51 protein-coding genes, 1 tRNA gene and 2 pseudogenes (2 of these 54 only partly in view) are annotated in these 56,089 nt (G+C 64.2%); 37 read left to right on the top strand and 17 right to left on the bottom strand.

What is annotated here, in order from left to right:
• On the bottom strand, window positions 1-268 hold the beginning of the coding sequence (gene glk / locus BRA471DRAFT_RS19850; protein WP_035975029.1) for a glucokinase. 704 nt of this gene lie to the left of the window's left edge; the window shows 268 of its 972 coding nt (coding positions 1-268); it begins with the start codon at window positions 266-268; its stop codon lies off the left edge, out of view.
• A gap of 254 nt (window positions 269-522) precedes the next feature.
• Here glk and pncA point away from each other — a divergent pair, with 254 nt between their 5' ends.
• The 12 genes from pncA (at window position 523) to ilvD (ending at window position 15,045) form a co-directional block, all read left to right on the top strand.
• Window positions 523-1,161, top strand: a complete 639-nt coding sequence (gene pncA, locus BRA471DRAFT_RS19845; protein ID WP_007610450.1) for a bifunctional nicotinamidase/pyrazinamidase — start codon at window positions 523-525, stop codon at window positions 1,159-1,161.
• A gap of 16 nt (window positions 1,162-1,177) precedes the next feature.
• The gene (locus BRA471DRAFT_RS19840) at window positions 1,178-2,248 is read left to right on the top strand and encodes an alpha/beta fold hydrolase (protein ID WP_007610448.1); all 1,071 of its coding nucleotides are present in this window, start codon (window positions 1,178-1,180) and stop codon (window positions 2,246-2,248) included.
• Between the two features lie 141 nt (window positions 2,249-2,389).
• Window positions 2,390-4,423: an NAD(+) synthase gene (locus tag BRA471DRAFT_RS19835; protein ID WP_007610446.1), complete on the top strand. Its 2,034-nt coding sequence runs from the start codon at window positions 2,390-2,392 to the stop codon at window positions 4,421-4,423.
• A 14-nt stretch (window positions 4,424-4,437) separates the two neighbouring features.
• Complete coding sequence (locus tag BRA471DRAFT_RS19830; RefSeq protein ID WP_007610444.1) at window positions 4,438-4,842, top strand: GrlR family regulatory protein; 405 nt, start codon at window positions 4,438-4,440, stop codon at window positions 4,840-4,842.
• 92 nt (window positions 4,843-4,934) lie between these two features.
• Complete coding sequence (locus BRA471DRAFT_RS19825; protein WP_007610439.1) at window positions 4,935-6,203, top strand: DUF1236 domain-containing protein; 1,269 nt, start codon at window positions 4,935-4,937, stop codon at window positions 6,201-6,203.
• Window positions 6,204-6,668: 465 nt separating this feature from the next.
• A complete protein-coding gene (locus BRA471DRAFT_RS19820; protein WP_007610437.1) occupies window positions 6,669-7,484 on the top strand; it encodes a sugar phosphate isomerase/epimerase in 816 nt (271 codons plus the stop codon).
• A gap of 29 nt (window positions 7,485-7,513) precedes the next feature.
• A complete protein-coding gene (locus tag BRA471DRAFT_RS19815; protein WP_007610436.1) occupies window positions 7,514-9,151 on the top strand; it encodes an ABC transporter substrate-binding protein in 1,638 nt (545 codons plus the stop codon).
• A gap of 3 nt (window positions 9,152-9,154) precedes the next feature.
• The gene (locus BRA471DRAFT_RS19810; protein ID WP_007610435.1) at window positions 9,155-10,138 is read left to right on the top strand and encodes an ABC transporter ATP-binding protein; all 984 of its coding nucleotides are present in this window, start codon (window positions 9,155-9,157) and stop codon (window positions 10,136-10,138) included.
• Window positions 10,135-11,127: an ABC transporter ATP-binding protein gene (locus BRA471DRAFT_RS19805; protein WP_007610434.1), complete on the top strand. Its 993-nt coding sequence runs from the start codon at window positions 10,135-10,137 to the stop codon at window positions 11,125-11,127. The genes BRA471DRAFT_RS19810 and BRA471DRAFT_RS19805 overlap by 4 nt, the downstream gene beginning before the upstream one ends.
• On the top strand, window positions 11,127-12,056 hold the full coding sequence (locus tag BRA471DRAFT_RS19800) for an ABC transporter permease (RefSeq protein ID WP_007610433.1): 930 nt from the start codon (window positions 11,127-11,129) through the stop codon (window positions 12,054-12,056). Before BRA471DRAFT_RS19805 ends, BRA471DRAFT_RS19800 begins: the two co-directional genes overlap by 1 nt.
• Complete coding sequence (locus BRA471DRAFT_RS19795) at window positions 12,053-12,913, top strand: ABC transporter permease (RefSeq protein ID WP_007610432.1); 861 nt, start codon at window positions 12,053-12,055, stop codon at window positions 12,911-12,913. The genes BRA471DRAFT_RS19800 and BRA471DRAFT_RS19795 overlap by 4 nt, the downstream gene beginning before the upstream one ends.
• 281 nt (window positions 12,914-13,194) lie before the next feature.
• Window positions 13,195-15,045: a dihydroxy-acid dehydratase gene (ilvD, locus tag BRA471DRAFT_RS19790; RefSeq protein ID WP_007610431.1), complete on the top strand. Its 1,851-nt coding sequence runs from the start codon at window positions 13,195-13,197 to the stop codon at window positions 15,043-15,045.
• Between the two features lies 1 nt (window position 15,046).
• Here ilvD and BRA471DRAFT_RS19785 read toward each other — a convergent pair whose 3' ends face one another.
• On the bottom strand, window positions 15,047-18,457 hold the full coding sequence (locus tag BRA471DRAFT_RS19785; RefSeq protein ID WP_007610429.1) for an autotransporter domain-containing protein: 3,411 nt from the start codon (window positions 18,455-18,457) through the stop codon (window positions 15,047-15,049).
• Window positions 18,458-18,973: 516 nt separating this feature from the next.
• Here BRA471DRAFT_RS19785 and BRA471DRAFT_RS19780 point away from each other — a divergent pair.
• The 3 genes from BRA471DRAFT_RS19780 (at window position 18,974) to BRA471DRAFT_RS19770 (ending at window position 20,689) form a co-directional block, all read left to right on the top strand.
• Window positions 18,974-19,300, top strand: coding sequence for a hypothetical protein (locus BRA471DRAFT_RS19780; RefSeq protein ID WP_035969507.1), 327 nt, complete (start codon window positions 18,974-18,976; stop codon window positions 19,298-19,300).
• Between the two features lie 196 nt (window positions 19,301-19,496).
• Window positions 19,497-19,586 (top strand) — tRNA-Ser (locus BRA471DRAFT_RS19775).
• A 239-nt stretch (window positions 19,587-19,825) separates the two neighbouring features.
• Entirely contained in the window at window positions 19,826-20,689 is an 864-nt protein-coding gene (locus tag BRA471DRAFT_RS19770) for an integrase arm-type DNA-binding domain-containing protein (protein ID WP_050992646.1), read from the top strand.
• Between the two features lie 223 nt (window positions 20,690-20,912).
• Here the strand turns inward: BRA471DRAFT_RS19770 and BRA471DRAFT_RS19765 are convergent, their stop codons facing one another.
• Window positions 20,913-22,136: a glycosyltransferase gene (locus tag BRA471DRAFT_RS19765; protein WP_007610426.1), complete on the bottom strand. Its 1,224-nt coding sequence runs from the start codon at window positions 22,134-22,136 to the stop codon at window positions 20,913-20,915.
• A 231-nt stretch (window positions 22,137-22,367) separates the two neighbouring features.
• Here BRA471DRAFT_RS19765 and BRA471DRAFT_RS19760 point away from each other — a divergent pair, with 231 nt between their 5' ends.
• The 4 genes from BRA471DRAFT_RS19760 to BRA471DRAFT_RS19745 are packed head-to-tail and all read left to right on the top strand — an operon-like array spanning window position 22,368 to window position 26,685.
• Window positions 22,368-23,618: an efflux RND transporter periplasmic adaptor subunit gene (locus BRA471DRAFT_RS19760; protein WP_007610425.1), complete on the top strand. Its 1,251-nt coding sequence runs from the start codon at window positions 22,368-22,370 to the stop codon at window positions 23,616-23,618.
• Window positions 23,619-23,656: 38 nt separating this feature from the next.
• Window positions 23,657-24,346: an ABC transporter ATP-binding protein gene (locus tag BRA471DRAFT_RS19755; protein WP_035975025.1), complete on the top strand. Its 690-nt coding sequence runs from the start codon at window positions 23,657-23,659 to the stop codon at window positions 24,344-24,346.
• Between the two features lie 9 nt (window positions 24,347-24,355).
• Window positions 24,356-25,516 carry an ABC transporter permease gene (locus BRA471DRAFT_RS19750; protein WP_007610423.1) on the top strand — a complete coding sequence of 387 codons (1,161 nt, stop codon included), beginning with the start codon at window positions 24,356-24,358 and terminating at the stop codon, window positions 25,514-25,516.
• Window positions 25,517-25,518: 2 nt separating this feature from the next.
• Window positions 25,519-26,685: an ABC transporter permease gene (locus tag BRA471DRAFT_RS19745; protein ID WP_007610421.1), complete on the top strand. Its 1,167-nt coding sequence runs from the start codon at window positions 25,519-25,521 to the stop codon at window positions 26,683-26,685.
• Window positions 26,686-26,818: 133 nt separating this feature from the next.
• On the opposite strand, the gene BRA471DRAFT_RS38375 is transcribed toward BRA471DRAFT_RS19745, so the two are convergent.
• The 7 genes and pseudogenes from BRA471DRAFT_RS38375 to BRA471DRAFT_RS19715 form a co-directional block, all read right to left on the bottom strand.
• Window positions 26,819-27,856, bottom strand: a complete 1,038-nt coding sequence (locus BRA471DRAFT_RS38375; RefSeq protein ID WP_157234083.1) for a hypothetical protein — start codon at window positions 27,854-27,856, stop codon at window positions 26,819-26,821.
• 746 nt (window positions 27,857-28,602) lie between these two features.
• Window positions 28,603-29,991, bottom strand: a complete 1,389-nt coding sequence (locus BRA471DRAFT_RS19735; RefSeq protein ID WP_007610417.1) for a hypothetical protein — start codon at window positions 29,989-29,991, stop codon at window positions 28,603-28,605.
• The gene (locus tag BRA471DRAFT_RS19730) at window positions 29,984-31,372 is read right to left on the bottom strand and encodes a hypothetical protein (protein ID WP_007610415.1); all 1,389 of its coding nucleotides are present in this window, start codon (window positions 31,370-31,372) and stop codon (window positions 29,984-29,986) included. The genes BRA471DRAFT_RS19735 and BRA471DRAFT_RS19730 overlap by 8 nt, the downstream gene beginning before the upstream one ends.
• A 2-nt stretch (window positions 31,373-31,374) precedes the next feature.
• Window positions 31,375-32,793, bottom strand: a complete 1,419-nt coding sequence (locus BRA471DRAFT_RS19725; protein WP_007610414.1) for a condensation domain-containing protein — start codon at window positions 32,791-32,793, stop codon at window positions 31,375-31,377.
• A gap of 33 nt (window positions 32,794-32,826) precedes the next feature.
• Entirely contained in the window at window positions 32,827-33,108 is a 282-nt protein-coding gene (locus BRA471DRAFT_RS19720; RefSeq protein ID WP_157234082.1) for an acyl carrier protein, read from the bottom strand.
• Between the two features lie 208 nt (window positions 33,109-33,316).
• Window positions 33,317-33,538, bottom strand: a pseudogene (locus tag BRA471DRAFT_RS40385) (hypothetical protein); the annotation flags it as partial.
• An 8-nt stretch (window positions 33,539-33,546) separates the two neighbouring features.
• Complete coding sequence (locus BRA471DRAFT_RS19715) at window positions 33,547-34,278, bottom strand: hypothetical protein (protein ID WP_007610413.1); 732 nt, start codon at window positions 34,276-34,278, stop codon at window positions 33,547-33,549.
• A 385-nt stretch (window positions 34,279-34,663) separates the two neighbouring features.
• Here BRA471DRAFT_RS19715 and BRA471DRAFT_RS19710 point away from each other — a divergent pair, with 385 nt between their 5' ends.
• Window positions 34,664-35,419, top strand: coding sequence for a DUF2786 domain-containing protein (locus BRA471DRAFT_RS19710; RefSeq protein ID WP_007610412.1), 756 nt, complete (start codon window positions 34,664-34,666; stop codon window positions 35,417-35,419).
• 29 nt (window positions 35,420-35,448) lie between these two features.
• Here BRA471DRAFT_RS19710 and BRA471DRAFT_RS19705 read toward each other — a convergent pair whose 3' ends face one another.
• Window positions 35,449-35,694 (bottom strand): hypothetical protein, encoded by a 246-nt coding sequence (locus BRA471DRAFT_RS19705; RefSeq protein ID WP_157234081.1) that lies wholly within the window; start codon window positions 35,692-35,694, stop codon window positions 35,449-35,451.
• Between the two features lie 242 nt (window positions 35,695-35,936).
• Window positions 35,937-36,191 (bottom strand): DUF3551 domain-containing protein, encoded by a 255-nt coding sequence (locus BRA471DRAFT_RS19700; protein ID WP_007610411.1) that lies wholly within the window; start codon window positions 36,189-36,191, stop codon window positions 35,937-35,939.
• 212 nt (window positions 36,192-36,403) lie between these two features.
• On the opposite strand from BRA471DRAFT_RS19700, the pseudogene BRA471DRAFT_RS19695 reads away from it, so the two are divergent.
• Window positions 36,404-36,782: pseudogene (locus BRA471DRAFT_RS19695) on the top strand (hypothetical protein); the annotation flags it as partial.
• A 38-nt stretch (window positions 36,783-36,820) separates the two neighbouring features.
• Here BRA471DRAFT_RS19695 and BRA471DRAFT_RS40380 read toward each other — a convergent pair.
• Entirely contained in the window at window positions 36,821-37,027 is a 207-nt protein-coding gene (locus tag BRA471DRAFT_RS40380; protein WP_007591053.1) for a hypothetical protein, read from the bottom strand.
• 317 nt (window positions 37,028-37,344) lie between these two features.
• Here BRA471DRAFT_RS40380 and BRA471DRAFT_RS19685 point away from each other — a divergent pair, with 317 nt between their 5' ends.
• The 4 genes from BRA471DRAFT_RS19685 to BRA471DRAFT_RS19670 all read left to right on the top strand — a co-directional run bounded on the left by BRA471DRAFT_RS19685 (window position 37,345) and on the right by BRA471DRAFT_RS19670 (window position 40,879).
• Window positions 37,345-37,641: a hypothetical protein gene (locus BRA471DRAFT_RS19685; protein WP_007591054.1), complete on the top strand. Its 297-nt coding sequence runs from the start codon at window positions 37,345-37,347 to the stop codon at window positions 37,639-37,641.
• A 188-nt stretch (window positions 37,642-37,829) separates the two neighbouring features.
• Window positions 37,830-39,863 (top strand): VTT domain-containing protein, encoded by a 2,034-nt coding sequence (locus BRA471DRAFT_RS19680; protein ID WP_035975016.1) that lies wholly within the window; start codon window positions 37,830-37,832, stop codon window positions 39,861-39,863.
• Window positions 39,863-40,558, top strand: a complete 696-nt coding sequence (locus BRA471DRAFT_RS19675) for an endonuclease/exonuclease/phosphatase family protein (RefSeq protein WP_007610392.1) — start codon at window positions 39,863-39,865, stop codon at window positions 40,556-40,558. The genes BRA471DRAFT_RS19680 and BRA471DRAFT_RS19675 overlap by 1 nt, the downstream gene beginning before the upstream one ends.
• A 129-nt stretch (window positions 40,559-40,687) precedes the next feature.
• Window positions 40,688-40,879, top strand: a complete 192-nt coding sequence (locus BRA471DRAFT_RS19670) for a hypothetical protein (protein WP_007610384.1) — start codon at window positions 40,688-40,690, stop codon at window positions 40,877-40,879.
• 49 nt (window positions 40,880-40,928) lie between these two features.
• On the opposite strand, the gene BRA471DRAFT_RS19665 is transcribed toward BRA471DRAFT_RS19670, so the two are convergent.
• Window positions 40,929-41,153 (bottom strand): hypothetical protein, encoded by a 225-nt coding sequence (locus tag BRA471DRAFT_RS19665; RefSeq protein WP_007610373.1) that lies wholly within the window; start codon window positions 41,151-41,153, stop codon window positions 40,929-40,931.
• 250 nt (window positions 41,154-41,403) lie between these two features.
• On the opposite strand from BRA471DRAFT_RS19665, the gene BRA471DRAFT_RS19660 reads away from it, so the two are divergent.
• Entirely contained in the window at window positions 41,404-41,721 is a 318-nt protein-coding gene (locus tag BRA471DRAFT_RS19660; RefSeq protein WP_007610371.1) for a DUF1476 domain-containing protein, read from the top strand.
• A gap of 18 nt (window positions 41,722-41,739) precedes the next feature.
• Here the strand turns inward: BRA471DRAFT_RS19660 and BRA471DRAFT_RS19655 are convergent, their stop codons facing one another.
• Window positions 41,740-42,324, bottom strand: coding sequence for a TIGR00645 family protein (locus BRA471DRAFT_RS19655; protein ID WP_007610369.1), 585 nt, complete (start codon window positions 42,322-42,324; stop codon window positions 41,740-41,742).
• A gap of 159 nt (window positions 42,325-42,483) precedes the next feature.
• Here BRA471DRAFT_RS19655 and BRA471DRAFT_RS19650 point away from each other — a divergent pair, with 159 nt between their 5' ends.
• Window positions 42,484-42,786 carry a hypothetical protein gene (locus BRA471DRAFT_RS19650; RefSeq protein ID WP_007610367.1) on the top strand — a complete coding sequence of 101 codons (303 nt, stop codon included), beginning with the start codon at window positions 42,484-42,486 and terminating at the stop codon, window positions 42,784-42,786.
• A 674-nt stretch (window positions 42,787-43,460) separates the two neighbouring features.
• Window positions 43,461-44,396, top strand: a complete 936-nt coding sequence (locus tag BRA471DRAFT_RS19645; protein WP_083843248.1) for a septal ring lytic transglycosylase RlpA family protein — start codon at window positions 43,461-43,463, stop codon at window positions 44,394-44,396.
• On the opposite strand, the gene BRA471DRAFT_RS19640 is transcribed toward BRA471DRAFT_RS19645, so the two are convergent.
• On the bottom strand, window positions 44,393-45,346 hold the full coding sequence (locus BRA471DRAFT_RS19640; protein ID WP_007610365.1) for an alpha/beta fold hydrolase: 954 nt from the start codon (window positions 45,344-45,346) through the stop codon (window positions 44,393-44,395). The two genes, BRA471DRAFT_RS19645 and BRA471DRAFT_RS19640, sit on opposite strands and share 4 nt — an antisense overlap.
• Window positions 45,347-45,497: 151 nt before the next feature.
• Between BRA471DRAFT_RS19640 and BRA471DRAFT_RS19635 the strand changes: the two genes are divergently transcribed.
• The 9 genes from BRA471DRAFT_RS19635 (at window position 45,498) to BRA471DRAFT_RS19595 (ending at window position 55,292) form a co-directional block, all read left to right on the top strand.
• A complete protein-coding gene (locus BRA471DRAFT_RS19635) occupies window positions 45,498-46,760 on the top strand; it encodes a D-alanyl-D-alanine carboxypeptidase family protein (RefSeq protein ID WP_007610364.1) in 1,263 nt (420 codons plus the stop codon).
• Window positions 46,761-46,762: 2 nt separating this feature from the next.
• Window positions 46,763-47,449, top strand: coding sequence for a dTMP kinase (tmk, locus tag BRA471DRAFT_RS19630; RefSeq protein ID WP_007610357.1), 687 nt, complete (start codon window positions 46,763-46,765; stop codon window positions 47,447-47,449).
• Window positions 47,446-48,492 (top strand): DNA polymerase III subunit delta', encoded by a 1,047-nt coding sequence (locus BRA471DRAFT_RS19625; RefSeq protein ID WP_007610355.1) that lies wholly within the window; start codon window positions 47,446-47,448, stop codon window positions 48,490-48,492. The genes tmk and BRA471DRAFT_RS19625 overlap by 4 nt, the downstream gene beginning before the upstream one ends.
• A 109-nt stretch (window positions 48,493-48,601) precedes the next feature.
• On the top strand, window positions 48,602-50,602 hold the full coding sequence (metG, locus tag BRA471DRAFT_RS19620; protein ID WP_007610353.1) for a methionine--tRNA ligase: 2,001 nt from the start codon (window positions 48,602-48,604) through the stop codon (window positions 50,600-50,602).
• Between the two features lie 13 nt (window positions 50,603-50,615).
• Window positions 50,616-51,392: a TatD family hydrolase gene (locus tag BRA471DRAFT_RS19615; RefSeq protein ID WP_007610351.1), complete on the top strand. Its 777-nt coding sequence runs from the start codon at window positions 50,616-50,618 to the stop codon at window positions 51,390-51,392.
• 13 nt (window positions 51,393-51,405) lie between these two features.
• On the top strand, window positions 51,406-52,203 hold the full coding sequence (locus BRA471DRAFT_RS19610; protein ID WP_007610349.1) for an MBL fold metallo-hydrolase: 798 nt from the start codon (window positions 51,406-51,408) through the stop codon (window positions 52,201-52,203).
• A gap of 164 nt (window positions 52,204-52,367) precedes the next feature.
• Window positions 52,368-52,961 (top strand): TRAP transporter small permease, encoded by a 594-nt coding sequence (locus BRA471DRAFT_RS19605; protein WP_007610348.1) that lies wholly within the window; start codon window positions 52,368-52,370, stop codon window positions 52,959-52,961.
• Between the two features lie 2 nt (window positions 52,962-52,963).
• On the top strand, window positions 52,964-54,277 hold the full coding sequence (locus BRA471DRAFT_RS19600; protein ID WP_007610345.1) for a TRAP transporter large permease: 1,314 nt from the start codon (window positions 52,964-52,966) through the stop codon (window positions 54,275-54,277).
• A gap of 37 nt (window positions 54,278-54,314) precedes the next feature.
• Window positions 54,315-55,292, top strand: coding sequence for a TRAP transporter substrate-binding protein (locus BRA471DRAFT_RS19595; RefSeq protein ID WP_007610344.1), 978 nt, complete (start codon window positions 54,315-54,317; stop codon window positions 55,290-55,292).
• An 87-nt stretch (window positions 55,293-55,379) separates the two neighbouring features.
• Here the strand turns inward: BRA471DRAFT_RS19595 and BRA471DRAFT_RS19590 are convergent, their stop codons facing one another.
• Window positions 55,380-56,089 carry the final stretch of an acyl-CoA synthetase gene (locus BRA471DRAFT_RS19590; RefSeq protein ID WP_007610343.1) on the bottom strand. 940 nt of this gene lie beyond the right edge of the window, so 710 of the gene's 1,650 nt are visible here — the last part of the coding sequence; its start codon lies beyond the right edge, outside the window — the gene reads right to left on this strand; the stop codon is at window positions 55,380-55,382.

Here is a 56,089-nt window from a genome sequence, read left to right as displayed (position 1 = left end):
GCTCGTTGCCGTCGATGACCCAAGGGCTGTTGGTCATGACGCAGCGGTTGTTGGTCACCGGCCCCGCGACGGCCAGCACGGCCCTTGAGGGAGGTTTGCCGTCGGAGCGACGTGCGAGAACATCGGCAATGGCTTCGCGGACGGTCGGGAAGTCCGCCACTTTGACGTAGTCGATCGGTCCGGTCTGATCGCCCTGACTGAGCGCGAAGCGCGCATTGGTGCCGCCGATATCGGCGAGAAGAATCTGTCCTGTCTTGCCGATGGTCATGTCCATATGGCTGCCGCGGCCTTTCGGGCTGCGGGAACCGCTTCCTCCGCTCTATCCGATCGCAAAATGCGAACGGCTTTCAGAATCCGCCCCCGGCGGGATCTAGTCAACACGCATCAGCCCAAACCGTTGCATCCCGGGGCCGACGGGGTGCATTCGCGCAGATGGCCGCACCTGCGGGTGGTTGCGAAGCAGCGCGGGAAGATCGACACTGGAGACGTGCCTTCGGCGCCGGTCGCGCGGGATGGCCTGGAATGGACCATGCGATGAAGATTTCCGACCGCGACGTGCTGCTGGTCATCGACGTGCAGAACGATTTTTGCACGGGCGGGGCGCTCGCGGTGCCGGGCGGCGAGAAGGTCGTCCCCGCCATCAATCGGATCGCCCAAAAATTCGCCAATGTGGTGCTGACCCAGGACTGGCATCCCCGCGATCATGTCTCCTTTGCCTCGAACCATGCGGGCAAACAGCCGTTCCAGACCATCGCGCTCGACTACGGCGCCCAGGTGCTGTGGCCGAGCCATTGCGTGCAGGGCACGGCGGGCGCTGAATTTCATCGCGATCTCGACACCACCCGCGCAAGCCTGGTGGTGCGGAAAGGGTTTCGGCGCGGCATCGATTCCTATTCGGCGCTGTTCGAGAACGATAAGAAAACGCCGACCGGCCTGCTCGGATATTTGCGCGAACGCGAGTTGAACACCGTCTTCGTCGCCGGCCTCGCGTTCGACTACTGCGTCCGCTTTTCGGCGGAGGATGCTCGCAAGGCGGGGTTCGAGGTCGCCGTTATCGAGGACGCCTGCCGCGGCATCGATCTCGACGGCTCGGTGGCCGCGACCCATCAGAGTTTTCGGAAGCGCGGTATTTCGCTCGTCAGCTTCGAGGCCTTCCTGTGAGGACCGTAAAATAGCCATGGCGGAGAAGACCGGTAAACAGCTGCGCGCACCGAGCCCGGTCCCGGATGACCCGCTGCTGTGGCCGTTCGCTGCGGCTCGGCTGGCCATGGACGCCTGCTTCGGATGGCTCGAGCGCGGTCCGCCGGAGCAGGCCGACAGCAGCCTGCCGTGGACCACGCCCAACTCCGTCGCGCTGGAGCTTGCGACCATGCGCCTGCGCAATTGCGCGCGCACGGGGGCCGGTCAGCCGGCACTGGTCTGCGCGCCCTATGCGCTGCATCGGGCCCTGATCGCCGACTTCGCCCCCGGCCACAGCGTGGTGCAGTCTCTGCAAAATGGCGGCATCGACCGGGTCTATCTTACCGACTGGCGCTCGGCCGCACCCGACATGCGCGACGAGATCGGCGCGCCGGTCGATCTCGTCGGCCTGTGCCAGGGTGGCTGGCTGTCGCTGCTCTATGCGGCGCGCTTTCCCGCCAAGGTGCGGCGGCTGGTGCTGGCAGGCGCGCCTGTCGACCTCTCGATCGACTCCAGGCTGTCGCAGCTCGCCCGCAACGCGCCGGAGATGGTCTATGACCAGCTCGTCGCGCGCGGCGGCGGCAATGTCAGCGGCGAAGAGATGCTGCAGGTCTGGTCGAAGGCGCCGAGCCGCGACGACATCGTGACGGCGCTGCAAAGCGACCTCTCCGGGAAGGAAGGCGCGGCGTTGCTGGCACGCTTCGAGCGCTGGAACGCCGAGCCTCTTAATCTGCCCGGCACCTATTATCTCGAGATCGTCAATTGGATTTTCCGGGAGAACCGGATCGCGCGCGGCGAATTCATGGCCCTCGGCCGCGTGATTGATCTGAAGGACGTCAAGGCGCCGGTCTTCCTGCTGGCCGGGCTCGATGACGACGTCGTGCCGGCTGCGCAGGCGCTCGCCACCGCCGGCTTGCTCGGCACACCACCGGCCTTCATTGCGGCGGCCTCCCAGCCTAGCAACCATCTTGGCCTGTTCATGGGCGCGCGGACCCACACCCATGCCTGGCCCCGGATCGCCGAGTGGCTGCGCGACGATCTGCCCGGCATGCTGGTGCGCAGAGCCTGAGACGACCCCAAGGGCCGGGCAGCGAAGCTGCAAATCCGTTATGCATGCCGTCGAATGGCCTGCACGGGGCCATGTCGATGGGTTAAATGGAGTCCAGAACTGGCGGAGGCCGGTCGCGACGAGACAAAGGGACTGTGCTCGATGAGTTTCCACTCGATCTATGCCCACGGATTTGCGCGCGTGGCAGCCTGCGTTACCACTTCTCATGTGGCCGATCCCACGGCCAACGCGACTGCGGTTCTGGCGGCGGCGAAGGACTGCCACGCGCAGTCGGCGGCGGTTGCCGTGTTTCCCGAGCTCTGCCTGTCCGGCTATGCGATCGAAGATCTCGTGAAGCAGGACCCGCTGCTCGATGCGGTCGAGCGCGGGCTCGTGGCCATCGTCGAGGCATCCTCGGCGCTGATGACCGTCCTGATCGTCGGCGCGCCGCTGCGCTTCGGCAATCGCATCTACAACTGCGCGGTCATCATCCATCGCGGCAAAGTCCTCGGCGTCGTGCCCAAGAGCTACCTGCCGACCTATCGCGAATTCTACGAAGGACGGCATTTCGCCTCCGGCGCCGGCATCGTCGGAGAGATGGTCGCCTTTGGCGGGCTGCATGCCCCTTTCGGCGTCGACCTCCTGTTCGCGGCCGAGGACGTACCGGGCCTGACCGTCGGCGTCGAGATCTGCGAGGACATGTGGATCCCGGTCACGCCGGCCTCCGAGCTCGCGCTTGCGGGCGCGAGCGTGCTGATCAATCTCTCGGGCAGCCCGATCACGATCGGCCGAGCCCGCTCGCGCGCGCTGTTGTGCCAATCGACTTCGGCGCGCTGCCTCGCGGCCTACGTCTATTCAGCAGCCGGGGCAGGGGAATCGACCACCGATCTTGCCTGGGACGGCCAGACCTCGATCTACGAGAACGGCGTGCTATTGGCCGAGGGCGAGCGGTTCCGCCAGGGCGGCCAGATCACACTGGCTGATATAGATCTGGATCTGCTCAGGCAGGAGCGCGCCGCGATGGGCACGTTCGATGACAATCGTCGCCAGCGCGAAGCCTTCTTCCGCAAGGTGGCTTTTGCCCTGAACCCGCCGACGGCCGATATCGGCTTCCTGCGCAAGGTCGAGCGCTTTCCGTTCGTGCCGAGCGACGAGAGCCTGCTCGAGCAGGACTGTTATGAGGCCTACAACATTCAGGTCGCGGGCCTCGTCCAGCGCATGCGCGCGACCGGCACCAGGCGCGTCGTCATCGGCGTCTCGGGCGGGCTCGATTCCACCCACGCTTTGATCGTCGCCGCCAAGGCGGTCGATTTGCTCGGCCTGCCGCGTGAGAACATTCTCGCCTACACCATGCCGGGCTTCGCGACCGGCAGCGAGAGCAAGGCCAATGCGCTGGCGCTGATGAAGGCGTTGCACACGAGTTGGCAGGAGCTCGACATTCGCACCACGGCGACGCAGATGCTCAAGGACATCGGCCATCCCTTCGGCAAGGGCGAGAAGGTCTACGACGTCACCTTCGAGAACGTGCAGGCGGGCCTGCGCACCGACTATCTGTTTCGGCTCGCCAACCATCAAGGCGGCATCGTGATCGGCACCGGCGATCTCTCCGAGCTCGCGCTGGGTTGGTGCACCTATGGCGTCGGCGACCAGATGGCGCACTACAACGTCAACGCCGGGGTCCCGAAGACGCTGATCCAGCATCTGATCCGCTGGGTGATTGCCTCGAAGCAGTTCGGCGACGACGTCAACCGGACGCTTGGTCTGATCCTGGTTGCCGAAATCTCGCCGGAGCTGGTTCCGGTCGAGCCGGGCGAGAAGCCGCAGAGCACGGAAGCTTCCGTCGGTCCCTACGAGCTCCAGGATTTCAACCTGTTCTACACACTGCGGTTCGGCATGCGGCCGTCTAAGATCGCCTTCATGGCGCTGCGGGCCTGGAAGGACGTCGCCGAGGGCGAATGGCCGCCGGCATTTCCGACCGATAAGCGCAAGGCATACGATCTCAAGGAGATCCGCCGCTGGCTGGAGGTGTTCCTGCGCCGCTTCTTCGCTTTCAGCCAGTTCAAGCGCTCGGCGATGCCGAACGGACCCAAGGTTTCGGCCGGCGGCTCGTTGTCGCCGCGCGGCGACTGGCGCGCGCCGTCGGATTCGAGCGCAGCGGCGTGGCTTGAAGATCTCGAGCGGAATGTGCCGGTTTGAACGGGAGATGAGCGATGTCGGCCGGCGATGGGCCCGAGCAGGGCGGCAACCCACAGAAGGTCCTCAACGGCCTCTACATCTTTGAGATTGAGATGCGCGACGGCAAGCGTGGCCAGGCCAAAGGCGTCGTCGTGCTCTGCGACGGCCGCATCATGGGCGGCGACAGCTATTTCTACTACACCGGCAGCTACACCTTCCGGAACGGCAAATGGCGCGGCGACATGACCGTCAATCAGCACACTGAGGCCGTCGGCAAGCCACTCGCGTTCGGCGGCAGGGAAGTGACCTGCGGCTTTTCGGGCGACTACTCCGCCGACGGCGCCGAGGTTGAAGGCATGGCGCTGGTTGGCAAGACCAGCGTGACATTCACGGCGCGGCTCACGCTGAAGGACCCGATGCGAGACCCGCCCGAGATGTGAGACCCGCGTGATCGTCCCTCGTTCCTGATCAGGAACCTTCGCACCCACAGAACGTTCGCGTCTGTTGTTGCGAATTTCCGAGGAGAGGGACCATGCGCAAGCACTTGATGTTATCGACCGCAGCTATCGGACTGATGCTTGCTTCGGGCATCGCCTACGCCCAGGCGCCCGGTGAGCGGAGGGACGAGCCGAGACGGACCGAGGAGCCGGCGAAAGGCGCTGCGCCGCAGCGCGGCGGCGGCGCCCAGGAACGTGTTCAAGAGCGCGCGCAGGGCGCCCAGGAGCGATTGCAGGGCGCTGGCCGCGAGGAGAAGGGCGGCGCTGCCAAGCAGGAGGCGAGTGACGATAAGCGCCAGCCGGCCGGTTCTGCAGAGCGCAACCAGCCGAAGTCGAAGGATCAGGCCCAAGACTCCCGCGAGCCCTCCCGCGAGCCTTCGCGCGATCGCAGCCGTGAGGCGGAGAGCACGAAACCGGGACGCGACAGCAAGAGTAGCGCCGAGACGAAGCAGGACAAGTCCGCGCCGCAGAAATCAACGGCGGAGTCCGAGAAGTCCAAATCCGGTACGTCTGGCCAGCAGAACGAGCGCACGGGAGCTGCGGCCAACCAGAACGAGCGCAACCAGACCCAGCCGCCGCGCAACGCGGCTGAGCAGCAGCCGTCCGCCCAACAGCACAACCGGCCGGCCACCGCGACCGACACGAACCGGACGGCCCCGACCAACAATGCGCAGACCGCGCCTGTCAATTCGGGCACGCAGACCAATCAAGCCAACCAGACGACCCAGACCAACACGCAAACCAATCAGCAGACGCAGGTCTCGTCCGAGAAGCAGGTGCGGATCTCCGAAACGGTGAGCCGTGCTCACCTGGCGGAGCCGGAGCGCAATCTGAACATCTCGATCCGTGTCGGCGAGACCATTCCCTCGCGCGTGCGCCTCCACAGGCTTCCGCCCGAGATCGTCTCGATCGAGCCCGAATATCGAGACTATGAATACTTCACGACCGGTGACGACGTTGTCATTGTGGAGCCGCGGACGCACCGCATCGTGAGCCAGGTGCCTCGCGATCCATCGCGAGCCCGCGCCCAAATGAGCGGCGGCACTTCGTCGAGCATGGCGGCCGCCGGGGGCAGCAATGTGAACTGCCAGATTATGCGGCGTGACGCGTCGGGCAATGTGGCCCAGGCAGAACCCTCGACCGTAGGCTCGACCGCGCGAAGCGATTCCCTGAGCGTGACTGTCCAGATGCCCGGCGGCGGCTCGTCCGCGCCAATCGCCCTCGGTGCTCCCGCGGGCAACATCGTGGTCGCGACGCAAGGGCAGGGCGACTGCACGGTGACGATCGAGCCGCAGACGCGCTAGCGCCCGTGTCGGCATAACGACGCTAAAACGACTTCGCGCCGCACGGCTGATCAAGCCGGCGGCGCGAAATCACGTTCAATCTAGAAAGTCCCGAGGTCCGGAGTGCCTAGGAGTCCGGACCTCGTAACCTTGCCCCAGCCTTTGATCCCCCCGCCCCATGTGGTCCCCCAACCCCGTGGTGCGCGATCAGAGGGTGATGCCCTTGGAAGGCCGCCGATCGATGTCCCGCGATGTACGCGACATCGAAATAGGATTCCATTCCGGATCACTACGGACTCGAACGCGCTTGATCCGCGCGCGGATGCATGCGTCTGCACGCGCCGCACTCGCTGTGCCTGAATTCGATGCACGCGACCGCGGGGATGTCCACACCTCCTCATCGCTGCGGAACCTGCATTTCACCGGCCTGTCATTGAACTGGTCTAGCGCTGCTCCCGTGATCGCTGACGGTCAAAGGAGCAAGCCATGTCAAAGCCGGTACTGGGCGCCGCGTTGTCCATCAAATCGATCCCCGCGCACCGCGACTGGCTCCTGGAACGGCAGCGCGATCTCGAGATTCAGGATTTCTTTCGCGCGGATCTGCTCGACGGCGACTGGCGAAGTGCTGCTAGCGAAATCAAGCAGATGCTCTCAGGTCACACCGGCCGGCTCGGCATCCACGGACCGTTCTGGGGCTTCGCGATCGGGAGCCACGACCCGATGATCCGCCAAGTCGTGACGAAACGCCTGCTTCAGGGCCTCGAAGCCGCCGAGTTTCTCGGCGCGACGCAGATGGTGATCCATTCGCCGTTCACGACCTGGGACCACAACAACCTCGACCTCTATCCGGATAATCGCGGCAATCTCGTCGAACGCGTCAAGGCGACACTGGCCGAGGTGATCGTGCGCGCCGAAACCATCGGCTGCGAGATCGTCATCGAGAACATCGAGGACAAGGATCCGCGCGATCGCGTGCGTCTCGCCAAGGCGCTCGAAAGCAGCAAGGTGCGCGTCTCCCTCGACACTGGTCACGCCAACTACGCACACATCTCCACCGGCGCGCCGCCGGTCGATTACTACGTCGAAACCGCCGGCGACATGCTGACGCACGTCCACCTGCAGGACACCGATGGCTTTGCCGACCGGCACTGGGCCCCGGGCGAAGGCAATATCCCGTGGGTCGCAGTGTTCCGCGCGCTGGGCCGGCTGAATTCCAACCCCCGGCTGATCCTCGAACTTCGCAATCACGACGACGTCCGCGCCGGCGCAGCCCATCTCGCCGCGCTTGGTCTCGCCGAATAACCGCATCATCCAGGGCAGGGGTTCCCGTCATGAGCAAGCTTACCCGTCGCACCATCCTGAAATCCGGCGGCGCTGCCGCAAGCACGCTGCTGCTGCCGCGTTTTGCCATCGCGCAGGCCGACAACCGTCCTTCGGTGACGATTGCCGTGCAGAAGGTGACGAATTCGAACGTGCTCGACGTGCTGCGCGAGCAGTCCAATGTCGGCGAGCGCGTGTTCTTCTCCTCGATCTGGGAAGGCCTGATCTCCAAGAACTGGCGCGGCAGCCTGGAGGCCGTGCCGGGGCTTGCCACCGAGTGGCGCCGTATCGACGACCAGACTGTCGAGGTGAAGCTGCGCCAGGGCGTCAAATTCCACAATGGCGACGAACTGACGTCCGAGGACGTCGTCTTCACGTTCAGCCGCGAGCGCATGTTCGGTGAGAGCGAGGCCAAGAGCCGCAGCACCATCCAGGCTTTTGAGAAGATCCCGACGCCGCGGCCGGGCAAGGAGCTGCCGCCGGACGTGCCCGCGGTCGCGCGCCGGATCTGGCCGGACCTCGTGCGCGTCGATGCCGTCGACAAGTACACGGTGCGCTTCTACAACGCGACGCCCGACGTCACGATCGAGGGTCGGCTGTCGCGCTACGGCTCAGATATCGCGAACCGCCGCGCCTGGGCTGAATCCGCGAGCTATCTCGACTGGGCGCGCAAGCCTGTTACCACCGGTCCCTACAAGGTCGTCGAACTCAAGCCCGACGTGTCGCTGACGCTGGAAGCCCACGACGAATATTGGGGCGGCCGTCCACCGCTCAAGCGCATCCGCTTCCTCGAAGTGCCCGAGGTCGCGAGCCGCATCAACGGGCTGCTCTCGGGCGAGTATCAGTTCGCCTGCGACATCCCGCCGGACCAGATCGCGGGCATCGAGAAGAACGCGGCCTTTGAAGTGCAGGGCGGCACCATCCTCAATCATCGTCTGACCGTATTCGACAAGAACCACGCCCAACTCGCCAATCCGCTTGTAAGGCGCGCCTTCACCCACGCGATCGACCGCCAGGCGATCGTCGACAGCCTGTGGGCCGGGCGCACCCGCGTCCCGAAGGGCCTGCAGTGGGAGTTCTACGGCGACATGTTCAATGCCGACTGGAACGTGCCGGCCTACGATCCCAAGCTGGCGCAGGACCTGCTGAAGCAGGCCAACTACAAGGGCGATCCCATTCCCTATCGCCTGCTCAACAATTACTACACCAACCAGGTCGCGACCGCGCAGGTTCTGATCGAGATGTGGAAGTCGGTCGGCCTTAACGTCCAGATCGAAACCAAGGAAAACTGGTCCCAGATCATGGAACGCGCGCCGACCCGCGCGGTGCGCGACTGGTCGAACTCGGCCGCCTTCAACGATCCCGTGTCGTCGCTGGTTGCCCAGCATGGCCCCAACGGCCAGCAGCAGCAGATCGGCGAGTGGACCAATGCCGAGCTGAACACGCTGTCGGAGTTCCTGGAAACCTCGATCGACCGGGCCGCCCGCAAGACGGCGTTCCGCCGCATGCTGGAGATCGCCGAGCGCGAAGACCCGGCCTATACGGTGCTGCACCAGAACGCGACCTTCACGGCCAAGCCGAAGTCGATCAAGTGGAAGGCGTCGCCGGCCTTCGCGATGGATTTCCGCGCCGGCAATTTCGAGGCCTGATCGGTGTCGCCGCTGATCAGCATCAAGGACCTCAGCGTCGCCTTCCACGGCGTGCCAGTCCTGCGCGGTGTCGATCTCGCCTTGCACAAGGGGGAGGCCCTTGGCCTCGTCGGCGAGTCCGGATCGGGCAAGTCGGTGACGTGGCTTGCGGCCCTCGGCCTCTTGCCGCGGAATGCCCGCGTCTCGGGCTCCGTTCGTCTCGACGGTCGCGAGATCCTCGGTGCGCCCGCCGCCGAGCTCGACCGTATCAGGGGCGGGCGCGCCGCCATGATCTTCCAGGATCCCGCGAGCGCACTCAATCCCGTGCTGACCATCCGCAGGCAGCTCTGCGAGTCCCTGGCGCTGCATCGCGATCTCTCGGGCGGCGCGGTGAAAGCGGAAGCGCGGCGGCTGCTCGATCTCGTCGGAATTCCCGACGCGGCGCGCCGGCTCGAAGCCTATCCGCACGAATTTTCCGGTGGCCAGGTCCAGCGCATCATGATCGCGATGGCGCTCGCCGGAAATCCCGACCTGCTGATCGCGGATGAACCGACGACGGCGCTCGACGCCACGATTCAGGCGCAGATTCTGGAACTACTCTCGACCATCCGCCGCGAGATGGGCATGGCGATGGTCCTGATCAGCCACGATCTCGGCGTGGTCGCGGAAAACTGCGACCGCGTCGCCGTGATGTATGCTGGCCGCATTGTCGAGGAAGCGCCGGCGAACCAGCTCTTCGCCGATCCCGTCCATCCCTATGCGCAGGGCCTGATCGGCGCGTTGCCGCCGCTCGACGGGCCGAGGCGCCGCCTGACCGCCATTCCCGGAACGGTCCCCGATCCCGCGAGGATGCCTGATGGATGCGCCTTCGCGCCGCGTTGTGCGCTCGCAGAGGCGCCGTGCGGACGTGTGGCCCCAACCCTTGCGCCGATCGCGGAGGATCGCGCCGTCGCCTGCGTCCGCGCCGAGGCTTCGCGTCGCGCGCTGCTCGGGATCGCTGCCGAATGAACGGTCCCCTCGTCGACGTGTCGTCAATCTCGCGTAGTTATAGCATGCGCTCCGGGATGTTCGGCCGAAGTGCCGCCGTGCATGCGGTCGATGGCGTGTCGCTGACGATCCGCAAGGGCGAGACGCTGGGCCTCGTCGGCGAGTCCGGCTCGGGAAAATCGACCACCGGCCGCATCGTGCTCGGCCTCGAGCGACCGGACCATGGCGAGGTTCGGTTCGACGGCGAGCCGATGGCAAAGCCCGGAACGACTGCATGGCGTGCGCAACGCGCGCACATGCAGATGATCTTTCAGGATCCGCTGGGGGCGCTGGACCGGCGGTTGCCGGTCGCAGCCCAAATCCGCGAGCCTCTGGACATTCACGGCCTCGGTACGCCCACCGAGCGCGAGGAGCGTGTCCGCGAATTGCTGCGCGCCGTCGAACTGACACCCGCACATGGTGCGCGCTATCCGGGCGCGCTCTCCGGCGGACAGCGCCAGCGCATCGTGCTGGCGCGGGCGCTGGCGACTAAGCCGGATTTCCTGGTCTGTGACGAGCCGGTCAGCGCGCTCGACGTCTCGATCCAGGCGCAGGTGGTGAATCTGCTCGCCGATCTCCAGGCGCAGCTTGCGCTGACCTTGCTCTTCATCAGCCACGATTTGCGGGTCGTCCGGCAGATCAGCAATGTGGTGGCCGTGATGTATCTCGGCCGCATCGTCGAGATCGGCAGCGCCGATGATCTGTTCGCGCGGCCGGAGCACCCGTATACCCAGGCACTGGTGTCTGCATCGCCCGCGCCGGGTCGCCGCAGCGCAGGCCGCATCGTGTTGGCGGGCGACCCGCCGAACCCGGCGGCGCGTCCCCAGGGCTGCGCCTTCCATCCGCGCTGCCCGCGCGCGATCGCGCGTTGTGCCAGCGACGTGCCAGCGCTGTCGAACGTCGGTGGCAACAGGCAGGTTGCCTGCCACCTCGTGACGGGGCCGCAAGTCGAGACGCGGGACGCGGCGTGATGGGACGCTATTTCGCCCTTCGCATCGGACGCGCGGCGTTGACGATCGTGCTCGTCGTCACCTTCGCCTTCGTGGTGCTGCGTCTCTCGGGCGATCCCGCGTTGATGATTTTGGGACCGGAAGCACCGCCGGAGGTCCTCGCCGCCTTCCGCAAGGCGTGGGGTCTCGATGATCCCATCTGGTTTCAGTATCTCGACTATTTTGGCGCGATCGCCAAGGGCGAGCTCGGCCGTTCCATGCGTGACGGGCGGCCTGCGATCGAGCTTGTGATGGAGCGGATTCCGGCAACGCTGGCGCTGACGCTGCCGGCCTTCTTCTTCAAGGTCGCGCTCGGCATTCCCGCCGGCATCTACGCGGCGCTGCACCGGGGCTCCGGAATCGACCGCGCGGTGATGATGACGGCGGTCGCCGGCTTCACCGTGCCGAGTTTCGTGCTGGCGCTGCTGCTCGTGCTGGTCTTTGCCGTGCAACTCGGATGGTTGCCCTCGGGCGGGCAGGACAGCTGGCGTCACGCCATCCTGCCGATCGTGACACTCAGCCTTGGCGGCGCCGCGGTGCTGGCGCGCTTCACCCGCAGCGCCATGCTGGAGGTGCTGGGCCAGCCCTATATCCGCACCGCCTCGGCGAAGGGCGTGCCGTGGCGAAAAGTCGTGACGTCGCATGCACTGCCGAACGCGGCGATTCCGACCGTCACCATTCTGGGCTTCATGGTGGGCACGCTGATCGCGGGCGCGGTCGTGGTCGAGAGCGTGTTTTCGTGGCCGGGGGTAGGGCGCCTGCTCGTCGTCGCAGTCGCCAACCGCGACCTCGCGGTCGTGCAGTGCATCCTGTTGCTGGTGGCGATGACCATGGTCACCTCCAACCTGATCGTCGACTTCCTCTACGGCTTCCTCGACCCGCGGCTGCGTGCCAAAGGAGCGCATGCATGACGGACACCACGCTGAAGGACGCGGGCGTCCGCCGCCGCATGAGCCTCCCGGCGATCCCGGTCTCGGTCGCCATCGAGATCGGCTGGATCGTCGCGATGCTGGTGATCGCGGCCTTCGCCGAGAAGATCGCCCCCTACGGCTATACCCAACTCGACCTGCGCAACCGTCTCGCTGCACCCGGCAATGTCGCGCACTGGCTCGGCACCGACGAGCTCGGCCGCGACGTGCTGTCGCGGCTGCTCGTGTCGATCCGCATCTCACTCCTGATCGCCTTCGGCGCGACGGCCATTTCGGCCATCGTCGGCACCACGCTCGGCTTCCTCGCCGCGCATTTCCGCGGGCCCGTCGAGCAGCTCGTGCTGATGCTGTCCGACTTCCAGGCCAGCATGCCCTTCCTGATCCTGGCGCTCGCGGTGCTCGCATTTTTCGGCAATTCGCTGCCGCTCCTGATCGGCTTGATGGGGTTTTTCGGGTGGGAGCGTTACGCCCGGATCGCGCGGGGCCTTGCCATCTCGGCCAATGCGCAAGGCTATGCGGCGGCGGTCCGCCAGCTCGGCGCGACGCCGGCGCGGATTTACCTCCGTCATATCCTGCCCAACATCGCCTCGACCCTGATCGTCTCGACCACGCTGGTCTTTCCCGAGGTGATCCTGATGGAGTCGGGCCTGTCCTTCCTCGGCCTCGGCGTGCAGCCGCCGATGACAAGCCTCGGCAACATGGTCGGCTACGGCCGCGAGTACCTGACCCGGGCGCCCTGGATCATGCTGGCGCCGGCCACCACCATCGTGGTGACCACGCTGGCGGTCTCCGTCATCGGCGACTGGCTGCGCGACCGGCTCGATCCCGAGCTGCAATAGGACTTCAGCTCTCGTGTCCCGGACGCGCGAAGCGCGAGCCGGGACCTAGGAGGCCATAGCACTCGCTGCCAGATGGGCCCCGGCGCTGCAGCGCACCGTCGAAGAGACGCTGCGCCGCGTCCGGGGCAGGTGAGAGTCCCCGCGCCGGGAGCAGGGGAGCCCTGTCCGGCCCAAGTTCCCGTTGCGCGCGTTCCCCCCGTGCGCTATCCGGCCGGAAACGCCTGAGGCGGCTTCGAAAATTTGCCGCGCCCGGCCAGCCAAACCCGAGGACGGAAACCGCCATGCCAGCCTATCGCTCCCGCACCACCACCCACGGCCGCAACATGGCGGGCGCCCGCGGCCTCTGGCGCGCGACCGGCATGAAGGATGGCGATTTTGGCAAGCCGATCATCGCGGTGGTCAACTCCTTCACCCAATTCGTGCCCGGCCACGTCCATCTGAAGGACCTCGGCCAGCTCGTCGCCCGCGAGATCGAGCAGGCCGGCGGCGTGGCGAAAGAGTTCAACACCATCGCGGTCGACGACGGCATCGCCATGGGCCATGACGGCATGCTCTACAGCCTGCCCTCGCGCGAGCTGATCGCCGACAGCGTCGAGTACATGGTCAATGCCCATTGCGCCGACGGCATGGTCTGCATCTCCAATTGCGACAAGATCACCCCCGGCATGCTGATGGCGGCGCTGCGGCTCAACATCCCCGCCGTGTTCGTCTCGGGCGGACCGATGGAGGCCGGCAAGGTCACGCTGCAGGGCAAGACCAAGGCGGTCGACCTGATCGATGCCATGGTCGCGGCCGCCGACTCCAAGGTCAGTGACGAGGACGTCAAGGTGATCGAGCGCTCGGCGTGCCCGACCTGCGGCTCGTGCTCGGGCATGTTCACCGCCAATTCGATGAACTGCCTCACGGAAGCGCTTGGTCTTGCGCTCCCCGGCAACGGCACGGTGGTCGCGACCCACGCCGATCGCAAGCGCCTGTTCGTCGAGGCCGGCCACACCATCGTCGATATCGTGCGCCGCCACTACGAGCAGGACGACGCTAGCGTGCTGCCGCGCAATGTCGCGAACTTCAAGGCGTTCGAGAACGCGATGACGCTCGACATCGCGATGGGCGGTTCGACCAACACCGTGCTGCATCTTCTCGCCGCCGCCCATGAAGGCGAGGTGAAGTTCACCATGCAGGACATCGACCGGCTGTCGCGCCGCGTGCCCGTGCTCTGCAAGGTCGCGCCCTCGGTCGCCGACGTCCATGTCGAGGACGTGCACCGCGCCGGCGGCATCATGGGCATCCTGGGCGAGCTCGACCGCGCCGGCCTGATCGACACGTCGGTTTCGACCGTGCACGCGCCGACCATGAGCGACGCGCTGGAGCGCTGGGACATCAAGCGCTCCAAGAGCGAGTCCGTCCGCACCTTCTTCCGCGCTTCGCCCGGCGGCATCCCGACCCAGGTCGCGTTCAGCCAGGAGCGCCGCTACGACGAGCTCGATGCCGACCGCGAGAAGGGCGTAGTGCGCAACCTCGATCACGCCTTCAGCAAGGACGGCGGCCTCGCCGTGCTCTACGGCAATCTCGCGCAGGACGGCTGCATCGTGAAGACCGCCGGCGTCGACGCCTCGATCCTGAAATTCTCCGGCCCCGCGCGCGTGTTCGAGAGCCAGGACGCGGCGGTCGAAGGCATTCTGGGCGGCAAGGTCGTCGCCGGCGAGGTCGTGGTCATCATCTATGAAGGCCCGCGCGGCGGCCCCGGCATGCAGGAGATGCTGTATCCGACCAGCTATCTGAAATCGATGGGCCTCGGCAAAGCCTGCGCGCTCGTCACCGACGGACGCTTCTCGGGCGGCTCGTCGGGCCTGTCGATCGGCCATCTGTCGCCCGAAGCGGCCGAAGGCGGCAACATCGGTCTGGTCAGGACCGGCGATCGCATCGCCATCGACATCCCGAACCGCAGCATCACGCTGGAGGTCTCCGACGAGGAGCTGGCCAAGCGCCGCGCCGCGGAAGAGGCGAAGGGCGATGCCGCCTGGCAGGCGATCGGCCGCAAGCGCAATGTCTCGACCGCGCTTCAGGCCTACGCTGCGCTCACCACCAGCGCCGCGCGCGGCGCGGTGCGCGAGGTGAAGCGCCGCTCGCGCTAGGTCAGAACGCCCAGGAGAATTTGCCCTTGGCGGCGTGATCGGTGACCGTGTTGCCGATCTGACCCACATAGGAGAGGCCGACCGTGATGTGTCGGCCGATCGCAAGATCGAAGCCCGCCTCCGCGAGCAGCGAGTCGCGCGCAACCGGCACACCCGCGATCGTGAACGGGGCCGGGGCGACCTGGAACGCCATCACGGCAGCCGGGGTCACGTTGTTGAATGCATGCTGCCAGGCGACGGTCGTGCGGGGGATCAGCGTCATGTCGTGCGCCAGCGGCACGAAGGTCGCGGCGCGCCCGCCGAGCGTCGCATAGCCGGTTTCGAAGGTCTGCGCCGCAACGTTCAGCGCCGCCGGGCCGCCGAGTTCGGCGGTGGCATCGGTGTGCACACGCACCCAGGCAGCCCCGGCAAACGGCTCCAACGCAACCTTGCCGAATGCGACGCCGTAGCCGATCTCGCCGAAGATCTGCCCGGTGCTGCCGTCAGTCCGTGAGGTCAGGCGATCAGCGAAGCCGACGATGTTCACCAGCCGATCGGTGTCGATCGTGTGGAACGCATAGGCGCCGCCGCCGCGCAGGTTGATGCTGCCGAACCGCCATCCGCCGTAGCCGGCGATGTGGGCGGTGTCGACGTTGGAGGCGCCGCGGCCGTCAAGCGTGTTCTTGCTGCCGGTATAGCCCGCCGCCATGCCGAGGCGACCAGTACCGCCGACGCGGGTGTCGAAGCCGCTGATGTAGCCGGCAAGATCCCGCCGCACGCTGGCTGCATTGCCATCGCCATTGAAAGTGCCCCAGGCGCCCAATCCCTGGGCCCAGAACACGGTGTCGGAGATCGCTCGCGGCGGCGCCATCGGCGCCTTCGTCACAATCGGCGATTTGCCGTAGGCGAGTGCGCTCTCCATCGCGTATGCGGCGAACGCGGTCTGCGATCCGCCGAACGACAGCGCGGCCATGGAGTCGATGTCGCCTCCATACGAGGCCTGCCGCAGCCGTCCCAGGATCGCGCCGCGCATCGCCAGGCTGTCATTCGCCAGCGTGCCGACCGTCGAGGCGTGCACCTCGCCCGAAAGCTGATCCAGCGCGGCGTTGAGTTGCGGCGAGGTCAAGCCAATCAGCGCCGAGAATGCGCCGCTGCCGCCGAGGAAAGCGGCATCAACCGCTCCCGCCGTCGCGACCTGGTTGCGGGTGCCGTTGATCAGGAAGGGCGAGACGAGCGCCTGATCAAGCACGAGATAGACGTTGTTGGCGTCGTATTCGACGTGCGGCCGCGTAACGCCGAAATTGCCCGAGATCGCCAGCGCGCCGAAGCTGCCGCTGAGCGTGCCTGCTGCATTCATGACGGTGTAGTGCGTGCCCGGCGTGTAGGTTCCCCCGGTGCCGATGGCGCGGAGCGTGCCGGCGAGCGTCGCGTTGCCGGTCACGTTGGTGCGATCCGCCGTGGCCGGCGAGACCTCGACCACGTAATTGCCGCCGCCGGCGAAGGTCAGATTACCGCTCACCGTGAGCGTGCCGATCGAGTTGCCGGGCGCAAGCGAGCCGCCGGCATTGATGATGGTGGACGACACCGTGCCGATCCCGCCCAGCGTGGCGCCGGCATTCACCGTGACGCCGCCGGTCGAGCTGATGTCGCCGTTGACCGACAAGGTTCCGCCGTTGACCGTCACGAATGCGGTTGTCGTCGACGTTCCGGTCAGCGCCCAATTCGAGGAGCCTGTCTTGTCGATCAGCCCCCAGCCGGCGTCGATCTGGCTAGCATCGAATGTGTTGGAGCCGGTGCCGGAGAAACGGATCGTATCGGAGCCGCTGCCGACGACCTGGCCGGTGAGAGTGGCGTTGGGTCCTTGCATCTCCAACGTGCTGCCGGCGCTATCGAACCGGACCCCCTCGGAAAAACTCGCGATCGTGCCGGCATTGACGATCGTGGTCGCGCCGGTGGCACGGACACCGCCGAATCCGCTGATGGTGCCGAAATTGTTGATCACGTTGTTCGTGCCGCTGACCGTGATGCCCTCGAACTGAGACCCGGTGACGGTCGCGCCCGCCGCGATGTTGATGGTGGCGCCGCCGCTGCCGGATGCGGTCGCCGCGATGCCTGGGGCGAGAAAGCCGGCGGCGCTGCCGCGGACGGTGCCGGCATTCACGTTCACGGTGATGCGGCCGTCTACCGCGTTTGCGACGATGCCGCCGCCGAAGGGGCCGTTGATCGTGCTTGAGGTCATGATGTTGATGTTGCCGGCTCCCGCGGTGACGGCGTTGATGCCTGTGAATGTAGCATCGACCGTGCCGCTGCTCGTGACGGTGATGTCGCGAGAATTGGCGGCGTTGAAGATCACGGCATTGATGCCGAGGGCGCCGCCCGTGATCGCGCCAGCCTGGTGCACGGTCACGGCACCGGTGCCGTTCGTGCTGGCGTCGATGCCGCTCGCCGCCGGATCGGTGAGCGCGATCGCGCTGCCGGACGCCGTGTTGACGATGACGGAGCCCGATCCCGTGGCGCCGCTGCTCGCGTTGATGCCGAAGTTTGTCGCGAAGATCGTGCCACCGGTCTGATTGACTGTGACGTCGCCGCTGCCGGCGGTCGCTATCGCGAGGATGCCGGTGCCGAACGACGTGGCGGCGCTGGCGCCGCCGATGGTCGCATTCGACGTCACGGTCATGGTCCCGGTGCCGAAGACGTCGAGACCTCTGGCCGCGGTAGCGCCGCTCGCGTTGACGATGGCGCCGTTGCCGGTCAGTGCGACGGAGACGTCCCCGCCGCTGATCAGGGCGCCATCGCCGAAGGACGACAGCGTCGTCAGCGAGCCTCCGTTCAGGGTCATGTTGATCGAGCTGGCCGCGATGAGCTGCATGGCCGTCGATCCCTGGAAGTTCGGCGTGACGGGAGTTCCGCTCGTCCCCATCGTGATGGTGCCGGCCCCGTTGGTGTTCATGTTGAGGCCGATGCCGGAGCCGGCCGTATTGCTGGCGCTGCCGTTGCCCGAATAAACGATGTTCCCGGTGCTGGTGCTGATGTCGAGCGCGTGCACGGCCTGGGTCGTGGTCACGGCGCCGTTGTTGACGACGTTGATGCCGGCACCGTTCGCGCTGATCGCAAGTCCATAACCGCTGACCGTCTGGCCCGGATTGATCGTGGCGCTCACGGGCCCCGCGCTGAATGCCTGCGAGCGGTCGACTGACGACGCCGTTGCGGCGTCGGTATTCGTGGTGTTGGTCGTGACGGTGCTGTTGCAGGTGACTGTGTTGGGACCCACCGTGACGGCGCAGGCGGCGAGCGCGCTGCCGGGATGCCCGGCAATGACGGCAATGAATGCGCCCGTGAAGGCCGTGCTGGCGAGCAGGGCGCGCCTGTTGCCGAGGCCGAGCTTCCCGCTCAAGGCGCGCTGGTGGCGCCGTGACACTGGTCGATGATGCATCCTTCCATCCCCTGCCGGCGGGTTCGCTTAAGTAACTGGCAGTGATTCCCAACCACGAATTATGGCAAATCCGGCTACGGGCGTCAGCAGGACGCGATGCAATCAACGCGCGAGAAATGCACAAGATGCGGTCACACCCCGGGGCTGTTGGCGGATTTTCCGGCGAGTGTGATCCGGCGGCAACGCCAACCCGCGCCGAGACCGGCCGGGCGCGAGCGGCAGCGGAAGACATCTGATCGGGCGTTGCGGATGCGCCAGGGCGGCCCATGATCGTCGTCGGCGAGCCGCGACCATTGCTCGACCGATCGACAGGCGCGCCCGAATGGTCAACGAGTCCTTAGCGGCCGGCGCACGCCGGCCGTTTGCATTAAGGATGCCCCGACGAACTTCGGCAGCTCAGAATTTGGCGGCGTATACTGATGCGACCTTCGCAAATCCATTTCGGGCAATTGGGGCACCACAATAATGTCTCGCACTCTCGCTGTCGTTTTCTCGACCGTCGTCGCTGCGATTTCCATGACGAGCGCTGCTTCCGCCGGCTGCTACAATTGCTACACGCCGCCGCCGTGCACGACCTGCTACCAGCAGCAATACGTGCAGCCGCAATACCGCACCGTCGACGAGACCGTGATGGTGTCGCCCGGCGCCGTCGTGGCGCACCGCGCGCCGGCGCAGTACCGCACCGTGATGGTGCCGCAGACCGTGATGGTGGCGCCGCCGAGCGTCCAGTACGAGCGCATCCCGCCGCAATACGCCACGCGCCAGCGCGTCGAGATGGTCCAGCCGGGGTATTCGTATTACGCGCCGGTGCAGATGGGGTGTGCGTCCTGCGGCGGCTATTGAGCTGACTAGGCTACGAAGAGTTTCCAGCGGCGCTCCCTTGGGGCGCCGTTTTCGTTTGAGGACAGCAAACGAGCCCCGGGACGGAGGCGATCCAAACCGGGCCTCGCAATCAGCGACGCCCTGCGAGATGGGGTGGGCGCCAACTTCGCGTTGCCATGCGCCGTCGACTACGTTAAGCGACAGCCATTCCGGACTTGGAAGGGTGGCCGAGTGGTTTAAGGCACCGGTCTTGAAAACCGGCGTGCCCGCAAGGGTACCGTGGGTTCGAATCCCACCCCTTCCGCCAGTATATTGTTTTCCACTGTTCGCAGTCGTTCGAACTCCACAGCAAATTCAGTAACTTGCGCCGAAGATCTGTAATTCGCAGTTCGTCGGTGTTCTCCCTAATCGGGATGCTGACCGTAGCTTTAGACCGTGGGTTCGGAGGACGATTTTCTCGGAGGAACGATGGCTGGAAGACTGAAACCACTTGACGCTGAGCGCCAAGACAAGCCCGGCAAATATGCCGACGGCGGGGGTCTCTAGTTGATCGTCAACGGACCGACCTCGAAGAGCTGGTCCTATCGATATTGGAAAGACGGCAAGGAGCGTTGGCACGGCCTCGGCTCGTTCAAGGATGTGTCGTTAAGGGATGCGCGGCTGGCCCGAGATGCAGCCCGTCTGCGCGTGAGAGGCGATCGTAGCACCGCTGGCGTGGACATCGTCCAGGAGAGGCGAAAGGAACGCGAAGAAACGAAAGCCGTCGAAACAAAAGAGGCGTTATCGACTTTCGAGGAGTGCGCGGAAGCCTACATCCGGACGAACTGGTCGACCTGGAGCGAGAAGCATCGCGACCAGTGGCCGTCCTCGCTCAAGCGCTACGCTTATCCCACCATCGGCAAGCTGACCATCCCGGAGATCAAACCGAGTCACATCCACGACCTTCTGAAGCCAATCTGGGTAGAGAAGCGCGAGACTGCGAACCGCGTCCGCGGCCGAATTGAAACGATCATTGCGAAGAACGTCGATATCGACGATCCGGACTTCCGTAATCCGGCAGAGATCACAAGGCAGTTGCGCGAGAAGCTGCCAAAACGAGCCAAGCGGGTGGTTCGGCATCATCCGGCGTTGCCTTATTCCGAAGCGCCGGCCTTCATGAAGCTCCTTGCCGGCGCGCCCGGAACTGCCGCTGCCATGCTGCGCTTCTTAATCCTCGCGGGGTGTCGCACCAACGAGGCGGTCGAAGCGCATTGGTCTGAGATCGATCGGCCGGGCTCGACCTGGAAAATCCCCGGCGAACGAATGAAGGACCAGGACCACCACGTTCCCTTGACGGATCCGGCGCTGTCGGTCCTCGACGGTATGCGCGCGAACGACGATGAGCAAAGCTTCGACGTCGTTTCCGCTTAGTGGTGATTGAACGAAGATGTTCGCTAGCCCCATGGGGCGCACGGGCCGTGAACGCCATGACACCGGCGGCCTCGCTAATTTCCAGCAAGTCGGCGGTGAGATCACCATGGGAGACATCGTCCTCCAGCAGACGTACGAGTTCGGCTCGGGATGCGACGGTTGCCATTCCCTCCTGTTCGCTCGCGTCCGGCCTGCTGCTCATTCGGCGAGGTACAGGCAGACATCACGCGCGCTTAGCGGCCAGCCGTTCGAGGAGGGCTACGGTAGTTGTCAGGCTCTGGGTCGGCGGTGTCATCTGATTGCCCACCTCGCGCGCCCGAGCGGCGCATCGTGACCCGAGAACGGTCCGCAGGTCATCGTGAAGGGTCTCCCGCGTCATGGTGGAGAAACGACGCGAGGTGCCGACCCCCAGGCGTTTGATCTGTGTAGCCCACACCGGCTGGTCGGCGCCCACCCAGAGCACAAGAGTTGGGACGCCGGATCGCACGCTGGCGGCAGTGGTGCCGGCGCCGCCATGGTGAACGATGGCCCGGCAGCGCGGTAAGAACTCGGCGTGGTTGACCGAAGGCACCATCATGGCGTCCTTCGTGGGAGTTCTGCCTTCAAGGCGCAAGACTCCCGAACAGATCAGCGCGCGTTCGCCGAGCTCCCGACACGTGTTTATGATCAGCGCAATGGTCTCGGCCGGTTTGTCGACCGGCATGCTGCCGAACCCGAAGTAAATTGGCGGGCGGTCAGCTCCGATCCAGGAACGCACGGACGCGTCGGAATGCGTGGCGGATTCCAGGGTCATCGCGCCGACCAAAGGTCTCTTCCAGCCCCATTGCTCCTCAAGCCCGGGAAAGAACACCTTGTCGTAGGCTTGAATCTCCAGCGCGCCATAGGCGACGAGTCGGCGCACGGCACGAATTTTGGACTCCGGAAGTCCCAAGGTCTGACGCTGTTCATCGTAGGCCGGCTTCAATAGGCGCCAGTGCGACCACTCGGCGACTGACCACAAGGGCTCGATCAAACTCGGGGGCAATTGAACCGGCAGCATGTGATTATTCGCCCTGACGGGGAAGTAATGCAGGGCGGCAAGGGGGACCCCTTGGGCCTCGGCCACATTGCCGGCGACCTCTTGATAAGTCGTTCCGCTGAGTATCAAATCAGAGCCGACTGCCAGCCTGGTGAGAGTCTCGCTCATTTCGGCCCAGCCGTTGGTGAGGTACTCTCGAGCCTGCCGCAGGACCTTGATGGGATTGCGCAACTTGAACCAGTCGTGGAAAATCTCCGCCTCTAGTTGCTGTTGGGAATCCGGGCCGTAAGAATCCACCGAAGATAAGCCAGCCGACTCAGCGAACCCAACGAGATTGGGAGGCACGGCCATGTTGATCTCATGACCGCGGCGCTGCAACTCGCGTGCAACGGCAGCGGCGGGTTCGATGTCTCCCCGTGTCCCGTGCACTGCGACGGTGAACTTAATAATCGCGCTCCGGTTTTCGCAGTTTCAAGTCATAGCAATCGCTTTGGTGTGGGCGCCGTCGGCTTGTTTCAGAGCTTAGAGAAGAGCAGAACACGTGGATGTCAAGAGCCGCCTTTAATGCTAATTGACAGTCGTCCAGCGCATGGCTTACGGCTTTCTCAACGAGATATTTTCTTCATAGTCTGCGCGGATTGCTCGGAAATTGATGATAAAATGATGTCTCTGCCCCAAACCCTGAGCGATGGCGTACCCGCCGCCTCCGATCTATCCGCGCTAGCGATCGACCGTAGCGCCGGCTCGGGGCGCCGCAGCCGATTGCGCCGCATCCTGGTGCGGGTACTTCTCCTCGCCATGCTTGTCGGCATTGGGGTCGGAACGTGGGCGTGGCGCCGGCATGCGCAGATCGTCGTCGAGACGGCGGTCATCTACTCCGTCTATCCATCACAAGCATTGACGCTGTTGAACGCGACCGGGTACGTCGTTGCGCAACGCAAGGCATCCGTCGCCTCGAAGGCGACAGGCCGTCTCGAGTGGCTGGGCGTACTCGAAGGCAGCAAGGTGCAGGAGGGTGAGGTGATCGCCCGGCTCGAGAGCAGCGACACGCAGGCGATGCGCGACCAGGCAGCCGCTAACGTGCAGGTTGCGGAAGCCAACCTCGCCCAGGGGCGGGCGGAGCTCACCCAAGCGGAAATCGCGTTCAGGCGCTCCGAGGCCCTCGGCGAGAAGAACATCATAAGCGACTCGACGCGCGAAACCGCTGAGGCACGCCTCGCCAAGGCGCGAGCAGCGTTTGCCGGTTACGGGGCCGCCATCGCCGCTGCGCAAGCCAATCTCCGTGTGTCCGACGTTGCCGTCGGCCAGACCCTTATCCGAGCGCCCTTCGACGGCGTTGTCCTCACGCGGCACGCCAACGTAGGCGACACGATCACACCGTTCTCGCAGGCGGTCGACACCAAGGGCGCGGTCGTCACCATTGCCGACATGGACTCGCTTGAAGTGGAGGCCGACGTGGCGGAGTCGTCGTACCTGAGCATCCATGTGGGGCAACCGGTGGAGATCCAGCTGGACGCTATCCCCGCCGAGCGCTTCGAGGGCGTGGTTAGCCGGATGGTCCCAACTGTGGATCGCGCCAAGGCGTCAACCCTCGTGAAGATCCGGTTCAAGCAGCGCGACTCGCGGATGCTTCCGGAAATGAGCGCAAAGGTGGCCTTCCTCGATCGTGAACTCGCCGAGTCAGAGCGCAAGCCTATTCTTGCAGTGCCGATGGCGGCCGTCGTTGAGGAGGGTGGACGACAGCAGGTCTACGTCGTCGAGAATGGCAAAGCCCGTCTGCAGCCTGTGGATCTCGGTATGAAGGTGGGCGACCAGATCGAGGTACGTGACCTAAAGGCCGGCACACGAGTGGTGATCCGACCGCCGGAGGATCTTGTTGATGGGCGCGCAGTCAAGCAGGCCACGAAGTGAGCATAACTGGCGTCTCCGAGGCGCCGACCGGGGAAGATGTGCTCATCGCGCTGCGCGACGTCAGCAAGGGCTACCGGCGCGGTGGGCAGATCGTCCCGGTCCTTTCTAAATTCACATTCGACATCCGTTGTAACGAGTTCCTCGCTTTGATGGGCCCGTCCGGATCGGGCAAGTCGACACTGCTCAACCTGATCGCCGGCATCGACAGTCCAGATCACGGCTCGATCAAGGTGGGTGGCGAGGACATCACGCGCCTCCCGGAAGCCGATCTCGCTGACTGGCGCGCGGCGAACGTGGGCTTCATATTCCAATTCTACAATCTGATGCCTGTGCTCACAGCGCTGGAGAACGTCGAGTTGCCTCTCACGCTCACCGGCCTAAGGCGGCGCGAACGCCGAGACCGCGCGCAACTCGCGCTCAGTCTCGTTGGCCTGAGCGATCGCGTCAAACATTTGCCCTCGGAACTCTCGGGCGGACAGCAGCAACGCGTGGCGATCGCGCGGGCGATCGTCACCGACCCGACGATGCTGGTGGCCGACGAGCCGACGGGCGACCTTGACCGGCAGTCCGCGGAGGAGGTGCTTGGAATTATGCAGCGGTTGAACCGCGAGATGGGCAAGACGATCGTGATGGTGACCCATGATGGCCGCGCGGCGGCGCATGCGAAGCGCATCATGCATCTGGAGAAGGGCGAGCTTTCTTACCTGGTGGAGCAGCGCCTTGAGTGAGTGCCAGCGATGAGCCAATGGCTCAAGCTCGTGGCGCGCAACGTCTTGCGCCACCGGCTCCGCACGTCACTGACGCTCTTCGGGCTCGTTGTTGCGATTCTCGCCTTTGGTGTGCTCCAGACCGTCGTCGACACGTGGTACGCGGGGGTTAATGGCGCCGTTCCTTCGCGGCTGCTGACCCGCAACGCCATGTCTTTCGCACTGCCGCTGCCACAAGCATATCACAAGCGCATAAGCGCTGTCGACGGCGTGCGACGCATCACCTACATGAACTGGTTCGGCGGCATCTACAAGGATCCGAAGAATTTCTTCCCGCAGTTTGCGATCGACGCCGCGAGCTATCTCGATATGCACCCCGAGATCCTCGTTTCGGACGAGGTACGGCGCGCCTTCCTGCGCGACCGCCGCGGCGCGATCGTAGGACGCAAACTCGCCGACCGCTACGGCTTCAAGCCAGGCAATGTGATTCAGCTACGCGGGACGATTTTCCCCGGTAACTGGGAGTTCGTGATCGATGGCGTCTTTGACGGCCGAGACCCTAAAACCGACACCTCGCATCTTTACTTCCGCTGGGATTACCTGAACGAAACACTCCGTGTGCGTTCCAAGGCACAGGCTGACCAGGTTGGGTTCTTCGTCGTGGACGTCGTCAGCATTGACCGCGTCGCGGAAGTCAGTCAGGCAATCGACGCAGTGTTCCGGAACTCGTTTGCCGAGACGCTCACCGAGACTGAGCGCACTTTCCAGATCGGCTTCGTGAAGCAGACCGAAGCGATGCTCATTTCCATTCGGATCGTCTCATTCGTGGTTATCTTTATAATCTTGTCCGTTATGGCAAACACAATGGCGATGACGGCGCGCGAGCGACTCCGCGAGTATGCAACGCTGAAGGCCATTGGCTTCAGCCCCGGCTACGTGGCACGATTGATCCTTGGCGAATCCGTCGTGATAGCATCGATCGGTGGCGCGATCGCTATCGGGCTCACGCCCCCGGTTGCCGCGCACCTGGCCGTACTCTCCGCGACGCTCTTCCCAGCACTGATCGTGAGCGTCAGCACTGTCATGTTGCAGGCACTTTCGGCCTTGGTGGTCGGGGCCCTCGCCGCGGTATTTCCAATGCACCGGGCAGCACGTGTCAGCATCGTCAATGGTCTTCGGGCGTTGGGCTGAACATGCCGTTGCTGCTCGCCTACAGCTGGCGCAACCTGCAGATGCGCAAATTCACCAATTTTCTCACCGCGACAGGCATGGCCCTTGTGGTGTTTGTCTACGCTGCCGTGCTCATGCTTGACTCCGGACTCAAGCGAACTCTCGTCGCCACCGGCGAGGACACGAACGTCATTTTCGTACGCCGCTCCGCGGAAGTCGAGATCCAGAGCCTGATCGACCGTCTGCAGGCCAGGATCATCGAAAGCCAGCCCGAGGTGATCATCGGGGCCGAAGGCGCGCCGCTCGTATCGAAGGAAGTGGCTGTGCTGATCGCGCGGCCAAGAAGCAAGACCAAACAGGCGAGCAACATTTTGGTCCGCGGCGTTGGTCCAGCCGTTCTGGCTGTGCGTCCGCAGGTGCGGCTCGCGGAGGGACGCATGTTTCGCCCGGGATCGGACGAGATCGTAATGGGCGGAGCGCTCGCGGGGCGTTTCGAAGACCTCGAGATTGGATCAAGCCTCAGGTTCGCTCACCGCGACTGGAAGATCGTAGGCCGGTTCGACGCGGGGGGCAGCGGGTTCGACTCCGAGATCTGGTGCGATAACGAGCAGCTCATGCAGTCGTTTCGGCGAGACTTTTTCTCCTCGGTCACGGTGCGCCTCGCTGATCGCTCCAGCTTTGATGCGCTCAAGGCGCGCCTCGAATCGGATCCCCGCCTTACCATCCAAGCCAAACGCGAGCGCGTCTTCTATGAGGAGCAGTCCCGCCTGCTCTCCGGGTTCATTCGGCTGCTCGGGATCACGCTCTCGGTGATGTTCTCACTGGGCGCGGTCATTGGCGCGACGATAACGATGTACGCGGCCGTCGCCAGCCGCATGGTGGAGGTCGGGGTCCTGCGCGCGCTCGGATTTCGGCGCTCGCGGATCCTCATGGCTTTCCTTGTCGAGGCGCTGCTGCTCGCGCTCGTCGGCTGGGTGGTGGGGCTTTCGTTCGCATCGCTCATGATGCAGGTGAAGATAACGACGCTCAACTGGACGTCGCTCTCCGAGCTCGCATTTCGGTTTGTCCTGACGCCCGGGATCGTGCTGCGGTCGCTCGTCTTCGCGCTTGTGATGGGCTTTCTCGGCGGATTCCTGCCGGCTGTACGGGCCGCCCGCATGAAGATCGTTGACGCGCTACGCGTCGCTTGAGTGTTCGGCAGCCGCTTTGGCCGGCATGCGGTGCACCTTGGTGCTCGGCAACAGTTAATCGGTCAAGCCCCACCTTCCGTTGCGCCAAGTCTTGGCCAAGGATGCAACGTCCCCTCTTGTTTATCCGTTATCGTCAACTGACCGTCCCGCACAGGCCCATGTCCGCGAGCGCATCGCGCACCAATGGTGCCAATTCGGCGCGTGTCGTTGCGCCGTCTGGCACGTAGCCGGACACGGTAAAGCAAAGCCGTTCACCGAGACGGTAGCACCCGATGAATAGCACGCCGCCCAGCCTTTGGAGGTCCGGGACCGTGTAGTGCTCCAGAATGGAGAGTTGCAGAAGCAATGCCTCGCCGCAGGGGCGGTTCACGTCCAGCGGCAACTCGCCTACCAGGCTACAGCCAACGGGCAGGCCCGCGCCGAGCGCCTCCCGCTCCAGACGACGCACCAGCCACAGCGGCACATACGGAATCAGCGGAAACAGCGGCGACAGATCATCGCCGTGCCGGATCAGCGAGGCCAGCGCAGCCTTGAGATCTCGCTGTAAGCCGCGCGGATCCTTGCGGCAAGCCTCGGGGTCCGCCATCACTGTGATCGACCGCAGCGCGTTGCCGCGCCGGTCATCTGAACGGCGGTCGCTGACCGGCAGCACCAGCTTCGCCCGTCCTGAGGCGTCCACGCGGCCCACCCGGAAAGCGATCCGTGCTGCGAACGCCACGATCAGCGTGTTGCTTGCCACGCCCAGATCCGACGCGCGCTGTTGGCAAGCCGCTGCGTCCATGACCACCTCAACAAGTGGCACATCCGCTGCCGGCTCAAAGTGATCGTGGCTGGTTCGAGCGCGGGAGCTCGGACGCGACACGCCCGCGCTCCCATTGCGCGACCGCCGCACGAGAGCCACCAGAGCGCGCCAAACGCCAGGCAGGGCGCGTAAGCTCTCAACACCGTCGCGCGCCAGCATCACTGGAGACCAGCGCCAGGACGGGGCTGGGAGTCCATGGTCGGCATGTCGTCCAGCCACCGCGTCAGCGATGGCCAGATTGGTGGCTTGCATGTCAGCGATCGTGTGCGACACCAGCATGGTCAGCGCGCAGCCACCGTCCTCAAGCGCTTGGACGGCCAGGCGCCAACCTGGTCCGCGCTCGGGATCCACAGGTAAATCGAGCAGCATACGGCGCAACTCAAGCAGCCTCTCATTGGGGAGCGGGTCGCGAAACCATGTCACTGGGCCCGGCACAGGGTTGGCCACCCAACGGTGCCGCCCCCATGGCAATGGTGAACGCTGCAGGAGGCGTCCTAGCAACCCTCGTGCGAGGCGCTCGCTGAACTGTCTCACGGCGGCTTCATCGATCGGGTGGGGATATAACCAGGTGATCTGCAGCGCTGGCCCGCGTCCGAGCGCGCGCAATCCAACGAATGAGCCTTGGTCCATATAGCACAGCACGTCATCTGCGCCGGCGTCGCCGGCCCCGCCGCGGCGTTCCCGCAACTTGTTGGCAGAGGAAGGGTTCACTTCTTGAGCCCCCTGTCTCTTAGCTGCACGATGAGATTGCCGCATCAAGGCCGGTAATTCCAGGCGATGTACGAACGCTGCGCGCCGCGTGTTCCCGACAGCCCGGTCTCCGGGAGCCACCGCACGGCATCACCCTTTGCCAGCAGGCGAGAGCGTTGGCAACGATGAAAACGCAGGTCGCGCGTGCGCGTGGGCTCGGGCGGTTGTCGAGCAGATCGGTGGTGTGGCGGTCGAGCAGTCGCAATCGGTCGGGACAAGTCGGATGCGGGATCACGAACCTCAGACGCTATCAGGCTAAAAAGTTGTCGTACCTTCAGAGCGCAGGAATTGCCGCAGCACGAAAAAACGATCTCTGACTACGCTATCGGCTTGTCAGTCGCTTGTCGAAAGGCAGCCCCAAAGCGTCAGGCCTCAATGATCGCATCGAGTCCGAAGTCGGCGAGTATCAGGGAGGTCACGCGACGAAGTTCGTCGGTCGTGGTTGGCGTTGGTTCCAACTGGCAGGCCTCGATGCAGAGGGAAATGGTCTTCTCGAAACGCGAGGCCACAACAACGAGATGACCGTGGGAGCGCTCCAGGTCTTGGCGCGTGACGTTGACATCCACCGCTCGTGTCAGCACATGGCGGCACGGCGCGCCGTCTATGCGCGCGAGCCCGCCCGGCAGCATTCCCAGGTCGGAACAGCTTACTGGCAGCTCACCGCCATAATTGAACACCCGGTTCACGAGCATCTTCGCGGCCGTGCGCGGCATCCAGGCGATCGCCGGCAGGGACGAAAGCAGTGCGGCGGTCGGATTGTTCTTCGCACCGCGAAGAAGCGCCTTGAGCGGCGCATTCACGGGCCGCAGGTCGGTGGTCAGGCCTGCAGGCGCGATGTTCATCATATGGAATTCGATCGCCAGCGCTCGTTCGTCCTCCAGCCCACGCCTTCGGTTTATGGGAACAAGCAGGCTGATAGCGCCGTCGGAGAAACGGCGCCTGCCGAGAGTCGACGCGAGCGACGCTACGAAGCCCGGCAGCAGCGTATTCAAGCCGCCCCCCAGCCGCTGCTCGCACGCGAACCAGGCACGCGATTCAACAGTGACCGCGACAGCCGGAAGCTCGACGATCGTTGATGGGTCATGACCCGGTTCGGCGGCAGTAACCGCCGGCCTCTGTAGAGAGGCGGAGGGCCTGTACCAGTACGCGTGCGCGCTCTGAGCGAGTGCGGCAATCGTGCGCGGAGCGTCGGCGAGGATCTGCCAAGCGTCCGACACGCACCCGGACAGCCGCCCGCGGGCGCCTTTAGGCAAATACCGGTTCGGGACGCCGATGCCGTTTGTAGCAGCCTCGATAGCGCGCAAGGCTCCCATTCCGTCGAGGAGTACGTGGGATCCGACGATGCTCACGGCTGTGCTGCCATCGTCGAACGGCTGGATGGCCATTCGCCAACCCGGACCGATGACCGGGTCTATGGGCGCGCGCGCGTGCCGATTAGCCCACTGCAGGAGCCGCGATCGTGGCAGCAGGTCCGAACTCCGCTCGGGCAGAATGGGCGTCTCCGCCGGCTTCACCCAACGAGGCCTTCCACCAGGCAAGGCTGACGGCTCAATGAGCCGATTGAAGGACAGTGCGGAGAGCCGTTCAATTGTTCGCGCCAGCGGGGCAAGATTCACGTCACGATCATAGAGCCAGAGGCATTGCATCAACTGCCTCCGGCCGGTGACCCTGAACAATTCGTAGGCCACCTGGTCCACCCAGGCGAGGCGGTGCCGCGCGTATGCAGGGGCGTCGGGCGTGCTCGGCTCAAGCATCGAAAAACTCGCCATGGAGTTCGTAGTCAGCCAAGAGGCGTTCGACGAGGGCACGAAGATGCTGAGGGCTCGTTACCACGCCGGGCTGGTAGGCAACGAAGCTCAGGACGATAAACCCGGGAATGATGCCTGCGAAGAGGGTCGCCACACCATGGCGCTCCTCGATCGCGCGCCGCTCGACCGGACGGTCGATGCCGCGAAAGCAGAAACGATCGGCCGCGCCGCCATCGATCCGGAGCACGCCCTCGGGACAGTGACCCAAGTTGGAACAGGTGACCGGCAGGTCACCGAGCGCGGCAAACGCCAGACGGGTGGCAGCCGAAAATGCGCGTCTGGGCACAAAAGGCACCAAGGGCAGCAGTGCGGCAAGTCGATTGGGTTCGCGTCTCGTCCGCAGCAGCGTAGCCCGCAGACGCCGCTGAAACGTATGCAGGCGCCCTCGCAGTTCGCCGACACGCACCTTCAAAGTGGCAAGCGCGACCCCGTTCCCGCCGGTGTGCGGCAGACCTGCTCGTTCACTCACGGGAATCAGCAAGGTGACATTATCATCGCGAACGCGACCGAGCGCTTCGGCAAACGCCGCGGTGACCGCGGTCAGGAGCGTGAACCGGCTCCCACCGCGGCACTGTGCTCTGGCGTCCCAGAGGGATGTGGGCAGGCGTATGAAGGCCGATGGAAATACGATTCTCCGGTTGTCGGCGATCGTCACGACTGGCAACGCGGTGGGTGCGGTGTATGTGGGGCGCGAGGTGTATGCCGCACCGGCCAGTTGGGCGAGCGCCCGGAGCGTCGCCGGCGTGTCCCGCACCATGCGTTGGAGTTCGGCACCCAGTATTGTCGCGGCGCGGCGCGCCGACCAGACTGACCATGCGGGAGAGAGTGGCGGCCGTTGCACGCCTCGCACGGCTTCGCTGATGGCCGTTAAAACTGTCAGTCCGTCCGAGATGCAGTGCGAAACCACGAGCGAGACCACGGTGGAGCCGTCGGTGAAGGTTTGGAACGTGAAGGTCCATGCTGGTCCCCGCGCGGGGTCCAAGGGAAGCTCCACCTGCGCGTCGGCCCACGCCTGCATCGCCTCAGGGGCAAGCGGCGCCTCGGCAACAGCGAGAGCAGCGGATGGGGCTGGCGCGCTCACCCATTGGTGCCGCCCGAACGGAAGCAGCGCCGGCCGGATCAGCCGCGCGAGCAGCCCGAGCGCGAGATTGTCGCGGAACTGTGTCAGCGCGTCCAGGTCCACAGGCCGGAGATAGCGCCACAGCGCCTGAATGACCGCATGCTGCCCGAGTGAGGTATGCGCAAGGTAAATGCCCTGGTCCGCGAAAGACACGAAGGGCGGCGGCAGGTTCGGCACGTTCTCTGGATGAGACGTCGCGTGGGTCATCGTTAACCGCCGACATGAGAGTACGTCGGCATCAATGCGTCGGCCGCCTGGCGGCATGCGCCCGTAAGCGTCTTTACATACCGGTGCATCGAGGCACGGGCTGTCCCGTTTGCCGGATAAGCCGCCGTCAGCGAGAGCCCGCGATGCGTACGGAAGAACCAGAGCGCAACCTGCGCGGCCATGCCTTGGTTGATATAGCCTCGCCCATTCCCCTGCTGCAATTCGCGCGCAACGTGCGCACTGCGCGGAGGAAAGTTCGCGTCCATATAGGATAGCATGACGCCACCTGTGGCGACGGATCGAATCGTCGGCAGCCCGGCGGCGAGTTCAAGTACGAGCTCGATCGGCACGTGGGCAAGGCCTCGCCGTTCGTCAAAGTTACGCTGGGCTGTGAAGGCGAGTTGCGCAAACGTTCGTTCCTGGACCTCGAAATCGATGGGCACCAATCCCACGCACCAGCCGGTCGTCCTGAAACCCGGTGCCGATCTTCGCGTCGTTGTGGGAGTGACAACACTGTAGCGCAAGCGCCCAGCCAATTCCCGTTCGGTCAGGGCCGCGCAGGCCAACAGGCCGCCGATCACTCGCGCGCCGGAAGCGTGGCATGCGGACTCGAACGCGGCCATGACGGCATCATCGAGGACATCCACGTGTACATACTCGGCCTGATAGCGATCCTCCAGCACCCCGAGCGGCAACGCGAAAGACGGCGTCCGCCCATCGTTGCGATGCAGGAACGCGATCCACTCCTTCACCTCAGGATCCGCTAACGTTGTCGCGGCTGCGCGCTGGCGCTGACTGCTGCAGTAAGCTAGATAGCTCCCCGGCGGACCGAATTGAAGCGACGTCTGGCCGTCGCGCACAGCGCGATACGCTGAGCGGATCTCCGCCATCAGGAACGCGACAACGGTCGCATCGGCGTGCAAGTGGTCAATGCTTGCAAAGCAAGTGAACCCCGTTGTGTGCTGGAGAGCGCCGAAGCGAAAGCAATCCCACGCGAACGGTGCAGGGGTCGCAATGACATGCTCTTGCCAATCCTCCGCGCTCACCTCACCCAGCGTCGAACAGTCCATCTCGATCGCCGCAGGATCGGTCAGCACGTGTCGTACTATTGCTTCGCCGCGCTCCTCGAACCAGCTATGATAAGTGTCGTGCCTACGCAGATGTGCAGTCACGACATGGGTCATGGCCCTGAGGTCACACCGGCCGGCTTCGTCCCACACAACGACAAGCAGCCGCGCCATCGACTCGTGCCGCTGCTCACACGCGCGGAAGGCGCGCAGATGCTGTTCCTGTTCGTAACTGGGTAACACGGGCGACACCGGTGCGAGCTTCGCACTTTCCATTGATGCAGCAGACGGGCGCCAGAGAGTCAGCGTCGCAGGAGGTCCTGACCAGTCGTGCAGCGGACGCAGATCAGTCATGGGCAACTGCTTCGGCCAGATGCAGTTCTTGCATCACCCCAGCTTGTCGGCCAGTGCGCGTACAGTCGTCACGTCCCGGGCGGGGAGCCGAATGCCGGTGTCCGCTTCGAGTGCGATCAGCAGTTGGAGCGTCCCGAGTGAGTCGAGGTCGCAATCGCAAAATGCGCGGCCTGGATTCCCTCTGCGGCGCAAGATGACACCGAGATCCTCGATGATCAGATGCCGCAACAACGCGGGCCGCTCGACGGGCGGCGTGCGTCGGAACTCCAGGCGAAGGCGGCCCGCCGGTTCGGCCGCTGCCCCCAAATCCCGCAATGTGGCCGCTCCGGACGGACTCCGCTGCGTCTGGCGAGACGATATATCCCGGTAGTCTGCAGCCAATGCCGACAGCAATAGCACTCACAATCGAAACCTTCTTCCGGCAGATAATTACAATCCAAATGCAATGATAAACTAGAAGCCGTATGAGGCGCCATGCCATTTCTGGCACTGAGCATTTGAGCCAAGAGCCGGTGAGAAAAAAGAAAACAATGTTTGATCGGTCGAGCGCGAGGCGCTCATGCGGTCGAGTTTTCGACTTCCTCTCTGCCGTAAGGGCGGCCCAACCGCCTTCGGTATCGAGCGCAGAGATCCAACCAACGTCTTTTGTATTTGCCGGGAATTTGTCGCGAAGCGCGACGAATTCATGCTCGTCAAATAGAGGTTGAAAACTTCGTGCAAGCGATGGACTGAGGTTATTGTCCACCAACAGCTTCAAGCAGCGAGCTTTCTTTCGAACGTGACCGCGCTACGCACCTCAGCGGCGCTTACCTCGTACAGCTTGACAACCTTGGCGACCGACCCTTCTACCTCGACTGCCCGATTTAACACCTCGGTCGGAACGCCGGACGCGGCGATGGGGCGGCCAAATGAGCGTGTTGGGTCAATGACGACGGACTTATGAGGCATCCCGAGAGGGAGCCATCGCGCGACGGCAGACGCATCGAATTCCAAATCCTTGAGACTCGGTTCGACGATGGTACGAAAGACATTTTGCCGTCGGCGAAGGTCGACCAGCTTTGCTTCTTGAATGCCTTCGGTGATTTCAAGGAAGATCGTTTTGCCATCGGTGCGAAACTTTTGCGTCGAGAACGGACGCTCGTCATGCACTTCTTCGGCCGCGCGCTGATAACATTCTCGAATAATTGGCAGGGCCAACCCGATGTCGCGAAATGCCTTGACGAACCGAAGCTCGATCAGGTCGCGGAAGCTGAGTTCGATTAAATCGTCGTCCTTCGAATAGTCCGGCCGCCAGAGCGGCTCGGAGTGCCCTCCGGCTTCTTCGGTCCCGAAGTCATACCCGCGCAACCAGCGAACCACGATGCTCCGGGAAACGTGACGAACAGGCGCGGAGCCGCGGCTGAAATTCAGAAGGCGCAGGCGCTCAGAGGCGCTATAGGCCCCCCGGCTTAAGGCATCAGATTCCTTCGACTCTGGCTTACGCATTCTCAAACCTTTAGCGGATTGCCTTGGCCGATGGAAGCGCCGGCGGCAGCGCTGAGGACACAGCAGACGGGTTTTAGGCGCTCGGAGGTACGCAAGCCACCCCTACTGAAGCAGCGGGCTTTAGCCCTTGATTCGGCTCTCACCCACATCTTTCAGGATCGCCTCGCAAGTCGTAATCACTTGCCCCTTGCGTTCGATTGCCTCTTGGGTCACGTCTCTCCAGGCCTTGCTAGCCTCGCGCTCTCCAAGCTCCATTCTGCCTGAGATCGGTCACGAGGCCGGCGGAGAAGTCGAATAATTCAGCGAGATTGACAGGCCCCCCTTCCGCCAATCCATCCGACCGGACCGGAGTCTCTCGGTCAGGCTTTCCCCGGACAGGTGATCCGTGAATCAAACATCCAATCCAGCCGGGCTCGACAAGCTGAAGCTCCGCATTCAGGCGCTGCGCGCCAAGACCATCGCCAATGGCTGCACCGAGGACGAGGCGCTGTCTGCGGCCGCCAAGGTCGCCGAACTGCTGGATCGCCACGATTTGTCGCTCTCCGACGTTGAACTGCGCGCGTCCTCGTGCGAACGCAGGGTGTACGAGACTTTTCGCAAGAAGCGAATTCCACTGGACGACTGCATCGGCGCGATCGCTCATTTCTGCGATTGTCGGGTCTGGCGCGAGAAGAACGCGGCCGGCGAGAACCACTATGTGTTCTTCGGTCTCGGTGCGGATGTCGAGGTCGCGCATTATCTGGCCGAATTGATCGACGGGGCCGTGCGCGCCGAACTTGGCCGGTTCAAGACGTCGGTCGAGTACAGCAGGTTCCGGCACCAGCAACGGCATCTGGCCAATGCCTCCTTCGCGCTCGGGATGGTGGCGTCGATCGCGGACAAGCTGGTAGCCATCAAGGCCGGTCGCGATCAGGTCAACGAAAGCACCGGCCGCGGGCTGGTGGTTCTCAAGACCTCGGTGGTTGATGCGGAGTTCGACAAGCTCGACCTGAAGATGCGGACCCAGCGCAGCGCCAGCCGGATGGTGTCGATGACGGCCTATGAAGCTGGCGGCGCCGCCGGAGCGTCGCTCGCCATCAACCCCGGCCTTGGCAAGTCCCTTGGCGAGCCGCAGTCAAGGACCACTCCCAAAGGAAGCTGAACGCATTGGGGGAGGCCTACGACCTCCGGTCAGTGCAGCGTCGGTTGACCTTGGTCGCTTGGAAGTCGCAACCGAGCATGGCAGGCGTCGACTTCCGATTGATGGGGCGCGGGAAGCGCAGCGAAGTTTTCCAGCGCTTCAATCAATTCTGGCAGCCAAGCAGCGCTGGTGACGGCGGCTCTCGAACGTGCATCGCCTGGTCCCTGGGTCTTCATCCCAGGAACCGAGGCCGAAATGACGCCCCCGTAGATCGCGTCCATAAGCATATCCAACATGATCGCCGTCCCCATTGTTGATTGGCAACGAGGCTAATCGCGGATTGTTTCGGGGGTGCTTCGTGGCCCTGCGAAATGGCTTCGTGGGCTGCCCTGCACACGGCAGCGGGCAGGGCGCCTGGTCGTTCCTTGAGCCGCGCAGATTGCCCGCGCGGGAAGCGGAAAATACGAGCAGCGGTCAGGTCACCCATGCCAGTCGCGCCCGGGGGCGGCGCCTTGTCGACTTCCCGCCGGACCAGCCACTAATGCCCGCGTCGTTCCTGCAGCTTCTTTGTGGTGGGCTGGGCCTGCTGGTTGAACCTCACGCGCGGATTGATGTCACACGTCGTATTCCAGCGGCCGGATGCCGAAGCCATGCATTGCTCCCGGGTCTCGTACATGCACTCGCCGGGCCAGCTGAGATCGTCGCCAACGACACACCAGGGATAGTCGCGCTCTGCACGCGCGGCAGATAGAAATCCCAGAAGCATCAATAGGACGAGGACTGTGGTGCGCATCTGAATTCTCCGAGTATGAAGCCCTCAAGGAGAGCTTTAAGGTGGCAGAAGCTAATGGCAGGTCTGGGCCTTGGTTCCCGCAAGGCCCAAAGCTCACCCAAGCGACCGGGCACGTTAAATCACGTCCGCGCTATCGCGGCAGATAATCAGTGCATCAGACCTCCAATCCTGCCACGCTCGACAAGCTGAAGCTCCGCATCCAGGCGTTGCGCGCCAAATTGATCGACGGCGCCGTGCGCGCCGAACTTGGCCGGTTCAAGACCTCGGTCGAGTACAGCAGGTTCCGGCAGCGGCATCTGGCCAATGCCTCCTTCGCGCTCGGGATGGTGGCGTCAATCGCGCAGAGGCTGGTGGCGATCAAGGCCGGTCGCGATCAGGTCAACGAAAGCACCGGCCGCGGGCTGGTGGTTCTCAAGACCTCGGTGGTCGGTGCGGAGTTCGACAAGCTCGACCTGAAGATGCGGACCCAGCGCAGCGCCAGCCGGATGGTCGATGACGGCCTATGAAGCCGGCGGCGCCGCCGGCGCGTCGATCGCCATCAATCCAGGGCTTGGCGAGTCGCAATCAAGGACCGCTCCCAAAGAGAGCTGAACGCGTCGGGGGGCGTGCAGCGTCACCGCCATTGCAGTTCAGTCGATGGACTTTTCGAGCTTCTGGGCTGCGCGGAAGTCGTCCATATGCTGCAGGTTCGGCCCATAGGCCGCCTCCTTTGTCAGCAGGTGGTAGATCCGGGCCACGACGGTTTGCAGATGTTTCATGCGTCCGCGCGGCATCGCCCGGGCCTTGCAAAGCGCCCGGACCGCATGCGCTCGGAAATAATCAAAAGCGTCTGACATCGCGGACTCAACGTCCCGCTCAATGAATGGTTCTTGGATTGGTTCTTGGATTGGTTCTTGTTCGCGCCTCCCAAAACCCTCCAGGAACGCTGTCGAGTGGGAGAACTTAGCCCGTCACCAAGCTATGGGATGGACGAGGCATGTTCTTCTTTTTCTCGAATCGGCTGGGATGTCTCGGTTCGCTGCTGGTCTCGGGGGTGATCACGCTCGCGCTGCTTGTCGTGTTCGGGATCGTCCGGTTCTAAACGCCCGCGCGTCAGGAACCTGTCCCTCGCTGGCCTGTTGTTCGCCCTCTGGTCCAGCCACGGAGGGCGCCCTTGGAAAGCACGATCATCGGAGAATTCGACACGCGCCGCGGCGCCGAGCTTGCGGTTGAGCATGTCGTGCAGGAATGCGGCGTGCCGCGAAGCGACGTCTTCGTCCAGGCCGCCGGTGGTGCGAACACATCGGGGACACGCCCGGCCGGTCCAGACGCCAAGACCGCGCCTGCGCCGGAGGGGCATCAGAAGCTGGAAGGTCCAATCGAGGTCTCCGTGGACTTTCACGGCGATGCACCCGAGAAGATTGCAGACGCCTTGAAGGGCGCTGGTGCAAAGGCGGTCCGAACCAAGTAGCGGCGAGGGGAGACTGTGGCGCCGGAATCCTCACACGCTGAACATTGACCCATGGTTCTGAGTTGGGGAACACGTTGCGTGCTCAGCGCGTTTCAACGGCGAACGCAAATTGCGAGGTCTCCCTGCTTCAGAGCTCATCGACCCTGATCCCCGGCGACACCGTCTGGCGGCGGTGCGAGGCGCGGCGTGTGGCGGTTCTCAACGATGCCGCCGCTTATTTCGCGGCCCTGCGGGAGGCCCTGCTGCAGGCGCAGGATCTCGTTTATATCGTCGGTTGGGATATCCACAGCGAGACCAGGCTGGTCGGAGAGTCCGGGCGAGCGGATGATGGCTTGCCGGAACAGCTCGGCCCATTCCTGCGCGCGCTGGTCCAGCGACGTCCGACCTTGCGGATCAACATTCTCGTCTGGGACTTCGTCTCGTTCTACGCTTCCGAGAGGGAATGGAATTCCGCGGCCAAGTTTACCGCCGACACAGATGGCCGCGTCCGGTTTCAGCTGGATTCCACGCTTCCATTTGGTTCGGCCCAACACCAGAAGATCGTCTGTGTCGACGGTTCGCTGGCGTTCGTCGGCGGACTCGATCTGACGATCAGGCGCTGGGACACCAGTGATCACCGCGCCGATCACGCATCGCGCTGTGATCCCCAGGGCAAGCCATACCTGCCGTTTCATGATGTTCAATGCGTGGTCGACGGGGATGCGGCGGCGTGGCTGTTCGACCTCGTGGAGCAACGCTGGCGCGCGGCAGGCCAACAGATTGATGATCGGGGTCCGCTGAAAAGCTTGCGCTGGCCGGCGAATGTGCCGGTCGAGGCTGAGCATATGCCGGTGGGTATCGCCAGGACCGAGGTGGTTTGTCCGGCAGGTTCGACGCTCAGGGAGGTCGAACGCTCATTGATCGCAGCGATCCGGTCCGCGACGAGCTTCGTGTATATCGAGAACCAGTTCACCAGCGCCACCAGGATCGCGCGCGAACTGGCGGAGCAGATGCTGCGCGTGCCTTCGCTTCGGGTTCTGGTCGTCACGCCAAAACTGCATTCCTCATGGTTGGAATCCCAAGCCATGCAGAACGGCCGGGGCGCTTTCATCGATTGCTTCAGTTCGGCCGGCGTCGCCGATCGCATCCGCTTCGTCTACCCGGTGTCGCGGAATGGGGACTCGGAAGCGGCCGTGATGGTGCACAGCAAGCTCATGATCGTCGACGATCGGATCTTGAGGATCGGTTCGGCCAATCTAAACAATCGATCGATGGGCGCCGACAGCGAGTGCGACCTGATCTTTGAAGCCGCATCAGACGAGCACCGCGAGTTCATCTCCTCGGTCCGCCGTCGCCTGATCGCCCATTTCTGCGATCTCGACGAACAGACCGTCGCGCAAAACGAAGATCGTCTTTTTGCGCTCCTGGACGACGTCTCGAGAACCGGTGGGACGAAGGCGCTGCGGCAAGTGGAGTCCTCGGTGCTGACCAGCACTCTGGCCACGATGGTTCAGCCCGTGGCGGACCCCGAGCGGCCTCTGCATCTGGAGCGGGCGGCATCGCGCATGTGGAGCACGAAGACGATCATCGGGATGGTCGCGATAGCCGTCGCGCTTTTGGGACTGGCGATGGCCTGGTCTTACACCTCCTTGAGCGATTTCGCCGACGCGGGCCGGATGTCGACATTCCTGTCCGCCTACGCGCACTCCATCTGGGGACCGCCATTCGCGATTGCAGCTTTCGTCGTCGGCGGGCTGGTGGTGTTTCCGGTTCTCGTGCTCATTGCGGCGACTGCTGCCGCACTCGGACCATGGCTGGGCTTCGCCACCGCCATGACGGGCGTCTCGCTCAGCGCCTTTGTCCTGTTTGCGATCGGACGGGCACTCGGCCGCGAACGTCTCCAGCGTTTGCTGGGGCGACGTACCGCGCGCATCCAGGAGCGTGTTGTCGGCAAGGGCATTCTGGCCGTCGTCGTCATCCGGATGATTCCGATCGCGCCGTTCTCGGTGGTGAATGTCGTGGCTGGCGCGAGCACGCTGCCGCTGCGTGACTTCCTGGTCGGAACGCTGCTCGGCATGACCCCCGGCATTCTCGCCATGGCAGTTCTGGGTGCTCAGATCGCAGATCTCGCCAATAACGCGTCCTGGGTCAACATATCGCTCCTCGCACTGGCGTTCCTGGGCTGGCTCGCGATCTGCGCAGGCGCGCAATTCGTCGCGACGTGGCTCGCCGGGAGGCGCTGATGCGCTTCATGACGTGGAATGTGCATGGCACCTTCAATCTCAATCCGAAATTCGATCTCGAGGGTATCTGTTCCATCATTCGCAAATGGGCTCCCGATGTCGTCGCGCTTCAGGAGGTGGATTCGCGATCGCGATCAGACGATCCGTTTGCGAAGCTGGCGAGTGTCGTCGGCGATCACCGTGTTCACGCCAAATCGATCGTCACGGCCGATGGCGACTACGGCCAGACGCTGCTGAGCCGCTTCCCATTCTCCGGCCCGCCCGAGATCGTCGACGTGTCGTATCGTGAGCGCGAGCCGCGCCGAGCGATCGCCGCGGGACTGCTGACGCCCGTCGGCGAGGTCCGCGTGGTGGCCACGCATCTCGGCTTGAGCATCCACGAGCGCCACGCGCAGGCTCAGGCGCTGGTGAGCCTGGTGAAGCCTGGAATGACCGTCGTCCTCGGGGATTTCAACGACTGGTTCTGGATCAAATCGGTGCGGCGCGTGCTCGCGCAGGTCTGCCCAAACCGGACGCGGCTGCGAACTTTCCCGTCGCGTTTGCCCCTGCTGCGGCTTGACCGGATCTATGCGACGTCCGACAGCCCGATCGGGAAGGTTTGGACCGACCAAGAGGCGAGGGCCTATTCAGACCATTTGCCTTTGATTGCAGACATCGAGATCGCTGCGGGGTCAAACGCATCAAAAGCGCGATAAAAAAGTGCTGTCTGCAGAAGGACTTGGCTACTGTGCATGGGGTTGTTTTCGCACATTTATGCAGTCCGCCCACACTGCCGCCCGGCGGGACCAAGGGGAACCCTTCCCTGACCTCCGCGTTATCTGGCCATGACGGAAGACATTTCCTACCGGCGCAAGCCCTTGACCCCCGAACAGCGGCAGGCGCGCGATGCGACACGCCGTATCGAAGCCGAAAAAGCCATGCGCGAGCACGAAGCGGCGCAGAAGGCGTTCTATGCCAACAAGGAACGGCTGAGGGCCGAACGGTTGGCTCGTGAACAGACGGAGGCGAAGGGCTGACCGCACGCGGTCGCCCCGTCAAAGATGTCCTTGCCCGCGAGCGCCAACCTCAGTGCCGGTGCGGGATGCGCGTCACGCTCAAAGCCTGCTTCAGCGCCTGAACGGCACTTGCAAAAGGTCTGCGAGGCGATTGCGCCTCGATCGCTTCGGCCGCGACGCGACAATCGTCGGCGACCTTGAGCAACCCGCTTCGCGCGAGGTCCATGGTGGAGAGGGCTGCCTGCTCCAGGCAGACCCGTTCAAGTCGTCGAAACTCCCGCAGTTCTTTGTTCATGCGTCAGCTCTCGATGTCCCCGGGCCATGCGGCGCTGAGTCTGCTTAACGAATAGTAAATATCCCTGCCTAGCCGAGCTGGCTGGCGTAGAGCTGGTCCGTGTCCTGCACGGGCCCGGTGGGCGCAGCCGAGCGGGCTTGACGGCGTTTGGCTTCCGCCGGAGACTTCATATGATCCTGATTTGAACCACGGAGACGTTCGCTTCCAGCCAGTCCGAACCCGATCAGCGAAAATGACAATGGAGCTGACCATGACCACGTTCGACAAGCGCGAGCAGGGCTTTGAGGCCAAATTCGTCCACGACGAGGAGCTCATGTTCAAGGCCACGGCCCGGTCCAACAAGCTGCTCGGGCTCTGGGCCGCAACCGAGCTCGGCCTCAGCGGCGATGCCGCAGCCGGCTACGCGACGGCGTTGGTGACGGACCATCTGGAGAACCGGACGATGGACGAGATCCTCGACAAGGTGTCAGGTGATCTTGCCGCCAAAGGCGTCGCCCGCGAACAGGTCGCAGCCAAGCTTCAGGAATGCTTGCACCAGGCGTTGCAGCAACTCGAAGCGGACAAGTAGCAAGCCGGCGCTCGAGGCTCACTCCGCATGGTTACGCGCCCCGGAGTCGCTCAGTCGGTCGACATAGGCAATGCCGATCGCCGAGACGACGAAGGTGAGGTGGATCAGCACCTGCCACATCACGCCGGTCTCGGTAAAGCCGGCGCGGTTCGATCCCAGATTGCCGGCCTCGATGAAGGTCCGCAGCAGCGCGATCGAGGAGATGCCGATGATGGCCATGGCGAGCTTGATCTTCAGGACGCTCGCGTTGACGTGGCCGAGCCATTCCGGCTCGTCGGGGTGGCCCTGGAGCTCGAGCCGAGAGACGAACGTCTCGTAGCCGCCGACGATCACCATCACGAGCAGGTTGGAGATCATCACGACGTCGATCAGCGCCAGCACGCTCATCATGATCTGCTGCTCGGTGAGGTCGAGGGCGTGCCAGGAGAGATGCCAGAGCTCCTTGAGGAACAGCGCGATGTAGACGCATTGCGCCACGATCAGCCCGAAATAGAGCGGCAGTTGCAGCCAGCGCGAGCCGAAGATCACCATTGGGATCAAGCCCAGGCGCGGCAACGGCAGGCGCGGTTCGGTGCGGAGTTCGGGTCCGGGCTCAACCGACATTCAGCAGCATCCTCGCACCAAGATCATCCTCCATTCCTGTAACCCGACAAGGTGGCCCGCGGAAGACGTGAGGCGCGTGTCGCTTTCCGAAGACCGTGCTGTTTCGTGCTATCGTGCCCGAGCGGCCTTCGTGCGACGGCCAGGATCGGGAGGCGGGGTGTGGCTTGCGGAGTATCTTGGAGCGGCTTTGGCAAATGGCCCGGCGCGATCGCGCTCGCCGTTGCGATCCTGGTCGGCTGCAGTGGCGCTGAGGTATCGGCCACACCGCTGACGCCATTTCGCTACGAGGCGCAGGCGCAGCGTCATTGCCCGCACGACCGGGTCGTCTGGCTCGATTTCAGCAAAGGTATCTACTACGGCAAAAGCCAGAAGCGGTACGGCCAGGGTTTTACCGGCAGCTTCGTCTGCCTGAACGAAGCCCGTGACAGCCTCTATCGGCGTTCGCTGCTTGGACTGCGGTAAACGTATTTCTCGGGAATTGCTGGGGTGCTCAGGCGAAGGCCAATGCCACGAGGCTGGAGCACAGCAGGACCAAACCACCGGCGGTCAATGCCAGGAAGCCATCGGATACGAGGTCATGGTTGCGCATGGGACACCTGCCGCTCTCGTCTGCGATGCTCGATCGGATCGATTAAAAATCTCCGAACGTGCCGTCTTGAAAGGGTGATGCTTGCCGTCCGCGCGAGCGCCTCAGGCCCTCGTGCGGTAACCTTCGAACGCATGGGCCAGGAAGATCCCCGCGCTTACCAAACCCATCAGTGCCGAAACCGTCTCGATCATCGTCTCATTCCATTCCGCCCTGCACGCGAGAAAACGCGGGCGGCCTTGCACAGTCAAAAGAATTCCAGTGAGCGGCGCGACAATGGGGGTGGAGTGAGGATTTGGCGCAACAGAATGTCCGGCCGCGGCACGGAGCAGGGTGCCCGTGCCCCGTAGTTCAACGGGGCGAACGCATACGCCCCGTTTACCATCCCGGCGTGAACGCTGTGCGCTCCCCATTTCCGCCGTGTTCGGGTTGCGTTATCGTTACCACGTTCGACGCGGTGGTGGGCCGCCTCGGAGCAAAGGACCGGACAGCGCTGCCCCGTAGCCAAAGCGGGTTAGGTACGCCTCCGGCAAAGTGGTATTTGGGGCGAATGGGGATCCGACGGTCAGATTCGGTGTTGCGGGTCGCGCGCGCTGCAGCGATGGCAGCGATCTGCCTTGCGCTCGCCAATTGCGCGTCCTCCAACAAATTCGCCAGCCGGGTCGATCCGAAATACGGCGTGTCCTCGAGCCCCCGGGTCGTGGCTTTCGGTGATCCGGTCCCGAAGGGCGGCGGCGCCTACCGCGTCGGCAAGCCCTATGTGGTGGGTGGCCGGACCTATGTGCCCGAAGAGGACGTCAACTACCGCGCCGAAGGCATGGCGTCCTGGTACGGCGACGATTTCCACGGCCGCCTGACCGCCAATGGCGAAGTGTTCGACATGGGCTCGCTGACCGCGGCGCATCCGACCCTGCCGATGCCGTCCTATGCGCGGGTGACCAACGTTTCGAACGGCAAGTCGCTGATCGTCCGCGTCAATGACCGCGGGCCCTATCATGGCAACCGGCTCATCGACGTCTCGAACAAGGCCGCTGAACTGCTTGAATTCAAAGGCAATGGGGTCGCCAAGGTCCGGGTCGAATATGTCGGCCGGGCGCCGCTGGAAGGCTCCGACGACCGCCAGCTGATGGCCACCTTGCGCACCGGGACTCCGGCGCCATCACCCTCGATGGTCCGGGTCGCCTCGGCGAGGCCCTTCGTGCCGGAGCTGCCATCGTCGAACCGCGGCGCCATGCGCGGCGAAGTTCCGACGCCGGAGGGACGGCCCTACAATCTCGGCAACACCTCCGCCGACATGGCTTCACTTAATGCGACCTCGGAAATGTCGGCCTCGAGCCGCAACCGGGGCCGGGCGCTCCAGAACGCGCGCGCCGTGTCCTATGACGGGGACGGCCGCTATGCCACCGAGAGCGCGCCGTCCGGCGCCTACGCCTCGGACGGCGCTGCCGAGGCCCGCGGCATCCTGAGCGGTCGCGGCCTCTACTAGGCCGCGCTTTCCTTCAAGAACTTCACCAGCGCCGCATTCACCTCGTCGGGCCGCTCCTGCTGGACCCAATGGCCGGCGTCCTCGATGATCAGCTTTCGCTTGAGATTGGGCAGCACGCGCTCGAGCTCGTTGACACGCTTGGCTCCGATCAGGCCGGTGATGACGGCGTCTTTCGAACCGGCAATGAAGAGCGAGGGCTGGTGGATTAGCGCGTCCTGCCAGGGCGCCGTCAGCTCCCAATTGCGATCGAGGTTGCGATACCAGTTCAGCCCGCCGCGGAAGCCGGACTTACGGAAGGCTTCGGTGAAATAGGCAAGGTCAGTCTCGCCGAGCCAGACCGGCAGAGGCTCCTCCGGATTGCCGTGGCCGAGAAAGCCCTTGCCCTCCTGCACGAACATGGCCGCGGAGGGATCGGCAAGGCCCCGCCCGCCGAGCACGATGCGCATGGTGCGCGCGACGTCATGCTCGAACTCGGCTTCGGCAACGCCGGGCGCCTGGAAATACTGCCAATAGAAATTGGTGATGCCGCCCTGGCGCAGGAGGTCGAGCGGCTTGCCGCGGCCGCGGAACGGCGGCGGCACGCTCAGGCCGGCGACCGCCGTGAAGATGTCCGGCCGGAACAGCGCCGCGTGCCAGGCCACCGGTGCACCCCAGTCGTGACCGACCACCATGGCCTTGGTCTCGCCAAGCGCCTGCACGAGGCCGACGATATCGCCGACCGTGTCGAAGATCGAATAGGCCGTCGCCTCGGGCGGCGCTGAGCTCTGGCCATAGCCGCGCATGTCGGGGGCGACGACGCGAAACCCGGCCAGCGCCAGCGCCGGGATCTGGTGGCGCCAGGAGTAGGAGAGTTCCGGCCAGCCGTGGCACAGCACCACCAGCGGCCCCTGACCGGCTTCGCGGATGAACAGGTCGATCCCGTTGGCCTTGATCACGCGGGTGGAGGACATCGCTTTTCCGCCTTGTTTCAGGGGTTTGGTCAGAAAATCTGAGGTGCCACGATAGGGGCCGGACGAGAATCGTGCAATCTCGGGACAAGCGGCCACCCCGTGTTGTTCGCACCGGCTCCAACTGTTAGAACGCCGCTCTCAGGGCTTGGCCATGGAATTTCATCTTTACTCGTTGGGGCGCAGCCGGTTCACCGCCGGAGCGCTGGCGCGTGGGCTGATCGCGACGGCTCTGGTGGCGACCATTGGCTGGGGCGGGGCGCTCTACGCGGCCAACCAGAGCGTCCAGGGCGCCAAGAAAACAGATGATGCCGGCTTCGACGGCGACGCCCCGACCGCGATCCTGATCGAAGCCTCCAGCGGCAGCGTGCTGTTCGAGAAGAACGCCGACGAGCTGCGCGCGCCCTCCAGCATGATGAAGCTGATGACCGCCGAGGTCGTCTTCAACGCGATCAAGAAGGGCGACATCAAGCTGACCGACGAATACCGGATCAGCGAGAACGCCTGGCGCAGGGGCGGCGCGCCCTCCGGCGGCTCAACCATGTTCGCCGCGATCAACAGCAAGGTCACAGTCGACGACCTCCTGCACGGGGCGATCATCCAGAGCGGCAACGACGCCTGCATTGCGCTCGCCGAAGCCATGGCGGGCAACGAGCGGATTTTCGCCGCCGACTTCATGACCAAGCGCGCCCGTGAGCTTGGCCTGACGAAATCGACCTTCGGCAATTCCAACGGTCTGCCCGACCCCGCCAACAAGATGACGGTGCGCGAGCTCGGCATCCTTGCCCGGCACATCATTCTCGACTTCCCCGAATTCTACAAACTGTTCGGCGAGAAGGAATACACCTGGAACAAGATCCGCCAGCCCAACCGGAATCCGCTGCTCAATTCCATGGAAGGCGCCGACGGTCTGAAGACCGGCTACACCAAGGAAGGTGGCTACGGCATGGTCGGCTCGGCGGTCCAGAACGGCACGCGGCTGATCGTCGTCATCAACGGGCTGGAAGACCCCGAAGATCGCGCGACCGAAGCCAAGAAGATGCTGGAATGGGGTTTTCGCAATTTCGAGACCCGCACGCTGATCGCCGCCGATCAGCCCGTCGGCTACGCCAAGGTGTTCGGCGGCGAGAGCCGCTCGGTGAAACTGGTGGCCAAGACGCCCGTGAAAGTGATGGTGCACAAGAACGGCAGCGACAAGCTGATCGCGCGCGTCGTCTATAGCGGTCCGGTGCGCGCGCCGGTCGAGGCCGGGCAGAAGGTCGGGCTGGTCCGGGTCTGGCGCAGCGGCAACATCGCGGTGGAGACGCCGGTCTATGCCGCTGACGCGATCGGCACCGGCTCGACCGTGCGCCGTGCGATCGACGGCGCCAGCGAGCTCGTGATCGGCATGTTCCGTGCGGGCGCCGAGAAGCTCTGATCATGAGTGAAAGCGCGGTAAAGTGGCCGTCCGGACGCGGGCGTTTCGTCACCTTTGAAGGCGGCGAGGGCACGGGCAAGTCGACCCAGATCAAGAAGCTCGCCGACCGTCTCAAGGCGGCCAGGATGCGCATTCTCGTCACGCGCGAGCCGGGCGGCTCGCCGGGCGCCGAGATCATGCGCCATCTGGTGTTGTCGGGCATGGGCAAGCTGCTGGGACCCGAGGCGGAGACGCTGCTGTTCGCGGCCGCCCGCGACGACCATGTCCGCACCGTGATCCAGCCCGCGCTCAACCAGGGCACCTGGGTGCTGTGCGACCGCTTCGCCGATTCGACGCGGGCCTATCAGGGCAGCCTCGGCCAGGTGCCGGCGGCGCTTATCAACGCGATGCAGCGGGTCACGATCGGCGATCTCAAGCCGGACCTCACCATCATCCTCGACCTGCCGGTCGAGATCGGCTTGCAGCGCGCGGCCGCACGCCGCGGCAGCGGCACGCCAGACAGGTTCGAGGCCGAGAAGCTCGGTTTCCATCAGGGCCTGCGCGAGGCCTATCGCAAGATCGCGGCGGACGATCCCGCGCGTTGCGTGCTGATCGACGCCAATTCCGATCCCGACACGGTTGCCGGACGCATCTGGAACGCGCTGCGTGATCGCCTGCTTCCAACGCCGGCATCGGTGGTGTCCATATGAGCCCGCGTCAGACCGAGCGCGAAACCGCCATTTCTCATCCGCGCGAGACGAGCCTTCTGTTCGGCCATCGCGAGGCCGAGACCGCGCTGCTCGCTGCCTATCGCAGCGGGCGCATCCCGCATGCCTGGCTGATTGGCGGGCCGCAAGGCATCGGCAAGGCAACGCTGGCGTATCGGATGGCGCGCTTCGTGCTCGCGCACGGCAAGCCGCTGGCGCCTTCCGTGCAGCGCGCCGAAGACCTCGCCATCAATCCTGATGACGCCGTGGCGCGGCAGGTTGCGGCGAGCTCGCATGGGGGCCTGCTGACGCTGGAGCGCACCGCCAACGACCGCGGCGTCATGCGCACCGTGATCACCGTGGACGAGACGCGCGAGACGATCGGTTTCTTCGGCTCGACCGCAGCGGCCGAAGGCTGGCGCGTCTGCATCGTCGACACCGTTGACGAGCTCAATCCGAATGCCGCCAACGCGCTGCTGAAAATTCTCGAGGAACCACCGCAGCAATCGCTGTTCCTGCTGGTGAGCCACGCGCCGGCGCGCGTGCTCGCCACGATTCAGTCGCGCTGCAGCAAGCTGCGCCTGCGCGCCCTCGCAACCGACGATGTGATTGCCGCAGCCGCAACCGCTGCCGATCTCGACCCGAACGATCCGGCATTGCGCGAGGCGGCCGAGGCTTCCGAGGGCAGCGTCGCGCGGGCGCTGACGCTGCTCGGCGGTGACGCCCTGAAGCTCCAGCAGCGCACGGCCGCGCTGCTGGCGCGACTGCCGCAGGTCGATCCGCGCGAATTGCACACGCTCGGCGAATCGCTCGGCACCAGTGACCGCGTTGCGCTTGCCGCCTTCATCGACGGCATCGATCGCTGGATTGCGGAACGCCTGCACGCCGACGAGGCCAATGCCAACCAGAATCTGCCGCGCCTTGCGCGCCTAGCTGAGGTATGGGAAAAGATCGTCCGCGCCGCGCGCGACACCGAAACCTACAATCTGGAGCGAAAGCCCTTGGTTTTCTCGGTGTTCGGCTGGCTGGCGGACGCAACGCGCTAGAGCATGATCCGGAAAAGTGTGCAGCGGTTTTCCGATGGGATCATGCTCAAGACAATAAACTAACGCAGGTTCGTTTCCCAATTTCGAGAAGCCGGTAAAGGAATTCGTCGTGGCAGCGCGAGCTAAGAAAATCGCTAGAGGCAAGAGCAGCAAGAAGAAGGCTGCCACGAAGGCCGTCAAGAAAGCCGCGAAGAACGCCGTGAAGGCGCGCGCGCGCAAAGCTGGCAAGAAGGTCAAGAAAGCCACGAAGACCAAAAAGACGGCCGCCAAGAAAACCGGGAAGAAGGCTGTGAAGAAGAGCGCCGGGAAGACGGCAAAGAAGGCAGCGAAGAAGCAGGTCGTCGCCAAGAAGACGGTCAAGACAGCGACCAAAAAGCCAGCCAAGGCTTCGGCGAAAAACAAGGCTTCGGCGAAAACGATAGCCAAGACGGCGAGGGTGGCTGCGCCTGCCGTGACCACCACACTAGCTCCTGTCGCCACGCCGCCGAAAATTGCCAAGCCCAAGGCCCCGCGCGCACCGAAGTCCGACGCCGGGCCGCAGGCCACCACGCTCGTGGCCGTGCCCGCGCGCGACAACGTCTTCTACATCACGACCGCGATCGCCTATCCCAATGGCAGCCCCCATATCGGCCACGCCTATGAGGCGATCGCGACCGATACGTTGGCGCGCTTCGCGCGACTCGACGGCAAGGATGTGTTCTTCCTGACCGGCACCGACGAGCACGGCCAGAAGATGGTTCAGACCGCGGCCAGCGAAAAAATGTCCGTCTCGGAGCTCGCCGCCCGCAATGCCGGCCGTTTCAAGCAAATGGACGAGCGCCTGAACGTGTCGTTCGACCGCTTCATCCGCACCACCGAGGAGCAGCATCATCGCTCCAGCCAGGAGATCTGGCGGCGCATGGAGGCGAACGGGGACATCTATGCCGACATCTATGCCGGCTGGTATTCCGTGCGCGACGAAGCCTATTACGCCGAGGACGAGACACGCCTGAACGAAGACGGCGTGCGGCTCGGGCCACAGGGCACGCCGGTCGAATGGGTCGAGGAGAAGAGCTACTTCTTCCGCCTGTCGGCCTATCAGGACAGGCTGCTCAAGCTCTACGAGACGCAGCCCAATTTCATCGGCCCCGACTCCCGCAAGAACGAGGTGGTGAGCTTCGTCAAGGGCGGCCTGCGCGATCTCTCGATCTCGCGCACGACGTTCGACTGGGGCGTCAAGGTGCCCGGCGACGAAGAGCACGTGATGTATGTCTGGGTCGACGCGCTCACCAACTACATCACCGGCGTCGGCTTCCCCGACGAGAGCGACAACAACTGGCGTTATTGGCCTGCCGACGTGCACATCATCGGCAAGGACATCATCCGCTTCCATGCGGTGTACTGGCCGGCTTTCCTGCTGTCGGCCGGGATCCCGCTACCGAAGCGGGTCTATGCCCATGGCTTCCTGTTCAGCAGGGGCGAGAAGATGTCGAAGTCGGTCGGCAACGTGGTCGATCCCTTCAACCTCGCCGACCAGTACGGCGTCGACCAGATGCGCTATTTCTTTCTGCGCGAGGTGCCGTTCGGCCAGGACGGCAACTACAATCACGAGGCCATCGTCGCGCGCATCAATGCCGATCTCGCCAACGATCTCGGCAACCTCGCGCAGCGCTCGCTGTCGATGATCGCCAAGCAGCTCGGCGGCGTGCTTCCGGATCCCGGCGAATTCAGCGACAACGACAAGGCGATCCTGTCACAAGCCGACGGCATGCTCGCGGCGTCCCGCGAAGCGATGGCGACGCAGCAAATCCATCACTGGCTCAATGCCGTGTGGGCCGTGGTCGCGGAAGCCAACCGCTATTTCGCGGGCGAAGCGCCGTGGGCGCTCGCCAAGACCGATCCTGTCAGGCAGAGGACGGTGCTCTACGTCACCGCCGAAGTCGTGCGCCAGATCGCGATCCTGGCCCAGCCGGCGATGCCGACGGCCTCGGGATTGCTGCTGGACAGCCTCGGTATCCCCGAAGGGGAGCGCAACTTCGCCGCGCTCGGCGGCGCGACGCGCATCGCGCCCGGTACGACGCTGCCCGCGCCGACGCCGGCCTTCCCGCGCTACATCGAGCCGGCAGCCTAAGGGCGTTCGCACCATGCTGGTCGACAGCCACTGCCATTTGGATTTTCCGGACTTTGCGGAGGATCTCGACGGGATCATGTCGCGCGCGCGAGCGGCCGGCATCGGCCGCATGGTCACGATCTCGACGCGGGTGAGAAAGCTGAACCAGCTTTTGGCCATCGCCGAGCGCTACGACGACGTCTATTGCTCGGTCGGCACCCATCCGCACAACGCGGATGAGGAAGACGGCATCGCGCCGGACGAGCTGATCGCACTGACGCAGCATCCAAAGGTCGTCGCGCTCGGCGAGGCCGGGCTCGACTATTTCTACGACAACGGCTCGCCGGAGGCGCAGGCGAGGGGCTTTCGTGCCCACATCGCCGCGGCCCGCGCCACCGGCTTGCCGCTGGTGATCCACACCCGTGAGGCGGACGAGGATTGCGGCCGCATCCTTGAAGAGGAGACGGCAAAGGGATCGTTTCGCGCCGTGTTGCATTGTTACACCGGCGGGCGCGAGCTGGCGCTGAAGGCGGTCTCGCTCGGGCTCTATATCGGTTTCACGGGCATCCTGACCTTCAAGAAGTCCGAGGCCTTGCGCGCGCTTGCGGCCGAACTGCCGTCCGACCGTATTCTGGTTGAAACGGACTCGCCCTACCTTGCGCCGGGCAAGTTCCGGGGCAAGCGCAACGAACCGGCCTATGTGGTCGAGGTCGCAAAAGTGCTTGCCGAAACACGTGGCGTGTCGTTTGACGAGATCTCGCGCCAGACAAGCGACAACTTCTTTCGCCTGTTCTCGAGGGTGAAAGCTTAGAACTGGGAGCCGCATGACGCTGACGCTGACGATCCTGGGCTGCGGCTCCTCCGCCGGCGTGCCGCGCCCGGCACTCGGCTGGGGTGCCTGCGATCCCAACAATCCCAAGAACCGCCGTCGCCGCTGTTCGCTGCTGGTCGAGCAGACCTCGGGCGAGGGCACCACGCGTATCGTGATCGACACCTCGCCGGACCTGCGCGAGCAATTGCTCGCGACCAATGTCGACCACATCGATGCAGTGTTCCTGACCCACGAGCACGCCGATCAGACCCACGGTATGGACGATCTGCGTTCGGTCGTGATGCACATGCGCCGGCGGATTCCGACCTATCTCAATCAGACGACTGCGAACGACATCATGTCGCGGTTTTCCTATTGCTTCGTCTCGCCGGCGGGCAGCGACTATCCGCCGATCCTGACGGCGCAGTCGATCGAGGCCGGTGAAAGCCAGACGATCCAGGGGAAAGGCGGCGCGGTGACGATGACTGCCTTCCTGGTGCAGCACGGCAACATTCCCGCGCTGGGCTATCGCATCGGCGATGCCGCCTACACTCCCGACCTCAACGACATCCCGCGCGAGAGCTGGGGCGCCCTGGAAAATCTGGATCTCTGGATCGTCGATGGCCTCCGCTACACCAGCCATGTCAGTCATTTCAGCATCAACGACGCGTTGTCCTGGATCGAGCGCTTCAAGCCGAAGCGCGCCGTCATCACCAACATGACGGCCGATGTCGATTATGAGGTGATCCGGCAGTCGCTGCCGGCGGGCGTGGTGCCCGCGTATGACGGGCTGAGGCTGGAGACCCGCTGAACCTGCGGTGGAAATTCCGGTGAGAGCCGGCATACTCCTTGCTTGCGCTAGCCCCATCATGTTGATCTAACGTCTGAAAGACAGGCGCTGGGCAGGGGCGATATTCATGCAGGACCGGCGCGCGACGTGCGATCGCCGGGACGTCTGAATCGCCTCGTGTGAGGATGGGGATCGCGTTGGCAGGGGACGATGTCACGAGCCGGGGACCGGTGCGACGCGCGCTGGATCTCCTTTATCTCGGTGCGGGCTACGCCGCCGGGGCCTTCATGGTTGCGATCTTTGCAATCATGATGATCATGTCGATCGGGCGCCAGTTTGCGGTCAACATTCCCGCCGGCGATGATTTCGCCTCCTGGTGCATGGCCGCGATGGCTTTCCTCGGCCTCGCTCACACCTTCAAGCGCGGAGAGATGATCCGCGTCGGCCTGCTGCTGGAGCGTCTGCATGGGCGCTCCAAACAGGTTGCGGAGGTCGTGGCCCTCGGCATTGCCGCCGCTTTCATCCTCTATTTCACCCGGCATGCCGTGCAGATGACCTACGATTCCTGGCGCTTCAACGACGTGGCGCAGGGCGTCGTCGCGCTTCCGCTCTGGATTCCGCAGCTCGGGTTTTCCGGCGGACTCGTGATCCTCTCGATCGCGCTCATTGATGAAATGATCAGTGTCATCGGCGGCAACCGGCCGAGCTACGAGAAGGGCTCGCCGGACGAGACCCCGGACGAATTCATCGAGCGGATCTCACAGGGCGGCGGAGGTTGACGATGGCCAATCTCGGCATGATCGAACTGTCGTTTATTCTGCTCGGCGTCATGATCGTGCTGCTGGGAAGCGGCATCTGGATCGCGGTTTCGCTCGGGCTCGTCGGTTTCGTGGCGATGGCGCTGACCACGAGCCTGCCGCTCGGCTCGGTGCTTGCGACCACGACATGGAGCGCAAGCTCGTCATGGACGCTGGCCGCGCTGCCGCTGTTCATCTGGATGGGCGAGATCCTCTTCCGCACCAAATTGTCCGAGGAAATGTTTCGAGGCCTGTCACCCTGGGTTCAGTGGCTGCCGGGGCGCCTCACTCATGTCAACGTGATCGGCTGCGGCATCTTCGCGGCGGTGTCGGGCTCGTCGGCGGCGACCTGTGCGACCATCGGCAAGATCGCGCTGCCCGAGCTCGACAAGCGTGGTTACGACAAGGGCCTCAGCCTCGGATCGCTCGCAGGCTCCGGCACGCTCGGCCTGCTGATCCCGCCGTCGATCCCGATGGTGGTCTATGCGGTCACGGCGAATGTCTCCGTGCTTCAGGTCTTCCTCGGCGGCTTCTTGCCGGGCGTGCTCGTGATGGTGCTCTACTCCGGCTACATCATCATCTGGTCGCTGCTCAATCCAAAAAAGGTCCCGCCGCGCGACCCGCCGATGTCGTTTCGCCGGAAGCTGCAAGAGTCCGCCAAGCTCGCCCCATGCCTGCTTCTGATCCTGGCGGTCTTCCTGTCGCTCGTGTTGGGATTTGCGACCGCGACCGAATGCGCCGCCTGGGGCGTTTCGGGCGCGCTGCTGCTGGCGTGGTGGAGCCGCACGCTCACACGCAAGAACTTCCTCGAAAGCATCATGAGCGCGACGCGCCTGACCTGCATGATCATGCTGATCCTGGCAGGCGCGGCCTACACGACCGCAGCGATGGCCTATACGGGCATTCCGGCAGCGCTCGCCACCTGGGTCCAGGGCCAGCAGCTCACGCCGGGCATGCTCGCGCTGTATCTGAGCATCATGTACATCATCCTGGGATGCCTGATCGACGGCATCTCGATGATCGTTCTCACTGCCGTGATCGTGCTGCCGATGGTCAAGCAGGCCGGCCTCGACCTGGTCTGGTTCGGCGTCTATCTCATCATCCACGTCGAGATGGCGCAGATCACGCCGCCGGTCGGTTTCAATCTGTTCGTGCTCCAGAACATGAGCGGCCGCGATACCTTGACGGTCGCCCGGGCAGCATTCCCGTTCTTCGTCCTGCTGCTCGCGTCCGTATTCATCATCACGGAATATCCGCAGATCGTGATGTTCTTGCCCAAGCTCGCTTTCCCAGACTGAGCGTACCGTTTTGAAGTCGACTGTGAGGAGAAGCCCCATGATCTCTCGTTTATTCCGCGCATCCCTGATCGCCGGCGCCGTGCTGGCCGCGACGCCCGCATTGGCGCAAACCAAATGGAATCTGCCGGCAGCGTATCCGGCCGACAACCCGCACTCCGAGAACCTCGTCGCGTTCGCCAAGGACGTCGAAGCCGCGACATCCGGCAAGCTCCAGATCACGGTTCATCCCGGCGCCTCGCTGTTCAAGGCGCCCGACATCAAGCGCGCGGTGATGACCGGGCAGGCGCAGATGGGCGAAGTCTTGCTGTCGATCCACGAGAACGAGGATCCGGTGTTCGGGGTCGACGTCGTGCCATTTCTGGCGACCAGCTTCCCCGACGCCATGAAGCTGTATCAGGCGTCGAAGCCGTTGATTGCCAAGAAGCTGGACGCGCAGGGGCTCAAGCTGCTGTTCGTCGTGCCGTGGGCACCGCAGGGCGTCTATGTCAACAAGCCGCTTGCGAGCATCGAGGACATGAAGGGCCTGAAATGGCGGGCTTATAACGTTGGGACCGCGCGCATTGGCGAACTGGTCGGCGCGCAGTCCGTCACCATTCAGGCCGCCGAGCTGCCGCAGGCGCTTGCCACCGGCGTCGTGAACTCCTTCATGTCGTCGGGCGGCACGGGCTACGATGCGAAGGCATGGGAGTCGCTGAAGTACTTCTATGACGTGCAAGCCTGGATCCCGAAGGACTACACCTTCGTCAACAAGGCCGCGTTCGACGCGCTGGACAAGCCGACCCAGGAGGCTATCCTCAAAGCCGCCGCGACCGCGGAAACCCGCGGCTGGAAGGCCTGGCAGGACAAGAGCACCTGGTACATCGACCAGCTCAAGGCCAAGGGCATGACGGTCGAGCCGCCGAGCCCGGCGCTGAAGGCCGGCTTCCAGAAGATCGGCGAACAGCTCACCGCCGACTGGCTCAAGAAGGCGGGAGCCGACGGCCAGGCGCTGGTTGAAGCCTACAAGAAGATGTGAGGACGACGGGACTCGGCGAACCCGACCTCGCCGAAACTGCGCAACGACTTCGCGGCGACACGCAGCCGCCGCGGAGTCGAGACAAGCTCAGGCCGAGATCGCCTTCGCCGATCCCGCTTCGTTGCGCAGCAGGAATTTCTGGATCTTTCCCGTCGACGTTTTCGGGATCGGCCCGAACACGACAGCCTTCGGCGTCTTGAATCCGCTCATATGCGAGCGGCAGAAGGCGATGATGTCGGCTTCGCTCGCGCTCGCGCCGTCCTTCAGCTCGACGAAGGCGCAGGGCACTTCGCCCCATTTCGGATCGGGCTTTGCGACCACGGCGGCGAACAGCACGGCCGGGTGCTTGTAGAGAATGTCCTCGACCTCGACGGAGGAAATGTTCTCGCCGCCGGAGATGATGATGTCCTTGGAGCGATCCTTGATGATGACGTAACCGTGTGCGTCGAGCACGCCGAGGTCTCCAGTGTGAAACCAGCCGCCCTCGAAGGCTTCCTGCGTCGCCTTGTCGTTCTTGAGGTAGCCCTTCATCACGATGTTGCCGCGAAACATGACCTCGCCGATGGTCTCGCCGTCGCGCGGTACTTGCCTCATGGTCTGCGGATCGATGACGGTGACGGCTTCCTCGAGCGGGTAGGGCACGCCCTGCCGCCGCTTCAGGCTGGCGCGCTCGGCTGCGGGCAGATCATCCCAGCCAGGCTGCTCGGCGCAGACGGAGGCGGGGCCGTAGACCTCGGTCAGGCCATAGACGTGCGTCAGCTTGATGCCGAGGCTCTCGGCGCCTTCGAGCACCGCGA

Origin of the sequence: Bradyrhizobium sp. WSM471 (assembly GCF_000244915.1) — a bacterium.
Taxonomy (GTDB): Bacteria; Pseudomonadota; Alphaproteobacteria; order Rhizobiales; family Xanthobacteraceae; genus Bradyrhizobium.
Note: the sequence above shows the minus strand (reverse complement) of the source record. Positions and strands in the feature narration are given on the sequence as shown.

Excerpts from the sequence above, each read along its gene's own strand:
- pncA (WP_007610450.1), top strand. The coding sequence starts at position 523 with ATGGACCATGCGATGAAGATTTCCGACCGCGACGTGCTGCTGGTCATC.
- BRA471DRAFT_RS19840 (WP_007610448.1), top strand. The coding sequence starts at position 1,178 with ATGGCGGAGAAGACCGGTAAACAGCTGCGCGCACCGAGCCCGGTCCCG.
- BRA471DRAFT_RS19835 (WP_007610446.1), top strand. The coding sequence starts at position 2,390 with ATGAGTTTCCACTCGATCTATGCCCACGGATTTGCGCGCGTGGCAGCC.
- BRA471DRAFT_RS19830 (WP_007610444.1), top strand. The coding sequence starts at position 4,438 with ATGTCGGCCGGCGATGGGCCCGAGCAGGGCGGCAACCCACAGAAGGTC.
- BRA471DRAFT_RS19825 (WP_007610439.1), top strand. The coding sequence starts at position 4,935 with ATGCGCAAGCACTTGATGTTATCGACCGCAGCTATCGGACTGATGCTT.
- BRA471DRAFT_RS19820 (WP_007610437.1), top strand. The coding sequence starts at position 6,669 with ATGTCAAAGCCGGTACTGGGCGCCGCGTTGTCCATCAAATCGATCCCC.
- BRA471DRAFT_RS19815 (WP_007610436.1), top strand. The coding sequence starts at position 7,514 with ATGAGCAAGCTTACCCGTCGCACCATCCTGAAATCCGGCGGCGCTGCC.
- BRA471DRAFT_RS19805 (WP_007610434.1), top strand. The coding sequence starts at position 10,135 with ATGAACGGTCCCCTCGTCGACGTGTCGTCAATCTCGCGTAGTTATAGC.
- BRA471DRAFT_RS19800 (WP_007610433.1), top strand. The coding sequence starts at position 11,127 with ATGGGACGCTATTTCGCCCTTCGCATCGGACGCGCGGCGTTGACGATC.
- BRA471DRAFT_RS19795 (WP_007610432.1), top strand. The coding sequence starts at position 12,053 with ATGACGGACACCACGCTGAAGGACGCGGGCGTCCGCCGCCGCATGAGC.
- ilvD (WP_007610431.1), top strand. The coding sequence starts at position 13,195 with ATGCCAGCCTATCGCTCCCGCACCACCACCCACGGCCGCAACATGGCG.
- BRA471DRAFT_RS19785 (WP_007610429.1), bottom strand. The coding sequence starts at position 18,457 with ATGCATCATCGACCAGTGTCACGGCGCCACCAGCGCGCCTTGAGCGGG.
- BRA471DRAFT_RS19780 (WP_035969507.1), top strand. The coding sequence starts at position 18,974 with ATGACGAGCGCTGCTTCCGCCGGCTGCTACAATTGCTACACGCCGCCG.
- BRA471DRAFT_RS19760 (WP_007610425.1), top strand. The coding sequence starts at position 22,368 with ATGATGTCTCTGCCCCAAACCCTGAGCGATGGCGTACCCGCCGCCTCC.
- BRA471DRAFT_RS19750 (WP_007610423.1), top strand. The coding sequence starts at position 24,356 with ATGAGCCAATGGCTCAAGCTCGTGGCGCGCAACGTCTTGCGCCACCGG.
- BRA471DRAFT_RS19745 (WP_007610421.1), top strand. The coding sequence starts at position 25,519 with ATGCCGTTGCTGCTCGCCTACAGCTGGCGCAACCTGCAGATGCGCAAA.
- BRA471DRAFT_RS38375 (WP_157234083.1), bottom strand. The coding sequence starts at position 27,856 with ATGCTGCTCGATTTACCTGTGGATCCCGAGCGCGGACCAGGTTGGCGC.
- BRA471DRAFT_RS19735 (WP_007610417.1), bottom strand. The coding sequence starts at position 29,991 with ATGCTTGAGCCGAGCACGCCCGACGCCCCTGCATACGCGCGGCACCGC.
- BRA471DRAFT_RS19730 (WP_007610415.1), bottom strand. The coding sequence starts at position 31,372 with ATGACCCACGCGACGTCTCATCCAGAGAACGTGCCGAACCTGCCGCCG.
- BRA471DRAFT_RS19725 (WP_007610414.1), bottom strand. The coding sequence starts at position 32,793 with ATGACTGATCTGCGTCCGCTGCACGACTGGTCAGGACCTCCTGCGACG.
- BRA471DRAFT_RS19715 (WP_007610413.1), bottom strand. The coding sequence starts at position 34,278 with ATGCGTAAGCCAGAGTCGAAGGAATCTGATGCCTTAAGCCGGGGGGCC.
- BRA471DRAFT_RS19705 (WP_157234081.1), bottom strand. The coding sequence starts at position 35,694 with ATGTTGGATATGCTTATGGACGCGATCTACGGGGGCGTCATTTCGGCC.
- BRA471DRAFT_RS19700 (WP_007610411.1), bottom strand. The coding sequence starts at position 36,191 with ATGCGCACCACAGTCCTCGTCCTATTGATGCTTCTGGGATTTCTATCT.
- BRA471DRAFT_RS40380 (WP_007591053.1), bottom strand. The coding sequence starts at position 37,027 with ATGTCAGACGCTTTTGATTATTTCCGAGCGCATGCGGTCCGGGCGCTT.
- BRA471DRAFT_RS19675 (WP_007610392.1), top strand. The coding sequence starts at position 39,863 with ATGCGCTTCATGACGTGGAATGTGCATGGCACCTTCAATCTCAATCCG.
- BRA471DRAFT_RS19670 (WP_007610384.1), top strand. The coding sequence starts at position 40,688 with ATGACGGAAGACATTTCCTACCGGCGCAAGCCCTTGACCCCCGAACAG.
- BRA471DRAFT_RS19665 (WP_007610373.1), bottom strand. The coding sequence starts at position 41,153 with ATGAACAAAGAACTGCGGGAGTTTCGACGACTTGAACGGGTCTGCCTG.
- BRA471DRAFT_RS19660 (WP_007610371.1), top strand. The coding sequence starts at position 41,404 with ATGACCACGTTCGACAAGCGCGAGCAGGGCTTTGAGGCCAAATTCGTC.
- BRA471DRAFT_RS19655 (WP_007610369.1), bottom strand. The coding sequence starts at position 42,324 with ATGTCGGTTGAGCCCGGACCCGAACTCCGCACCGAACCGCGCCTGCCG.
- BRA471DRAFT_RS19645 (WP_083843248.1), top strand. The coding sequence starts at position 43,461 with ATGGGGATCCGACGGTCAGATTCGGTGTTGCGGGTCGCGCGCGCTGCA.
- BRA471DRAFT_RS19640 (WP_007610365.1), bottom strand. The coding sequence starts at position 45,346 with ATGTCCTCCACCCGCGTGATCAAGGCCAACGGGATCGACCTGTTCATC.
- BRA471DRAFT_RS19635 (WP_007610364.1), top strand. The coding sequence starts at position 45,498 with ATGGAATTTCATCTTTACTCGTTGGGGCGCAGCCGGTTCACCGCCGGA.
- tmk (WP_007610357.1), top strand. The coding sequence starts at position 46,763 with ATGAGTGAAAGCGCGGTAAAGTGGCCGTCCGGACGCGGGCGTTTCGTC.
- BRA471DRAFT_RS19625 (WP_007610355.1), top strand. The coding sequence starts at position 47,446 with ATGAGCCCGCGTCAGACCGAGCGCGAAACCGCCATTTCTCATCCGCGC.
- BRA471DRAFT_RS19615 (WP_007610351.1), top strand. The coding sequence starts at position 50,616 with ATGCTGGTCGACAGCCACTGCCATTTGGATTTTCCGGACTTTGCGGAG.
- BRA471DRAFT_RS19610 (WP_007610349.1), top strand. The coding sequence starts at position 51,406 with ATGACGCTGACGCTGACGATCCTGGGCTGCGGCTCCTCCGCCGGCGTG.
- BRA471DRAFT_RS19605 (WP_007610348.1), top strand. The coding sequence starts at position 52,368 with ATGGGGATCGCGTTGGCAGGGGACGATGTCACGAGCCGGGGACCGGTG.
- BRA471DRAFT_RS19600 (WP_007610345.1), top strand. The coding sequence starts at position 52,964 with ATGGCCAATCTCGGCATGATCGAACTGTCGTTTATTCTGCTCGGCGTC.
- BRA471DRAFT_RS19595 (WP_007610344.1), top strand. The coding sequence starts at position 54,315 with ATGATCTCTCGTTTATTCCGCGCATCCCTGATCGCCGGCGCCGTGCTG.